Below are 57,671 nucleotides of genomic sequence, written 5' to 3'. Positions count from 1 at the left end.
CATAGCCGCCGCCGTGGAAATACAGGATCACCGGTTGCAGCCCTTCAACCGCTTGCCCGTCACGATACAACCGTGCCGCCAGGCTGTGGCCGTCCCGGGCGGGGATGGTGAAGTTTTCGCAGGCGATGTGGTCCAGCGGCACATCGAGAAACCCCGAGGACGCTTCGAAGTCGATCCGCGCCTGTTGCGGGGTCTGTTCGTGCATCGCGCGACTTTTGCCGGTCAGGCGGCCGAACTCGGCGAGTTCGAGGAAAGCTTCTAGTTCTGGCAGTACGGCCATGGAGAATCCTTTTACACAAAGAGGTCAGTAATCAATCTTCAAACCGGTGCAAAACCTGTGGGAGCGAGCCTGCTCGCGATAGCGGACTGTCAGCCAACATAGGTGTCGACTCACAGGCCCTCATCGCGAGCCGGCTCGCTCCTACAGGGGTTGTGTGGTTATGCAGTCACCAAGCGGCGCTCCAGCAAATCCTCCAGCTGATCCAGCAACTCATCACCGCGCAGCAACTCGTAGTGCCCACCGGCCAACAAACGATCCACACCGTGACGACCCACCTGCGCCTCGAACACCCGACGCTCATCCTCACGGCCAGCCACCCACCAGCGATGCACCGCGACCTGCACCTTCGGCAGTTGTCGTTGTGCCAAAGCCAGTCGCTTGAGCGATGAACCGGTGGCGAAGATTTGCGTGAGCTCACTGGTGCCCAACGCCGCGTGACCGTTGGCGCCATGCATGGCCGCTTCGATCACCGCCGCAGCACCTTCGCGCTCGTTCAATCCGGTGGCTTCAAGCGCAATCAGCGCCTCTGCTTCTTCAGACGGATGACCCAGGACAAACTTCAGGAAGTCCGCCAAATCTTCGCGCCAGTCCCCCGCCTCCGCCGTACCCGCCACATAACTGTCGACCAATCCGGCAAACGCCACCGCCTGCCCCTGGTTTTCCAGTTCATGGGCGACCAGTTGCGTCAACGCACCGCCCAACGACCAGCCCAGCAGGTAATACGGGCCTTCAGGCTGCTGCGTGCGAATCCGCTGCGCGTAGGCCTGGGCCATCGCCAACAGCGACGCGTCCTGCCACTGCGGGTCGAGCAGCATCCGGCATTGCAGGCCGTACACCGTGCGCCGGCCTTCCAGGCGCCGGGCCAGTGGCTCGTAGTCGAACACCGTGCCGAAGCCGGCGTGCAGGCAGAACAACGCCGGCACGCTGGCGACCCGGCCATTCAACGCCAACAACGGGTCCGGCGCTTTCGCAGGTTCTGCTGCCTGATACCCGCTGAGTTCGGCGATGCACGGTTTCTGCATCAGGTCCCGCAGCTTCAATTCGAAGCCCAGTTGCGGCTGGCTGCGTACCCGCGAGATGACTTTGAGCACCTGCAACGAGTCGCCGCCGAGTTCGAAGAAGTTGTCGTCGATGCCCACTTGCGGCACGCCGAGCACGTCTTGCCAGATCGCCGTCAGCGCCGTTTCCAGCGCGTTGCGCGGGGCGCGATAACCGCCGATGGCCCATTCCGGCTCCGGCAGTGCGCGACGATCGAGCTTGCCATTGGCCGACAGCGGGAAGCGGTCGAGCACCAGGATCCGCGCCGGCACCATGTAGTCCGGCAGTTGCGCTTGCAGCTCGGCCTTGAGTCGACGGTCCAGCCCCGCCGCGCCCGCCGCAACGACGTAGCCAACCAGCTGCTTGCCGGTGGGCGTGTCCTGTACGACCACGGCGGCATCCTGAACCCCGGCGCAATCGCGCAGACGGGCTTCGATCTCGCCCAGTTCGATGCGGAAACCACGGATCTTCACTTGCTGGTCCAGTCGCCCCAGGTAGTCGATCAGCCCGCACTCGCGCTGACGCACCAGATCGCCGGTGCGGTACATGCGGCCACCGGCCTCGAACGGATCGGGGATGAAGCGCTCGGCACTCAACCCCGGACGCTGGTGATAACCCCGGGCCAGGCATTCGCCGCCCAGGTACAGCTCGCCGCTGACACCCACCGGCAACGGATTGAGATCGGCATCGAGGATGTACAAGCCACGGCCCGCCACGCCACGACCAATCGGCGCGTAGGCAGCCTCACAACTTTCGCTGGCCTCGGCCCGCCACAGCAGCGGCGTGACCACGGTTTCGGTCGGGCCGTAGCCGTTGACCAGACGCTGCGGACGCAGTGCGCGCTTGACCTGTTCGAAGCTGGCGTCCGGCACCGCGTCGCCGCCGAAGCAGTACACCTGCACCGCTGGCGGATTGCCCAGGCGTTCGGCCACTTCGGCCATCTGTTGCAGGTACGCCGGCGGAAAGCAGGCCACGGTCACGTCGTGGCGATGCAGCACCTCCAGGGTTTGCTCCGGGGTCCACAGGCTGTCGTCGCGGATCACCAGGCTGCCCCCGGCCAGCAACACACTGAGCCAGCGCTCCTGGGCGCCGTCGAAGGCGAACGACATGAAATGCAGTTCGCGGCTTTGCGGGGCCAGTTCGTAGAGGTCGATGATGCCGCGGCAATGCCGGGCAATCGGCCCCCGCGCCACGGCCACGCCCTTGGGTTGGCCCGTGGAACCGGAGGTGTAGATCAGGTACGCCAGGTGCCCCGCAAGCGGCGCGGAAACCGGGCACTCGGCCATGTCGGCAACGCTCAACTGATCGAGCAGCAAGCGCGGCGTGCTGTCGGCCAACGTCACCCGCTCACCCAGATCGCTGTCGCAAATCAGCAGGCTCGCCGCCGAATCGCCGAGCATGTACGCCAGTCGCTCGGCCGGGTAGGCCAAGTCCAGAGGCAGATACGCCGCACCGGCCTTGAGCACCGCGAGGAACGCGACAATCGTGCGTTCGGAGCGCGGCAACGCCACCGCCACCAGGCTTTCCGCGCCGATACCGCGAGCGATCAGTTGTTGCGCCAGTCCATTGGCCTGCACTTCAAGCTGTGCATAACTGACTTCGCGATCCTCACAGAACAGCGCGATTTTTTCGGGTTGCGTGCGTACGTGGTGATTAAAGCTGTGCAGCAAATCAGCGTGTTCGGTGGACGCTAGCGGCAAGCTCAAACGCGCCTCAGGCAAACCCATGTTGCCCAGCAGGCAATCCGCGTCTTCAGGTAACGCCCGCAGCAGACCTTCAAGCTGTGCACGAATGCGCTCGACTTCCACATCGCTGAAGCGATCACGCAGGTACAGGTACTCGACCTCCAGCCCCTCGTCATTGGCGCTGACCATCAAGTCCATCGGGAAGTTGGTCACCCCGCCGCTGCCCACGTCGGTAAAGCGCAGCTCGCCTTCCTCGCCGCCTTTCAAGGCACGGTCCACCGGATGGTTCTCGAACACGATGATGCTGTCGAACAAGCCCTGGCCACCCTGCCCGGCCCAGCGCTGGATGTCGGACAGCGGCGTGTGTTCGTAGTCGCGCACGCTCAGGTTGTAATCCTGCAGCTCACGCAGCCACTCGCCCAACGGCTGTTGCGGGTCGAGGGTCTGGATCACCGGCAAGGTGTTGATGAACAGGCCGAGCATGTCCTGTGCCCCGGCCAGCCCCGTCGGACGCCCCGCCACCGTGGCGCCGAATGCCACGCTGCGCTGACCGCTGTGACGTTGCAGCAGCAACAGCCAGGCGCCCTGCACCAGGGTGTTGAGGGTCACGCGCTGGCGCTTGGCGAAACTGTGCAGCTTGCGTGTCGCCTCGGCGTCGAGGTCGCTGTACATCACGCCGTGGCCGGAACCCGCCGCGCCGGAAGCCTTGGCCAGAATGGTCGGGGCTTCCAGCAAGGCCAGGCGCTCGCGCCAGAAGCCTTCGGCCTGGGCAGCGTCCTGGCGTTGCAGCCAGGCGATGTAGTCGGCATAGCGACCGGTCAATGCCGGCAGGCTGTCGTGGTGGTACAGGCGCAGCATCTCGCCCAGCAGGCGCGACGCACTCCAGCCGTCCAGCAGCAGGTGATGGTAGACCCAGATCATCTGGTATCGGTCTTCACCCAGGCGCACCAGTACGAAGCGCATCAGCGGCGGGCAACTCAGGTCGAAGCCCCGGGCCTGCTCGGCTTGCGCCAGTTCGCGCAGCGCCTGTTCGGTGTTCGTGCGCTCACGCCAGTCGAGCTCTTCGATCGGCAACTCGACCCCGGCGAACACCGCCTGCAGCGGATCGGCCAGGCCGTCGCGCCAGCGGAACGCCGCCCGCAGCACTTCATGGCGTTCGACCAATGCCTGCCAGGCCGCGCGGAAACGCGGCACCTGCAAGCCGTCGACCTCGACGCTCAACTGGTTGACGTAGGGGTTGAGTTCCGGTGAATCGAGGCAGTGGAACAGCATGCCCTGTTGCATCGGCGACAGCGGATAGAGGTCTTGCAGGCCTTCGCGGGCAGCCACGTCGATAGGGGGCGCCATATGAGGAACTAGTGCAAAAGCCTCGACTTTCGGCGTTTCAATCAATGCGGCCTCGCGACTGCCGGCCACTGCCGCGAGTGCACGAATGGTCTGCTGCTCGAACAGTTGCTTGGGACTGAACACCAACCCGCGCTGCCCGGCGCGGCTCACCGCTTGCAGCGAGATGATCGAATCACCGCCCAGTTCGAAGAAATTCTCGGTGACGCCCACCGACTCCAGACCCAGCAGTTCTTTCCAGATCTCCACCAGCAGCGCTTCGGCAAGCGACGCGGCGGCCACCTGATCCTGACGCTGGCGAGTCGCTTCTGGCGCCGGCAAACCTTGACGATCCAGCTTGCCGTTAGGTGTCAGCGGCAACGCGGCCAGGCACATCAAATGCGCGGGCAGCATGTGTGCCGGCAGACGGCTGCGCAGGTGCGCCGTCAACGCGTCACGCAGATCCTGCTCGTCAGCGAGCGGATCGCGAGGCACCACGTAGCCGACCAGTTGACGGCCTGCCGGGCCTTCACGATCAATGACAAAGGCTTCACGCACGCCTTGGTGCTCGACCAGGCAGGCCTCGATCTCGCCGAGTTCGATACGGAAACCGCGAATCTTCACTTGCTGGTCGATACGACCGAGGTACTCAACGACGCCATCGGCGCGGAACCGTGCGAGGTCGCCGCTGCGATACAGGCGCCCGCCGGGCACGAACGGATCGGGCACGAAGCGTTCGGCGGTCAGGTCCGGGCGCTGGTGGTAGCCACGGGCGACGCCCTCGCCGCCCAGGTACAACTCACCCGCCACACCCACCGGCAGCGGCTGCAATCCGCCGTCGAGAATGTAGGCGCTGCGATTGCCCACCGGCCGGCCAATCGGCATGAAGGCCGAGTCGAACTCGGTGTCCGGGTAGGCCAGCCAGATCAGCGGGGTGATCACCGTTTCGGTCGGGCCGTAGCCATTGATCAGGCGCTTGGGTTGCAGCACCTGTTGCACTTCGTCAAACGCATGCTTGGCCATCCCCTCACCGCACGGCGTGTAGGAACGGATCGGCAGATCGCGTCCGGCTTCGCCCATGAAATCGGCGATCTGCCCCAGGTAAGTCGGAGTGAAGCAGGCGATGGTGATGCCGTGCTTTTCGATCTCGGCGCAGGTGCGCTCCACGCTCCACAACTCGTCGTCACGGGGCATCACCGCCGAGCCGAACACCAGCGGTGTCAGCCAGCGTTCGTGGGCGCCGTCGAAGCTGATCGAAGCGAATTGCAGCTCGCGGTCGTCCGGGGTCATGCCGTACAACTCGCCGATCTTCACGCAGTGCATGGCCAGCGGACCGTGGGCCACGCTGACGCCTTTGGGCCGGCCGGTGGAACCCGAGGTGTAGATCAGGTAGGCGAGGTTTTCGCCGCTGGTCAGGTTGACCGGGTTGGTCTCGGCCATGGCCGCCAACGGTTCACGGTCGATCTCCAGCACCGGCAGGCCTTCGGGCAGTGGCAGTTTTTCCCGCAGCCAGGATTGGCTGACCAGAAGGGCAATGCCGCTGTCCTCCATCAGGTAGCGCAGGCGTTCCGCCGGATAGGCCGGGTCCAGCGGCACGTAGGCACCGCCCGCCTTGAGGATCGCCAGCAGGCCGACGATCATCTCGGGCGAACGCTGCATGGCCAGGCCAACCCGTACTTCCGGGCCGATGTCCAGTGCGCGCAGGCGATGGGCCAACTGGTTGGCGCGGCGGTTGAGTTGGTCGAAGCTCAGCTCCTGGTCGTTGAAGATCAGCGCGGTGGCGTGCGGACGGATGTCGGCCTGGGCCTCGATCAATTGATGCACGCACAGCGGGTTCTGCTCCGGGGTGAACGCCGGGTTCCATTCCACCAACTGTTGCGCACGTTCCGGGACGGTCAGCAGGTCCAGTTCACTCAAGGCTGCCTGCGGCGCGGCGACCATGGCTGCCAGCAGCGCCGCCAGGTGCTCGCTCATGCGGGCAATCGCATCGCCGCTGAAGTGGCTGCACTGGTAGCTCCAGTTCAGGCTGAGCTGACTTTCCGCCGTGGCCGCAATCGTCAGCGGGAAGTTGGTGCGTTCGTGGTTCTGCGGGATCGAGAAGCTCAAGTCGGCTGGCGCGCCCTGTTGCAGCGCTTCGGCCACCGGGAAGTTTTCGAACACCAACAGGCTGTCGAACAACGGCTCGCCGGCACGCCCGGCCCAGCGCTGAATATCACCGAGGGCGGTGAATTCGTGTTCGCGCAGTTCCAGGTTCTGCGCCTGCAAACGACTCAACCATTGCTCGACGCTTTCCACCGCGTCCGGGCTGCTGATCACCGGCAAGGTGTTGATGAACAGGCCGAGCTGGCTTTCGGCCCCCGGCAAGTCCACCGGACGCCCCGCCACCGTGGCGCCGAATGCCACGCTGCGTTGGCCGCTGTAGCGTTGCAACAGCAGTGCCCATGCGCCTTGCACCAGCGTATTGAGGGTCACTTTTTGCTGACGGGCAAAGTCGCTGAAGCGCTTGCTGGTGGCCACGTCGAAGGTCTGGCGATGGTCGGCGAATGCGGTGTCCGACGGGTTGTTGAGGCTCAGGCTCTCGGCCAGCAGCGTCGGGTTGTCGAGGCTCGCCAGTTGCCCGCGCCAGAACAGCTCGTCGGCCTCGGCATCCTGGCGTTGCAGCCAGCCGATGTAGTCGGCGAAACGCCCGCTAGGCGCCTGCACTTCTTGCCCGGCATAGCGCTGCAGCACTTCGCTGAGCAGCAGCGAATTACTCCAGCCATCGAGCAGCAGGTGATGGTGGGTGTAGATCAGTTGCTGGCGCTCATCGTCCAGGCGCACCAAGGTCAGGCGCATCAGCGGTGCGCGGGTCGAATCCAGTTGCAGGCGTTCGCTGTCGATCAGTTGCGCCAGCGCTTCGGCCTGATCGTCACGGCCGCGCCAGTCGAGGCAGGTCATCGGCAATTGCAGATGACGATGCACCAGTTGCACCGGTGCCTCGAAACCTTCAGGGAAGTGGAAACTGCTGCGCAGGATCCCGTGGCTGTCGAGCACCGCTTGCCAGGCGCGGCCCAGGCGTTCGGCGTCGAGGCCACGGGCTTCGACGCTGAGCTGGTTCACGTAAGCGCCGGAGTCCGACTCGTACAGACTATGGAACAACAGACCCGCCTGCATCGGCGACAGCGGGTACAGGTCTTCGATCTGCGTCGGCGGCACCGGCAAGCCGTCGAGTTGCGCCTGGCTCAGGCGCGCCAGCGGGAAGTCCGCCGGGGTCACGCCGCCTGCGCCGTCGCTCAGGCAGTGTTCGATCAACGCCAGCAATTCAGTGCGGAAATCAGCGGCCAGGGCTTCGATTTCACGAAGGTCGAAGCATTCGCGGCTGAAGGTCCAGTCGAGTTTCAGTTCACCGCCATACACCTGACCGTCCACCGACAGCCAGTTGGGCAACGGTGCATCCGCCGGTTGCGCGGCGCCGCTGGATTCCTTGGCCGGTGTGAACAGCGCGTCCTCGGCGAAGCTCTGGTCGAATTGGCCGAGGTAGTTGAAAGTCACCCGTGCCTGCGGCAACGCGGCCAGCGCCGCTTGCGCCGTGGCATCGCCCATGTAGCGCAACAGGCCGTAGCCCAGGCCCTTGCCGGGGATGTCGCGCAATTGCTGCTTGATCGCCTTGATCGAACCGCCAAGGTCGGCAGTGGGCATCAGGCGCACCGGGAACAGGCTGGAGAACCAGCCGACGGTGCGAGTCAGGTCGATGTCGTCGAACAGGTCTTCGCGGCCATGGCCTTCAAGCTGGATCAGCGCCGATTCGCTACCGGTCCATCGGCTGAGGGTGCGGGCCAGTGCGGTCAGCAGCAGGTCGTTCACTTGAGTGCGGTAGATCGCCGGGGCCTGTTGCAGCAACTGACGAGTTTGTTCGCGGTCCAGGCCGATGCTAACCCCCTGGCGCAAATGCCCGGCCTGACTGGCCTGGACGTTGGCTGCCGGCAGCGCATCGCTGGCACCGGCCAAATGGTTTTGCCACCAGCTCAATTCATTAATGGCAGTTTCGCTGCGTGCATAAGCGTCGAGCTTGTCGGCCCAGGCCTGGAACGCACTGGTTTTCGGTGGCAGTTCCTGGCCTTGGTAGGCGGCCTGCAAATCCTCCAGCAACACCCGCCAGGACACACCGTCCACCGCCAAGTGGTGAACCACCAGCAGCAAGCGTTGCGAGCCATCGGCCTGGGCGATCAGCGCCACCCGCAGCAGCGGCCCGTCTTGCAGGCTGAGGCTGCGCTGGGCTTCATCGCACACCGACTCCAGCGAGGCGTCGCTGGCGACGCGGGCGGTCCAGAGCATGTCGATGACGTCGGCACTGTCGGCGCCGACATACCGCGCCGACCATTGACCGTCGACCTGACTGAAGCGCAGCCGCAATGCATCGTGCTGCTTGAGCAGGCGTTGCAGGGCGCCTTGCAGACGCGGCAAGTCAAGGGTTTCCCGTGGCACCAGCAGCACCGCCTGGTTCCAGTGGGCGCGCTGCGGGATCGGTTCTTCGAAGAACCAGCGCTGGATTGGCGTGAGCTTTTGCACACCGTCCACCGGCCCCTGTTGCGCCAGTGGTGCGGCCTGTTCCTTGACCACCGCCGCCAGGGCTTGCAGGGTTTGTTGCTGGAACAGATCCCGCGGTTGCAGGCTCAGGCCGGCGCGGCGGGCACGGCTGACCACCTGAATCGAAATGATCGAATCGCCGCCCAGCTCGAAGAAATTGTCCTGGCGCCCCACCTGTTCCACGCCCAAAACGTCCTGCCAGATCTGCGCCAGCACTTGCTCATGTTCAGTACGTGGTGCTTCGAAGGCGCGCTGGCTGACCTGCGCGGTCGGCGCCGGCAGGCGCTTGCGATCGAGTTTGCCGTTGGGGCTCAGGGGCATCTGTTCGATCAGCACGGTCTGCGCCGGCACCATGTAGTCCGGCAGGCTGCCGAGCAGATGGTTCTTCAGGGCTTCGCGCCAGGCGCCTTGCCGTTCGCCATCGGCGTCAACCAAAGCAGGATCCTGCGGCACGACATAGGCCACCAGTTGCTTGCCGCTCGGGCCATCCAGGGCCAGTACCACGGCTTCCTGCACCTCGGCATGTTCCTGCAGGCGCGCTTCGATCTCGCCCAGCTCGATGCGCAAGCCGCGAATCTTCACCTGATGGTCGATGCGCCCGCAGTAGTCGATGGCGCCATCGGCGCGGTAGCGCGCCAGGTCACCGGTGCGGTACAGGCGTTCGCCGCTGCCGAACGGATCGACCACGAAACGCTCGGCGGTCAGTGCGCCACGGCGATGGTAACCACGGGCCAGGCCGACCCCACCGAGGTACAACTCGCCTACCGCGCCCAGCGGCAAGGGTTGCAGTTCGCTGTCGAGGATCAAGGTCCGCAGGTTGGCGATCGGGCGACCGATCGGCACGCTGTCGCGGCCCTCTTCAATACAGGTCCAGTGGGTGACGTCGATGGCCGCCTCGGTCGGGCCATAGAGGTTGTACAGATTGGCTTGCGGCAGGCTGCGCAGAGTCTGACGTTGCAGTTCCATCGGCAGCGCTTCGCCACTGCAAATGATCCGGACCAGCGAGGTGCAGGTCTGTGCTTCGTCGGCGGCGATGAACGCCTGGAGCATCGACGGCACGAAGTGCAGCGTGGTGATCGCCTGCTCGACAATCAGTGCGGCGAGGCGTTGCGGATCGCGGTGTTCGCCCGGCGCGGCGATCACCAGCGTGGCGCCTTTCATCAGCGGCCAGAAGAACTCCCATACCGAGACGTCGAAGCTGAACGGCGTTTTTTGCAGCACGCGGTCGCTCGGCAGCAGGTTGTAGGCTTGTTGCATCCACTCCAGACGGTTGTGCAGCGCGATATGGCGGTTGCCCGCGCCCTTGGGTTTGCCGGTGGAGCCGGAGGTGTAAATCATGTAGGCGAGGTTTTCGGCTACCGCCAGATTGACGGGATCCGTCGCTGGCAGCTCGCTCAGCCAGTCGGCGTTGTTGTGCAGGCACAGGGTGCGCACGCTGTCCGGCGTCGGCAATTGCGCCAGCAAATGTTCCTGGGTCAGCAACAGCGAAATGCCGCTGTCCTCGATCATGTAGCTCAGGCGATCCAGCGGGTATTCCGGGTCCAGCGGCACGTAGGCACCGCCGGCCTTGAGGATCGCCAGCAGGCCGACGACCATTTCGAACGAGCGGTCGCAGGCGATACCGACGATCACTTCCGGGCCAACACCTTGTGCGCGCAGGTGATGGGCCAGGCGGTTGGCGCGCCGATTCAGTTCGGCGTAGCTCAAGGATTGTCCCTGGAACACCAGCGCCGTCGCTTCAGGGTTTTCAATCACTCGTGCTTCAAAATGCCGCTGCACACAGACTTCGCCCGGATAGCGTGTGGCGGTGTCGTTGAGGCCATCGAGGATGCGCAGGCGTTCGTCAGCGTCCAGCAACGGCAATTCGGCCAACGGGGTTTGCGGGTTGGCCAGGACACCGGCCAACAGATTTCTCCAGTGACGAGCCAGACACTCGATACGCTCGGCGTCGAACAGGTCGGTGGCGTAGGTCAGGCTGGCGAACAGCTTGTCGCCCTCTTCCTGGGTGTCCAGTTGCAGGTCGAACTGGGTGGTGGGCGATGTGGCGTTCAGCGCTTCGACCCGCAGGCCCGCGAGCAAGCCGCTGACCGCCGCCGGCCGGGCTTGCTGGTGGTTGAACATCACCTGGAACAGCGGACTGTGGCTCAGGCTGCGCTCACCTTGCAGCGCCTGCACCAGACGCTCGAACGGCAGGTCCTGATAGTCCTGGGCATCCAGTGATGCAGTTCGAGTCTGCTCCAGCAATTGGCTGAACGGCAGACGACCGTCCAGTTCGGCACGCATCACCTGGGTGTTGACGAAGAAGCCGATCAGACCTCGGGTTTCCGTGCGGTTGCGGTTGCCGATCGGCACGCCGATGCGCAGGTCGGACTGGCCGCTGTAGCGATAGAGCAAGGCCTGGAAGCTCGCCAGTAACAGCATGAACGGCGTGACGCCGCGCTGTTTGGCCAGGCTCATCAAACCGCTCGACAAACTGGCATCGAGGGCGAAATCCAGACGCGCGCCTTGCTGGCTCGGTTGTGCGGGACGTGGGCGGTCGGTGGGCAATTCCAGCAGCGGCTGTTCGCTGCCGAGCTTTTCCTTCCACCAGTTCAACTGGCGCTCCAACTCTCCCGCTTCCATCCAGCGACGCTGCCACGCGGCGTAGTCCGAATACTGAATCGGCAGCGCTTCCAGCTCAGCGCTCTGTCCTTGGCAGCTCGCTGCGTAGAGCCGGGAAAATTCTTCTACCAGCACACCCATGGACCAGCCATCGGTGACGATGTGGTGCAGGGTCAGCACCAGCACATGGTCTTCGGCGTCCAGCTGCAGGAGGCTGACGCGCAACAGCGGGCCGTGCTGCAGATCGAACGGCCGGGCGATTTGCGCTTCGACTGCTTTCATCGCCGATTCGAAAGGCTGCGGCTCATCGCGCAAATCATGCTGTTCGATGGACAACGAGGCAGACGAGGCCAGTGTCTGCATCACCTGGCCATCGTCCTCGACGAATCGGCTGCGCAGACTCTGGTGTCGCTCCAGCAGCAAATCGAAACTCTGCTGCAGCGCCGCGAGGTTCAACGGCCCGTACAGACGCAGTGCGGCGGGAATGTTGTAGGCGCTGCTCTGCGGGTCAAGCTGCCAGAGGAACCATTGGCGTTGCTGCGCGTAGGACAGTTCGAAAGTCGCTTGCGGCTCGGCGGCGGGCGGAATCGGCAGTTGGCCGAAGCTGACGCCCTGCTCCTGCATGCGTTGCAGAAACTCGCGGCGTTTGTCCGCAGGCAGGCCGGCGAAACGGGTGGCAATACGCTGGGCAGTGCTGTGTTCCATCAGTTGAACTCCATCTCGTCCAGAAGCGACTCAAGCGCATCCAGACGTGCATCGTTGTCAGTCGGGGCGTGTTGCCCGGCCATGGCGGCATAAGCCTGAAGGTCGTTGGTTTCGAACAGCGCGCGCAGCGGCAGCTCGATGCCCAGTTCCAGTTCCACGCGGGCACTGGCCTGGGCGGCGAGCAGCGAATGGCCGCCCAATTCAAAGAAGTTGTCGCGCCGGCCGATCTGCGCCACGCCCAGCACGTCGGCCCAGATACCGGCCAGTTGTTGTTCGAGGTTGCCTTCGGGGGCTTCGAACGGGCGTTGCCAGGCCTCGGCATCCGGCACCGGCAAGGCCTTGCGGTCGAGCTTGCCGTTGCTGGTCAGCGGCAAGGCATCGAGCAGCAGCCAGTGGCTGGGCACCATGTAATCCGGCAGGTCGACCTTGAGCGCGGCGCGCAGGGTGTCGCGCCAGACCATCGGGTCGGTCGGGGTCTGTTCGGCCACCACGTAGGCGCACAGTTGCGGTCCACCGTCACCGGCATGCACGCTGATCACCGCCTGACGCACGCCCGGCTGCGCCAGCACCGCCGCTTCGATTTCGCCCAGTTCGATGCGGAAGCCGCGGATCTTCACTTGCTGGTCGATGCGGCCGAGGTAGTCGATGCTGCCATCGGCACGCTGGCGCGCCAGGTCGCCGCTGCGATACAGGCGTTGGGAGGCGTCGAACGGGCTCGGCACGAAACGCTCGGCGGTCAGGCCGGAACGCCCGTGATAACCCCGGGCCAGGCCGGCGCCGGCGATGTACAGCTCGCCCGCCACGCCCACCGGCACCGGTTGCAACTGGCTGTCGAGCAAGTACCAGCGCAGGTCGCGGATCGGCAGGCCGATGGGGCTTTGCGCCTTGCCGTCGAGGTCGGTCAGACGGATGGCGCGGTAGGTCACGTGGACCGTGGTCTCGGTGATGCCGTACATGTTCACCAGGGTTGGCTGCTGATCACCGAAGCGCTCGAACCATGGCCGCAGGCTGGCCACTTCCAGCGCCTCGCCGCCGAAAATCACCTGGCGCAGCGCCAGGTTCTGCGGGCTGGCGCAGGCGATCGGCAACAACTGGCGGAAGGCGGTCGGGGTCTGGTTCAGCACCGTCACGCCCTCGTCGCACAGCAAGCGGTGGAACTCCTGGGGCTCGCGGCTGATGTAGTACGGCACGATCACCAGGCGCCCGCCGGTGCACAGCGAACCGAACAGCTCCCACACGGAGAAATCGAAGGCGTAGGAATGGAACAGGGTCCAGACATCGTTCGCACCGAAATTGAACTCGGCGGCGGTGGCGGTCAGCAGGCGCCCGACGTTGCCATGGCTGAGCAACGCGCCTTTTGGCCGGCCAGTGGAACCGGAGGTGTAGATCACGTAGGCGAGGTTGTCCGGGGCTACCAGGGTTGGCAGGTTGTCGCTGCTGTAGCCGTCCAGTTGCAACGCTGTCAGGTCCAGCACCTGCACGCCGTCGCGGGCCGGCAAGCCATCGATCAAGTGCGACTGGGTCAACAGCAGTGCGATGCCGCTGTCTTCGATCATGTAGCTCAGGCGCTCGGCCGGGTATTGCGGGTCCAGCGGCACATAGGCGCCACCGGCCTTGAGGATCGCCAGCAAGCCCACCACCAGCGGCATCGCCCGTTCGGTGGCGATACCGACCTTCACTTCCGGCCCGACGCCCTGCTCGCGCAGTTTGCGCGCCAGGCGGTTGGCCTGGGCGTTGAGGGCGGCGTAGCTCAGGTGCTCGCCTTCGTAGCTCAGGGCGATGGCGGTCGGCCGTTGTGCGGCCTGGGCTTCGAACAACTGATGCAAGGTCGGCGATGCGGGTTGCGTCTGGAACGCCGGGTTCCAGTGCTGGATCAGCTCTTCGTACTGCGGCGTGTGCATCAGCGGCAGTTCCGCCACGCGCTGCTGCGGATCGGCGACCACCGCACGCAGCAGGTTCAACCACTGTTGGGCCAGACGCTGCATGGAGGCTTCGTCGTACAGATCGGTGGCGTAGCTGAGGCTCGCGTCCAGTTCATCACCCTGCTCCTGGGTGTCGAGCACCAGATCGAATTGCGCGGTGTGCTGCTGCCAGTGCAGGCGCTCGACCTGCAAACCGGCCACGGCGCGTTCGACGCTGGCACCCAGCTGTTGCTGATGGTTGTAGAGCACCTGGAACAACGGGCTGTGATTGAGGCTGCGGTCCGGCTGCAAGGCGTCGACCAGTTGCTCGAACGGCAAGTCCTGATGGGCCTGGGCGGCCAGCGCGGTGCGCTTGACCTGGTGCAGCAAGGTGCTGAACGGCTGCTGCCCGTCGATCTCGGCGCGCAGCACCTGGGTATTGATGAAGAAGCCGATCAGGCCTTCGGTTTCGAGTTGCGAACGCCCGGCACTCGGCACGCCGACGCTGATGCCCGACTGCCCACTCTGGCGATGCAGCAAGGTCTGGAAACTCGCCAGCAACAGCATGAACAGCGTCACTTGCTGTTCTTGCGCACGCTGGCGCAGACCGGCGAGCAAGTCGCGATCGACCTGCAACAGCAGGCTCGCGCCGCGTTCGCTGCGACGGGCCGGACGGCTCAGTTCGCTCGGCAATTCCAGCGGTGCCTGGCTGCCATCCAGTTGCTCGCGCCACCAGGCCAACTGGCGTGCGCCCTCCCCGGCTTCCAGCCAGTCGCGCTGCCAGCGGGCGAAGTCGCTGTAGGCCACCGGCAGTGCCGCCAGGTTCGCAGCGCTGCCTGTTACGGCAGCCTGATACAGGGCGCTGAACTCGTCGACCGTCACCTGCATCGACCAGCCATCGGCGGCGATGTGGTGCACGGTGAGCACCAGCACATGGTCCTCGGCGCCGATTTGCAACAGCAACACGCGCCACAGAGGGCCGTTGCGCAGGTCGAACGGTTGGGCGATTTCTTCCGCCACGGCGCTGTTGATCGCCGACGCTTCGATTGACCGTTCATTGAATTGCAACGGCAGTTCGACGTGCACCACTGGCCGCGCCTGCTGACCATCCTGTTCGAAGGTCGTGCGCAGGGTTTCGTGACGCACCTGCAACTGCGCGAAGGCTATGCGCAGGGCGTCGCGGTTCAGCGAGCCCTTGAGGCGCAGCGCCGCCGGAATGTTGTAGGCCGCGCTGTGCGGGTCCAGTTGCCAGAGAATCCATTGGCGTTGCTGGGCGTAGGCCAGGATCCGTGGCTGATCGTCCGGTGCGCGTTGCAGCAGCGGCTGGGCGCTTGCGGTCGCTTGTGCTGCACGCTCGGCAAATACCTTCAGATGCTCAGCGGAGAACAGGCTGCTCACTGACAGCTCAAGTTGCAGTTGTTGACGCACACGGGAGATCACTTGCAGCACCAGCAACGAATGGCCACCCAAGGCGAAGAAGTTGTCGTCGCGGCCCACGTGTTCGACCTGCAATACGTCTTGCCAGATCTGCGCCAGTTGCGTTTCCAGCCCAGGCGCCGGGGCCACGAAGTCCCGTTGGGCCGTTGCCGCTTCGGCCCGTGGCAAGGCCTTGCGGTCGAGTTTGCCGTTGTTGTTGAGCGGCAGTTTGTCCAGCAGGACCAAGTGGCTGGGCACCATGTAGTCCGGCAGCGACTGGCGCAGGACGGCTTTGAGCCCTTGCAGATAATCCGCCTCGCACGCCACCGCGCCGCTGGCCACGACATACGCCACCAGTTGCGTGCCGTCCTGGGCGATGACGGCGGCTTCACGGACCTCGTCGCGGGCTTGCAGGCAGGCTTCGATCTCACCCATTTCGATACGGAAACCGCGAATCTTCACCTGGTGGTCGATACGCCCGACATATTCCAGATTGCCGTCAGCGTTGTAGCGCGCCAGGTCGCCGCTGCGGTACAGCCGCGCACCCGGCTCGCGGGCGAAGGGGTCCGGCAGGAAGCGTTCGGCGGTCAGCGCCGGGCGGTCAAAATAGCTTTGCGCCAGACAGGCCGGGGCACCGATGCACAACTCGCCGACGCCCTCGGTGGGCAACAGCTGACCGGCCGAATCCAGCACATACAACGCACGGCCCGCGATGGCACGACCGATGGGAATGCCGAAGGCATCGCTGGCATCGCACAGCTGGCACTCATGCACGCTGGACACCACCGTCGCTTCGGTCGGGCCGTAGGTATTGAGCAGGCGCACGTGGCTCAGGCCGGCCTGATGCCACAGGCGCAGGCCCTCCACCGACATGGCTTCGCCGCCGACGTGGACCTGACGCAAATCGCCAAGATTGCGTACCACACCGCTGGCGCATTCACGGGCGAGCAGGAACCAGTAAGCGGCGGGCAAGTCGGCCACGGTCACGCCTTGCTCGACGATTTCCGCGGCCAGTCGGCCAGCGTCCCACAGGTCATCGCCACGCATGATCAACGCCGCGCCGACGCACAGCGCCGGGAAGCATTGTTCGACGAAGCCGTCGAAGCTGAAGGTGGCGAATTGCAGGACGCGGTCCGATGGCGACAGCTTTGAGTAATCGGCGGCGGTCTGGCAGAACTCGCGCAGCGCGCCGTGGGTGATGGCGACGCCTTTGGGTTGGCCGGTGGAGCCGGAGGTGTAGATGATGTAGGCCAGATCTTCGGCGACCGGGAGATCGCTATCGCGAGCAAGCTTTGCTCCTACAGGGGTTGTGGTGTCTTCGAGGGTCAGGCGTTGGACGCTTGTTAACGCCTGGAGCAGGCCGGATTCGTCCAGCAATAGGTCGAGGCGGCTGTCGGCGATCATGTAGGCCAGGCGTTCGGCCGGGTATTTCGGGTCCAGTGGCACGTAGGCCGCGCCGCTTTTCAGTACGGCCAGCAGGCTGACGATCAGCTGCGGACCGCGACGCACGGCCAGGCCGACACGCTTGCCGGGACCGACACCGTTGTCGATCAGGCGCTGGGCCAGGCGGTTGGCTTGTGCATTGAGTTGACCGTAGCTCAGGGTGTGACCGTCCACCTGCAAGGCCAGTGCATCTGGCGTGGCAGCGGCTTGCGCGGCGATTTGTTCGTGGGCCAACAGCGTTGTGGATAACTCAACCGCAGCCGGCTGGCTGATCGCGAGCACCGCATTCTTTCCATTGACGTCGAGCAGTTCCAGCGAGCCCAACGCGGCATCCGGCGATGCCACCAGTTGCGTCAGCAGGTGCAGCAAATTGGCCGATAGCTGAGCGATCTGACCGGTACTGAACCGCGCCGCGTCGTAGCTGAACTCCAGTCCCAACCCCTCCCCCAGTTCAATGCCCAGGGTCAGCGGATAGTGGGTGCGCTCATGGTTGTGCAGGTTGCCGAACGACAACCCGGCCGGCGCGCCCTGTTTCAGCGCTTCGGCCACCGGGAAGTTTTCGAACACCAGCAGGCTGTCGAACAGCGCCGAGCCCTGCTGCCCCGCCCACCCCTGAATGTCGTACAGCGGCACGTGTTCGAACTCACGCATGGCCAGGTTCAGGCCTTGCAGATCGCCCAGCCACTGGCTGACGGTCTGGTCCGGCTTGATCGCGCACACCAGCGGCAAGGTGTTGATGAACAGGCCGAGCTGTTCTTCGATCCCCGGCAGCGGCGCCGAACGGCCGGCCACGGTGGCGCCGAACACCACGCAATCCTGGCCGGTGTAGCGTTGCAGCAAGAGGCTCCACGCCGCTTGCAGCACGGTGTTGAGGGTGACTTTCTGCTGACGGGCGAACTCGGCCAGACGCTGGGTCGTGCTGTTATCGAGGCTGACGCGATGTTCTTCATTGCCCTCGCTGCCAACCGGTGGACGCAGGGCTTCGGCCAGCAAGGTCGGTGCTTCCAGCGGCGCCAGTGCGGCTTTCCAGAACTGCTCGCCAGCGTTCGCCGATTGCTGTTGCAACCAGCCCAGGTAATCGCGGTATTGCCCTGTGGGTGCCGGCAACGGCTGTCCGGCGGCGTAGTGCTGGATGACTTCGGCCAGCAACTGCGCGTTGCTCCAGCCGTCCATCAGGATGTGATGGCTGGTGTAGATCAGGTGCCAGTCGTTGGCGCCCGTGCGAACCAGTTTCAGGCGGAACAGCGGCGCAGTCCCCAGCTCGAAGCCTTGCGCACGCTCGGCATCGGCCAATACATCGGTGTCGGTCGATTCAAGCAGCTCAAGCGGCAATGCGACCTCACGGACAATCGCCTGATGCGCGGTGTCGAGGCCCTGCCAGTGGAAGCTGCTGCGCAGGATGTCATGACGCTCGAGCGCGGTTTGCCAGGATTGGGTGAAACGCTCGGTGTCCAATCCGCCGATGTCCAGGCGCAACTGACTGATGTAGGCGCCGACCTCTGGCTCGTACAGCGTGTGGAAGAGCATGCCCTGCTGCATCGGCGACAGCGGGTACAGGTCCTGGAGATTGGCAGCGGCGAGCGGTAGCCCGTCGAGTTGCGCCTGATCGATGCGCGCCAGCGGGAAGTCCGACGGCGTGGCTTGCGGTGCTTCCAGGGCGCAGCAATGCTCGATCAGCGCATTCAGTTCCCGGGCGTAATCCTCGGCCAGACGCTGGATGGTCGCGGTGTCGAACATCTCGCGGCTGAAGCCCCAGCTCAGGGACAATTCGCCGCCGTAGACCTGACCTTCGATCACCAGCCAATTACCCAGCGGTGCCGACGGGTCCTGTGCGATGCCATTGCCTTCGGTGGAGGGGGTGAACAGCGCGCCGTCGTTGAACTGCCGGTCGAACTGCCCCAGGTAGTTGAAGGTGATGCGCGGTTGCGGCAACGTCGCCAGTTCGGCGCGGGTCTGCGCCGTGCCAAGGTAGCGCAGCGCGCCGTAACCCAGGCCCTTGTCCGGCACTGCCCGCAACTGTTCTTTGATGGATTTGATCGACGCGCCGAGATCGTCGGCAGGCTTGAGGTTGACCGGAAACAGGCTGGTGAACCAACCCACGGTGCGCGTCAGGTCGATGTCGTCGAACAGGTCTTCGCGACCATGGCCTTCGAGCTGGATCAGCGTGCTGCCCTGCCCGCTCCAGCGGCAAATGACGCGGGCCAGTGCGGTCAGCAGCAGGTCGTTGACCTGGGTGCGGTAGGCCGCCGGGGCCTGTTGCAGCAGTTGGCGGGTTTGCTCGGCGCCGAGCTTGAGTTCGAGTTTGTGTTCGAAACGATTTTCCAGTGCGCCCAGGGGGCGTTCGCACGGCAGATCAGCGGGCGCGCCCTGCAGTTGGGTCTGCCAGTGGCCGAGGCTGCTTTCAAAGGCTGGAAGATGATCCTGCAAACGTGCGACCCAGCGCTGGTAGCTGCTGGTTTTCGCCGGCGCAGTGGCGCCGTTGTAGAACTGCTGGAGATCTTCCAGCAACACGCGCCAGGACACCCCGTCCACCGCCAGGTGGTGAACCACCAGCAGCAAGCGCTCGCTGCCGTCGGCCATGGCGACCAGCAGTGCGCGCAGCAGCGGACCGTTGTGCAGGTCAAGACTGCGCTGGGCTTCGTTGCATAGCGCGTTAAGTTCTTCGACCGATTCTGCCCGACGCGGCCACAGCACCGAGTCGGTGGTCGGTACCACGTACGCCTGTTGCCAACCGCTGTCAGTCTGTTGGTAACGCAGGCGCAGGCTGTCGTGCTGGACCAGCAACTGTTCCAGGGCACGCTCCAGCGCCTCGACCTTCAACGGCTCACGCGGCACCAGTAGCAGCGACTGGTTCCAATGCTGACGCTGCGGGATGGCTTGCTCGAAAAACCACTGTTGCACAGGCGCCAGCGCCACCGCGCCCACTGCCGGACCTTGCTCGATAGACGATTGCTCGCCGGTGCGGGCGGCCTGGGCCAGGCTGCGGATGGTCTGGTGCTGGAACAGGTCCTTGGGACTCAGGACGATCCCGGCCTGACGGGCGCGGCTGACCACTTGCATCGAGACGATGGAGTCGCCGCCCAGTTCGAAGAAGTTGTCTTCCAGACCGACGTTGTCGATGGCCAGCACGTCCTGCCAGATCGCCGCGAGGGACTTCTCCAGTTCGCTGCGTGGCGCGACGTGTTCGCGTTGTTGCGTGGTGCCGTCGACCGCCGGCAGGGCCTTGCGGTCGAGCTTGCCGTTGGGGGTCAGTGGCAGGTGTTCGAGGAACAGCAGGAACGCCGGGACCATGTAGTCCGGCAGGTGCTGACGCAGGGCCGCCTTGAGCACTTCCCGTTGAGTGGTTTGCGTGTCGAGGTCATCCAGCAATGCCGAATCGTTCGGCACGATGTAGGCCACCAGTTGCTGACCATTGGCGCCGTCCTGCGCCAGCACCGCCAGTTCGCGAACGGCGTCCTGTTGCAGCAACCGCGCTTCGATTTCGCCCAGTTCGATACGGAAACCGCGCACCTTGACCTGATGGTCGATGCGGCCGACGTATTGCAGGGTGCCGTCGGCCTGATAGCGGGTCAGGTCGCCAGTGCGGTACAGGCGCTCGCCGGTGTTGGAAAACGGATTCGGCACATATTTCTCGGCGGTCAGGCCCGGCCGCGCCAGGTAACCACGGGTGATGCCGGCGCCGCTGAGGTACAACTCGGCGGACACGCCTTGCGGCACCGGTTGCAGGTCGGCGTCCAGCAGGTAGCTGGCGGTGTGTTTGAGCGGGCGGCCGATGTTGGCGCGGCCACCGGCCTCGCGACGGGTCCAGGTGGAATAGGTGGTGTCTTCCGAGGGACCGTACAGGTCATAGACGTGCTCGACGGTCGGCTGCTGGTACAGCGCGTCCACCAGGCTCTGCTTCAGCGGCTCGCCGGCCAGATTGATGATGCGCACGCTCGGCGGGATCTGCCCGTCGCGCTGCAAGGCATTGATCGCCGACGGCACGGTGTTGATCAGGCGCACCTGGTCCCGGGCCTGCAGCAGCGGCAGTTCCAGGGCATTGCGGGCGATGATCACCGAGCCACCGTTGGCCAGGGTCACAAACAGCTCCCACACCGACAGGTCGAAGCACACCGACGTCGAGGCCAGCACACCCTGGATGTCGTCGCGGCTGTACACCGATTGGGACCAATCAATCAGCGCCAGCACGTTGCGGTGGGCGATGGCCACGCCCTTGGGTTTGCCGGTGGAACCGGAGGTGTAGATCACGTAGGCCAGGTTGTCCGGCGAGACACGGGTAACAGGCGCGCTTGGCGGGTAATCGGCTAGCGAGATGTTGTCCATCAGCAGCACTTGGGTATCGGCTGTCACGCTCAGTGTCTTGGCCACTTCGGCTTCGGTCAGCAGCACCAGCGCATGACTGTCTTCGAGCATGTAGGCGACACGTTCGGTCGGGTAGTCCGGGTCCAGCGGCACATAGGCGCCACCGGCCTTGAGCACCGCCAGCAAGGCAATCAGCAGTTGCTCGGAACGCTGCATGGCCACGCCGACCCGCACCTCCGGACCGACGCCCAGCTCGATCAGCTTGTGCGCCAGGCGGTTGGCCTGAACATCGAGTTCTGCATAGGTCAGCTGTTGGTCGGCGAAGGTCACCGCCAATGCGTTCGGGGTAGAGGCGACTTGCTGGCCGATCAGTTCATGAATGCACAGGTCCTGCGCGAAGCTATCGTTGGCGCGATTCCAGTCATGGACGATGCGTTGGTATTCGGCCTGCTCCAATAGCGGCAGATCACTGATGCGTTGATGCGAATCGCTGACCATGCCCCGCAACAGGTGCGTCCAGTGCTGCGCCATGCGCGCGATGGTCGCGGCGTCGAACAGGTCGTTGGCGTAGGTCAGCGCGGCGTGCAGCTTGCCGCCCTTCTCATACGTATCGAGGGTCAGGTCGAACTGGGTGGTGCGCCCTTGCCATTCGATCACGCCCAGCGCCAAACCGGATTGGGTGGTGACCGTGGAAATGTCCGCGACCTGCGGCTGGTGGTTGTACATCACCTGGAACAGCGGCGTGTGGCTGAGGCTGCGTTCCAGTTTCAAGGCTTCCACCAGACGCTCGAACGGCAAGTCCTGGTGGGCCTGGGCGCCGAGGGCGGTTTCCTTGATGCGATGCAGCAATTCGTCGACCCGGGTCTGGCCGTCCAGTTGCGTGCGCAGCACCTGAGTGTTGACGAAGAAACCGATCAGGCCTTCGATCTCGGCGCGGTTGCGGTTGGCAATGGGGACGCCCACACGGATGTCGGTCTGTCCGGTGTAACGGTGCAACAGCACGTTGAAGGCGCCGAGCATCAGCATGAACAGGGTGATGTTGTGTTTCTGCGCGGTGGCCCGCAGTTGCTCGGCCAGTTGTCCGTCGACGGCGAATTCGTAGCGGGTGCCGTGATAGCTCGGCATCGCCGGGCGCGGGTGATCGGTGGGCAGTTCCAGCACCGGGTGCTCGTCACCCAGTTGCGCCTGCCAGTAGTCGAGTTGACGGGCCTGCTCGCCCGCCTCCAGCCAGCGGCGCTGCCACAGGGCGTAGTCGCTGTACTGGATCGGCAACGCCGCCAGGGGCGGCTGAGTGCCGGCATCGAAGGCGTCGTAGCAGCGGATGAATTCGTCGATCAGCACGTTCATCGACCAACCGTCGGACACGATGTGGTGCAAGGTCAGCAGCAGGACGTGCTCCTGCTCGGCGAGTTTGAGCAAGGTCACGCGCAGCAGCGGGCCGCTGCCCAGATCGAACGGCAGCACCGATTGTTGTTCGGCTGCCTGGGCGACTGCCAGTTCACGCTCTGTGGCCGGCAGTGCGCTGAAATCCGCATGGTCGATCACCAGCGGCGTCGTGGCCGGCACTTGCAGCAGGCTATCGTCGGCCTGTGGGGCAAACACCGTGCGCAAGGTTTCGTGACGCGCCACCAGGTTGGCGAACGCCTGCTCCAGCGCCGACAGGTTCAGACGACCGGTCAGGCGCACCGCACCCGGCAGGTTGTAGGCGCCACTGTGCGGGTCCAGCTGCCAGAGAAACCACATGCGTTGCTGGGCGTACGACAACGCCTGGCGATCCTCGGCCTCGACCCCGGCGGGAATCGGGAACCGGGCGAAATCCACGCCCTCCTTGTGCAAGGCCGCAAGGAACATCTGGCGCTTTTCCAGGGGCAACCCGATAAACCGGCGAGCAAGTTTCAAGGAGTCTTCAGCATTCATTTCTGGGTATCCGGATCAGTGGCGGGAAGCACAAAGGCACGTCGTCCCTATAAAACGAATGCAGACCGGAAAAATTAGCGAATGAGAATAATTGTCAGGAGGGAGGTGAAGCGCGGTGTGGGAGACGCCATCAACCACTGTGGGAGCGAGCCTGCTCGCGAAGGCGGTGTATCAGCCAACATCGATGTTGAATGAAGGACCGCATTCGCGAGCAGGCTCGCTCCCACAGGGATTGAGGAAAGTTTGAGATTGGTTAACCAGCCGCAACCATGGCATGCCGCCGATGATGCACTTCAAGCTGATCCTTGATCACCTTCAGCACCTTGGCCTCATGCTCATGAATGAAGAAGTGCCCGCCAGCGAGCATGTCCACGGAAAAACTGCCGCGGGTTTCCTGGCTCCAGCCGATCAATTGCTCGGTGGTAGCCCGGTCGGCCTTGCCGCCAAGCACATGCACAGGACACTTGAGCAAGGGTCGCTGCAGGGGCTCGAAACGCCCGCACAATTGGAAGTCGGCGCGCAGGATCGGCAGTGTCAGGCTCATCAGCTCTTCGTTGGCCAGCACTTCCTCGCTGGTGCCGTTGAGGGTGCGCAGTTGCTCGATCAGTTCGGCATCGGTCTTGGGTTCGGCGAATCCGCGGTCGTAGTCCTCGCGCATTGTCGGCGCGGCGGTGCCTGAGGCGAACAGTGCGACGGGCTCAGGACAGCCGAGCGAGCGAAACGCATGGGCCATTTCACAGGCCAGCAATGCGCCGAGGCTGTGGCCGAACAAGGCATAGGGGGCCTTGAGCGTGGTTTTCTGTTCCTGCGCCAGTTGCTGTGCCAGGCGTCGCATGTCGGTGTGCAATGGCTCGCCGAATCGCGCGCCCCGCCCCGGCAGCTCCACCGGCTGCACTTTCAGCCACTGCGGCAGCTTATTGCGCCAGCGGCTGTAAACCATGGCGCTCGCGCCCGAATAGGGCAGGCACAGCAATGTCAGCTGGGTCACCGGGCTTACCTCGAAAGTTGTCTGTAGAGGAGAACGGATGATCGCCGCAGAAAATTAGTCGTATGACAGTCCTGTAGGAGCGAGCTTGCTCGCGATGGTCGCCAACGATAATGCTGGGTGCCTGACACCCCGCGGCGGTCTCTAACGCATCGCGAGCAAGCTCGCTCCTACAGGAAAATCATCACTTCAAATGGCGATAGCTTTGCACTGCTGAACCCAGCACCACCACCCCCGCCGCAATCGCCACCCAAAACCCGCTGCGCGCCCCGAACGCATCCACCAGCCAGCCGGAACTGGCGGCGCCTATCGCCACGCCGATGCTCAATCCGGTGACCAGCCAGGTCAGGCCTTCGGTGAGCTTGGCCGGCGGCACGATCTGCTCCACCAGTGCCATCGCAACAATCAAGGTCGGGGCGAAGAACAGCCCGGCGACGAACACCGCCAGCGATAACCCGAGAATGTTTATCGCCAGCAGCAGCGGCAAGGTCGTCACCGCTGTCGCCACCCCGCCGTAGAGAAACAATCGTGGCAACGGCACCTTCGAGCGCAGCGCGCCGAAGGCCAGTCCAGCCAGACAGGAACCGATGGCGTACACCGACAACACGATGCTCGCGGCGGCCGGTTGGCCCTGATGTTGGGCGAAGGCCACGCTGACCACATCGATCACCCCGACGATGGTGCCCATGGCAACCATCAACAGCAGCAACAACTGGATGTCCACGGAACGAATGATCGAGCCGAAATGATGGGCTTCGTGGGGATGTACCGGCGGTTCGGTACCGCGTTGCAGGACAAACGCCGTGACGCCGATGCCCAGCATCAGCAACGCCGCCAACGGCCCCGCCTCGGGAAACGCCACCACGCACAGGCCCACCGACAACGGCGGCCCGACAATAAAGCAGACCTCGTCCAGCACCGACTCCAGGGCATAGGCGGTCTGCAGTTGCGGCTGTCCACGATACAACTCGGTCCAGCGCGCCCGCACCATCGCCGACATGCTCGGCATGCAACCCGCCAGCGCGGCGAACACGAACAGGGTCCATTGCGGCGCCTGCAAGCGGGTGCAGAGCAACACCAGCAACAACGCCCCGCCGCCGATCAGCGCCGACACCGGCAGGATCCGCCGCTGACCAAAACGGTCCACCAGTCGCGACACCTGCGGCGCACAAAACGCCGTGGCCAGCGCAAAAGTCGCCGCCACCGCCCCGGCCAGGCCATAGCCGCCCTGCAATTGCGAAAGCATGGTGATCAGGCCGATGCCGGTCATGGAAATCGGCATGCGCGCGATCATCCCGGCCAGCACGAAAGCTCTGGCGCCAGGGGCTTTGAACAGTTCGCGATAGGGGTTTGCCATGGGGTTCGGCCTCGATAAGGGCGTGCAACTTGCCATAAACGCAGATCGGGGTGAAAGGATGGAATTGTTGGTTGAATGTGAAGGCCTCTTCGCGAGCAGGCTCGCTCCCACAATGAGCGGCGTACACCATTCAACCGCGGGAGTGAGCTGAAGGCTTGCGCAGGCCAATGTCCTACATTCCTTAAACAATCCTCACCTTTCACACCCGGAAATACCCTGTTGCCAGCCGTTACATCCCCACCTAACATCCCGCCTCAACGGGCACAGCGGAGCTGTCCAACCCAACCCGAATTCAAGGAAAAAGAATGACCCAACGCATCCACCGCAGCATCGACCTCCCCCTTCGCACCGGCCTGAATCGCGACGAACTGTGGGACGCCCACGACAAGGGCCTGATCAAATGCTGGGAAATCGGCCGCCAGCGCGCCGCCCGCTTTCCCGATCTCGCCCAACAATGCCTCGCCGGCGAACTGCCGGTGCTCGGCTGGAAAGGTGGCGTCAGCCGCAGCCTGAAAAAACTCGAGAAGTACGGTTCCCTCAAGTACCTCGCCCAATGGCAGGGTTTGCGCGGGGAGGACCTGGACGTGGATTTGAGCGAAGAGCGGGCGCTGACCTGCACCCGCACGCGGATGGTGGTGACGTTTACCCCGGATCGGGCGAAGTATTTCAATCAGGTGGCGGAAGTTGAGTAGCGACACCCGGATGTCCGTCGAGAGCCACACTCAAGGCATTACTGGATCCGCGGCAACGCTGACGGAAAACCGCTCGCGATAAGCCTGCGGCGTCACCCCCATGGCCCGCAGAAAACTGCGACGCAGGGTTTCTTCGCTGCCGAACCCGCATTGCACGGCGACTCGTTTGATCGGCACGCCGGTATCGCTGAGCAGGCGCCGTGCCGTTTCGACGCGGATCAACTCAATGGCCCGGGCCGGGGTCTGGCCGGTGTCGGCGCGGTAGTGGCGCACGAAGCTGCGCTCGCTCATGCCGGCTTGCAGGGCCAGGGTGGGGATGCCGAGATCCTTGGTGAGATTTTCGCTGATCCAGGCATGAAGATCGTCAAACCGGTTGCCTTCTTTCTGCAAAGCCAAAGTTACGCTGAATTGCGACTGGCCACCGGGCCGCTTGAGGAACACCACCAGTTGCCGGGCGACTTCCAGGGCCATGTTGCGGCCGAGGTCCTCCTCGACCATCGCCAGTGCCAGGTCGATGCCGGCGGTCACCCCGGCCGAGGTCCAGACCGGGCCATCGTTGATGAAAATCGGATTGGGTTCGACCTGTAGTTGCGGGTGCTGCTGCGCCAACTGCTCGCAGCGGGTCCAGTGGGTGACGACGCGCCGACCATCAAGCCAACCGCTGGCCGCCAGCAGGAACGCCCCGGTGCACACCGATGCCACTCGCCGGCACTGCGCGGCATGTTCGCGCACCCACGTCACCAGTGGCTGATCCTCCGCCGCCGCATAAACACCCCAGCCGCCGGCGATGATCAAGGTATCGCTGCCCTGCTCGGGCAAGGGTTCGGCCAGCACCGCCAGCCCCGACGACGACATCACCGCCCCGCCGCCGCTGGCGATCACCGAAGGCGCATAAGGTGCCGGGGCACCTTGCTGGCGGGCGATGTCGTTGGCCGACGCGAATACCTGCAACGGTCCGGTGACGTCGAGCAATTGCACATTGGCGAACGCAAGCACGTGGATGGTTTTCGGCATTTGGCGTAATTCGTGGGGTGATTGGCGTATGCGCCAAATCCTAGGCGCCTACAGTGAAGGCGTCTACCCACTTCAGGAGAAAAACACCATGACCTTACAGATCGGTTTTCTGTTGTTTCCACAAGTGCAACAACTCGACCTGACCGGCCCCTATGACGTGCTGGCTTCGTTGCCGGATGTGAAGGTGCACCTGATCTGGAAAGACCTGATGCCCGTCACCGCCAGCACCGGCCTGCTGCTCATACCGACCACCACCTTCGACGACTGCCCTGCGCTCGACGTGATCTGCGTGCCCGGTGGCAGCGGGGTCGGGCCGCTCATGGAAGATGATCAGGCGCTGGATTTCATCCGGGCACAGGCCGCCAATGCGCGTTACGTCACCTCGGTGTGTACCGGAGCGTTGGTACTCGGTGCAGCGGGATTGCTCAAGGGCAAACGTGCCACCACTCACTGGGCCTATCACGAGTTGCTGGCGCCATTGGGAGCCATTGCGGTGAAGGATCGGGTGGTGCGCGACGGTAATCTGCTGACCGGTGGCGGGATCACCGCGGGTATCGATTTTGCCCTGACCCTGGCCGCCGAGCTGTTCGATCGCGACACGGCCGAGCTGGTGCAATTGCAGCTGGAATACGCGCCGGCACCGCCGTTCCAGGCCGGCAGTCCGGAAACCGCGCCGGCCCGGGTTCTGCAGGAGGCCCGTCAGCGCGCCGCCGGGTCATTGAAGCAGCGTACGCACATCACCGAGCGTGCGGCGGCAAAGCTCGAACGCTGATTTCTGTAGGAGCGAGCCTGCTCGCGATGGTCGTCAACGATAACGCGCGTCTACTGGTTAAACGCTGCGCTCTTGAGTCCATCGCGAGCAAGGCTCGCTCCTACAGTATTTTTTGTCGCGCCGCGTTTTTCATACGCCCATAAAAAAACCCGCCGAAGCGGGTTCTTCCAAGACCATTACGACTCCCTGTCGTCAGCATTCCCTGCAAATGGCCGATCATCCATGATCCTGAGCACTCCCTGTGCGTCAGTGGATGGGGCCAGAATACGCATGGGATCCAATTTGTAACAGAAGATATAACTACCATCGCGTGTAAGACATTCGCCATGGCTGCCTTCCGAAAACCCTTAGATGAACGTTCACTCCCCCCGCTCGCGAGCCTTGGCGCTTTCGGCCAGAAAGTGTTCCAGCCTGCCCAACTGCTCTTCCCAGCCACGGCTGTCCATGTAATACGCCTCTTTCTGGCGTATGTCGGGAATGTGCGCAAAACCTGACTCGGACACCTTCAACAGCGTGCCGTCGTCGTAGTCTTCCAGCTCGAACCTGACCAGCGTGGTGGGTTCCTGGGAATAGTCGATCTTCGGGTTCACGGCGTACGGGTGCCAGCGAAACGAAAACAACTGCTGCGGCTCGACCCGCTCGACCAGCACATTCCACAACACATGTTCATAACCGGGATACGTGACCTGCCCCTGGGTCCACTCGCCGGCGATGAACCGCCTGCCTTCGAGCGCAACGCCGAACCATTGGCCGAACGCTTCTGCATCAACCAAGGCACGCCAGACATGGGAGCGCGGCGACTTGAGCATTATTTTGCGTTCAAAACTATTGGGTACTGGTTTCATAAGTCACCTCCTGTACTGAACAACAGTAGGCCTGTAAGACCACATGTCCAGTCCGAAAGTTGTATGAATCGGGTGTCAGTTGTCGCAAGCGCGCTCTTTGCAGGGCCTTTCGCTTCGCTACACTGACCCCAACTTCCCTTGTCACAGCGAGCTTTCCCCATGCACCCACGCGTTCTCCTGGCGCTGACGCCGTTGATTTTCTCCCCTCTGGTCCACGCCGTGGACTGCGACAATGCCACCGACCAGGCGACGATGAACCAGTGTGCGTCGCAGCAGCATGCGGCGGCAGACAAGGAGTTGAACGCGCTTTACCAGCAAATCACTTCAAGATTGAAGGGCAATCCCGACAGCAAGAAGCTGCTGGTGGGTGCGCAGCGTTCGTGGATTGCGTTTCGTGATGCCGAGTGCAAGTTTTCGGCGTCGGGGGTGGAAGGCGGGAGTGTTTATCCGCTGATCTACGGCAATTGCGTGACCGAACTGACCAAGGCGCGGGTGGAGACGTTCAAGACCTACTTGAAGTGCCAGGAGGGGGATTTGGGGTGTCCGGTGCCGGGGGTTTGATTTTGCGTTGCCTTTGAGGCCCTCTTCGCGGGCAAGCCCGCTCCCACACTTTGATCGCATACCTAATGAAAAAACTCGGTCAACTGTGGGAGCGGGCTTGCCCGCTAAGGGGTCGGTATCCCCGATACATCTTCAGTGGTTGGAATTCCGTCTTCGCGAGCAGGCTCGCTCCCACAGTTGACCGAGTTCTTTCAGTGAGAATGCGATCAACATGTGGGAGCGAGCCTGCTCGCGAAGGCGTCAGCACTTACCGCACAAAAATCTGCGCCGTGGTAATCGCCATATCCCCGCCCGGCAACTTGATGCTGCCCACCTGCTTCAGGCTGTCGGCATCAAAGATCGCCACATCGTTGAAGGTCCCGGCCAGGTAGATCTTGCTGCCGTCCTTGTTGAAGGAAATGCAGTAGTAGGAATGATCAAGCGTCGCCGCCTGCAGCATCTTTTTCTCCTTGATGTCGTACTTGGCCAGTCGGTTGAGCACGCCGAACATCAGGTTCGGGTCTTTCGGCGAGCGCATGCCGCTGAAGTAGATTTCCGTCAGCGGACCGAAGTCAGTGGTTTCGGTCTTGCCGGTCTTCAGGTCGACGCTGAACAGGCCGTACAGGTAGTCGGCAGTGGCCGGGTCCTGTTTCTTGTCCTTGAACTTCGCGGTGGTGTAGAGCAGCGAGAAGTCATGGCGATAGGTCTGCTGGTTCCACACGTAGAGCACGTCGGGAGCCGCGTAGTTGGCGCGTTTCCAGTGACGGCTGGGGATCAGCACGTCGAACTTGCCGGTCTGCACGTTGACCTTGTAGATATCCGCACCGGCCACATACAGGGTGCCGTCGTCACCGCTCTGCATGATGGTCAGCTGCCGGGGCGCCGGGAAACTGCGCACCGGTTTGGCCTCCATGCCGGCGTCGGTCTTGTACACATCGAGCCGGGGTTGCTGCACTTCGTAGCGATCGTTGAGCATCAACGTCGGGTTGGCGATGGTGAACAGCTCCTTGCCGTCGTGGCTCAGGGTGAAGGCGAACATGGACTTGGCTTTCTCACCCGGTTTCTGGGTGATGCTGGCGTGGAACACCTGCTTGCAGCTGTCCAGTTCGACACCGTAGACATCGGCATAGTGGTTGTTCAACACGTAGGCGGTCTTGCGATCCGGCGACAGCTGTACGGTGCCGGGACCGAAGGCGTCCGGCATCTTGCAGGTCTTGAACAGCGTGTCGGTGGCCAGGTCGATCACGTGCAGGTTGTTCGGGTAGTTGGTGGTCAACATGTATTCGTGACCGTCTTGCAGCGCGGTGTTCTCATCGGCCAGAACGTTGAGCGAAAGAGTGCTCAGGACGGCGAACGCGGCCAGGCCGCAGGCTTTGATGCTGTGCATGCTGGAATCCTTCTTCTTGTCTGATCACTTGTCTTTCGGGAAGACAGTGCCAAGGTTTCGCCAGTTGTCGTTGGACGCCTGGGCATCCTTGTTCCAGTCCGGGTAGGTGCTCATCATGTCCGGCACCTGGGCCGGCCACCAGCACGGATCGGAGCAGCCATACAGGTCGGCTTCCATCGGCTGGCACAACGACGACACACCGCCAAACGCATCGATTTCCCAACCCGGGTCGGTGGTCGAGGCACAGCCCGCCACCGAGCTCATGGCCACCACTTCTTCGATGCGGTTCTCGTCCGCGGCCTGATCCAGCTTCAACGCTTTGTTATTGATTGCCTTGAGATGTTTCATATCAGTGAGCCTTGCGCGGAGTGATGTAGCTGCTGATGAACGCAGGGTTATTGGCCATGATCCGGGTGTAGACCTCGATGCCGAAGTCGACCCAGTCACGCATCAGTTCGCAGTAGTGATAGGTCGGGTGCGTCGGATCGCCGTAGCGGGCGTAGCTCTCGTGATAGCAGCCGCCAGAGCACAGGTTGCGGATCTGGCAGTCTTCGCAGCCGGTGTTGGTGCGGTCCAGGCGTTGGGACAGGAAGTCGTTCAGCTCCACCTGCTTCACGCCGCTGTGGACGTTGCCGAAGGTCGGCAGGCTCGAACCGGTGAAACGGTGGCACAGGTTCAGTTCGCCCTTGTGATCCACCGCCAGCATCTTCAGGCCCGCACCGCACGGCAGGGCCTTTTTGTGGCCTTCGTGGATGTCGGTGATCAACTGGTGCAGGTTGGAGAAGCCGATGTTGCGGTGCTCCAGTGCGGCTTCCAGATAACGCCGACCGAGGGCCTTCATATTGGCAAACACCTGCACCAGTTCATCGCTGGTGAGGTTGAAGCTGCTGATGTCGCCGGAGGTCACTGGGGCGAAGCCGACCTCGGCAAAACCCAGTTCGTTAAACAGGTGATCCCAGATGGTTTCGACGTCGGTGACGCCGGTGGTCAAGGTCACCCGCGCCCCCACCGGACGGCTGTTGTAGCGCGACAACAGCATCTCGGCCTTGCGCCGCACCACGTCGTAGGTGCCCTGCCCGCCCACGGTGATGCGGTTGCGGTCGTGCACGGTTTTCGGCCCGTCGATGCTCACCGACAACCCGAAACGGTGGGCGTTGAGGTAGTCCACGGTTTCTTCGGTGAGCAGCGTGGCGTTGGTGGTCATCACGAATTCAACAAACTTGCCCGCTTCGGCAAAGCGTTTTTCACAGTAATCGACCATGTACTCGATCAACTTGCGATTGCTCAACGGCTCGCCGCCGAAGAACACCACGGTGAAACGCTCTTCGTCCGGGGACTCCTTGAGCAGCATCTCTACCGATGCGATGGCGGTTTCGACGTCCATCTTCTTGCCGGCCGACGGCTTGTCGAGATCTTCCTTGTAGCAATAGGTGCAGCTCAGGTTGCAGCCGGTGTTGACGTTGAGCACCACGGTGTTGATCGCGGTGCGCTCGACCCGCTTGGTGGCGATGTCCGGGGTCAGTGGCGAGCCGTCGCTGACCAGTTCCAGGGCCATCAGTTCGCGCAGGGTCTCGGTGACTTCTTCACCGTTGAAGCGCGCAGCCAGGCGCTGGATCAGGTCGTCCGAGGAACAACCGGGGCCACGCAAGGTGTCGATGATGGTGCCCGTCAGTTCATCGCTGGCGAACAGCGAACTGCTGGGGATGTGAAACAGCATGCGGTCGGCGTCGACCTGCACTTCGTGCAGGTTGCGTTCGACCAGATTCAAGATAGCGCCCATGGCAAACCTCCTGTGCAGGCCCCGTTGTGCGGGGCTTGCGGTCATTCCGAAAAGTGTCTGGATCCGTTAAACGATCAGCTCAACTCATGGAATGGGTGGATTGTTCCAGCGTTGCACGGTCACGATCATGTGGCCTTCGCCGGTCAGGGATTTCCCTGCGTCGTCGACGGCGGCGATCACCTTGAGGTTGCCGGCATTGTTGGTGGACATCTTGCGCGCAGGGTTCGGCCCGGCATCGCCCGGTGTAAACACGCCTGCGTCGGCCTGCATGGTGCCCGCGTACTTGACGTCTTCGTCTTCCTTGGCGCGGTCGTCGAAGGCCTCGACCTTCCACTGCGCCGGGAACACGCCGATGCGATACGGCTTGCCATCGGCACCTTTACCCCAGGCTTCGGCATCGAAACGGCCCTGGACCTTCGGCGTCGAACCGCCGCCCTCGCCAATCCGCGCCACCGAGAACTCCGGCACCACCTTGACCTGGGCGATCTTGCTGTAGACCGACAGGCTCGGGCCTTTCAGCGCACCGACGGTGACTGCGCGCAGGCCCGGCTGGGCATTGGCGGCGGCCTTGAGTTTGACCTTGATCCGTTCCGGGCTCTGCTCCACGACTTCGAGCACTTCCACGCCTTTGCCAAAGTTCGGCTTGCCGCTCAGGCCGCTGCCGATCAGGGTCACTTCGGTTTCGCTGCCGGCTTTCAGATAGCCCGGTTGCACCGCCAACAGACGCTGGGAGCCCTGTTTGGCGGCGACGAAGTCCAGACCGCGCTCGTCATGCTCGGCTTCGAACATCCGGCCTTGCAGGGCATTACCTTGCGCGGCGAACACCTGGCGCATGGTCACGCCATCGATGGTCACGTTGCCGCGCCATTCGTAGCCGGTGTAGAGAATCGCGCTGCCGTCGCCGTTGAACGGCGTGCCGTCGGCGTATTGGCCCTTGACGCTGACCTTGAAGGTGTCGCTGCCGTCAGCGCTCACGCTCATCACGCCCGCCAGTTCACCCTTGCCGGGCATGTGACCGCTGAAGCTCCAGTCACCCACCAGCGCGTCGCTTTTCGGCGCGGTGCTCAGCCATTTTTTCCAGGCTGGGTTGTCCAGCGGATAACGCTTGGCCAGCAGCGGCACCATCTCTTTGCGTGCCAGATCAAACCAGTCACGGTCACGGGACAGGGCCTGGTATTCCAGCGACGGCCATTGGCCGAGGTGGAAGTTCACCAGACGTTCCCACTCCTGGGCCGGACGCCGCTGCAGGGCCACTCGCGCACCGGAGTGGCAGCGGCCGCACATCTGACTGTGCTGGTCATCGAATTGCTCGACGGTGTTGAGCCGGCGTTCAATGGCATAACGCACGCCGTCGGTCTCGCTCGGTGCCAGGCCCTGGGTGTCGGCCAGGTACTTGACCAGTGTCCGGCGGTCTTCATCACTGATCTGCAAACCGTGCATGGTCTGCATGCGCGCAATGCTCATCAGCCAGCCTTCCGGCGTTTTGCGCTGGTGGCTGATGCGGCTCAGGGCGTTATCGGCTTCGGGGGTGTGACAGCCCTGACAGGTTTCCTTGAGGATGGTCTGGGCGTCGCGGGCTGCCAGGCTGTCAGGCGAATGCAGCGCCACACAAGCGGCCACGGCCAGCAGACTGACACTCAGGCCTGATCGGAGTTTTCTCTTCATCAACGTCGAACCTCGCACGGTGCTTTCTTATTTTTGTGGCTTATCGTTTTTTGGGTTTCTACCGCCAGCGGCGAACCACTGACGAAGGCAAGAGAAACGTCTGCGATGAGCAATACACGGAGCGTGCCAGCTTGCCGATAAGCTTTTTAATCAATCACTTGCGTTGATTTGACTGCACAAAGCCATGCCTGGACGCGGTCGCCGGCGTCTAATATCGCGACAGCTGTTGCAGTCTGAGACAGCATAGATGCCCTGCCGGAACAGCTCATCGGCCAGCCATTGACGGTCCGCACCGGGGGGCGCGAAATGGGGGTTCACCGATTGCCAAGCAGGGGAAAAAAATGGCAAGCATCACTGTCCTGGCGGGGGACTTTCTGCAGGGTGACGGAGATTACCGGGATGGCGTGTTTACCCTCAGAACGTCGCTCCACCCGTGGCCCGGCATTACCCTCCCGCTGTCGAAAATCAAACACCTGGAAGTGGCCAACGAGGAATCGATCAACAACATCAAGGAAGCCATCGGCTTCGGCGTCGCGGGCGCCATGTTGCTCGGACCGATCGGCGCATTCGCCGGATTCATGTTGGCGGGCACGGAAACCGAAGTGACCTTCCTGGCAACGCTCAAGGACGACCGAAAACTGCTGGCTGCCGCCGATAGCAGCACGTTCGAGGAAATTTCCCGAAAAATGGCGTCATGACGTGACTGACCCAGGCCGCACCACCCCGGTGGTGCGGCTGACGCGGGCTCAGTGGTAGATCGTGGGCGGAACGCCTTTGTGCGACTCGATCTGTTGCCGCATTTCCGCCACCAGCGTGGCGATCCCGTGGACGGTGTCCAGCTTCCACAGCGGAACGTGGGTGGCGATCAGGTCCACCTGGCCGGTCATGCAATCGCACACCCGAATCGTCAGGGACTGGTCCGGCGCCAGGCTGCAGGTGCAGACCGATGGCAGGAAACTGCGCTCAATGATGCTTTGAATTTCCAGGGGTGAAAGGTTCATCGCTACCTCCCTTACGCCAGTTGTGTTGTCGGGAAAAAGGTCCGTCATTTCACCCACCGAACGGGAAAATTCTAGTCCTCGCCAAGGGGCGTCTCAAGATGACGGGCGGGCTGTTCGTCGTCTCACCCGCTGTCGCGATATGAGACAAAACCTTCTTGCTGCCAACGCCCCACGGCCTATGGAAAACCCCCGCCCGACAAGGGCCGACCGGCCTTCCCGAACACTTGGCACAGCCATTGCGAAAGCCCCGTTCACACGAACAACAAGAGGCCTCGCCATGTCGCTCCCTAACCTGCTTCCCGCCACCTCGGCGTTTATCCAGCGCGCCCCGCGCATGCTCATCGGCGGTGACTGGGTCGAGGCCGCCGACGGCCAGACCATGAACCTGCACAACCCGGCCACCGGCGAAGTGCTGTGCGTGGTGCCACGGGCCACACCGGAGGATGTCGACCGTGCCGTGCTGGCCGCCCGTCAGGCGTTCGACGACTCGGCCTGGACCCGTACCCGCCCCCGTGAGCGGCAGAACCTGCTGTGGAAACTCGCCGACCTGATGCAGCGCGACGCCGAACTGTTGGCGCAACTGGAATGCCTGAACAACGGCAAAAGCGCCGCCGTCGCTCAGGTGATGGACGTGCAGCTGTCCATCGACTTCCTGCGCTATATGGCGGGCTGGGCGACCAAGATCGAAGGCTCCACGGTCGATGTGTCGGCGCCGCTGATGCCCAATGATCAGTTCCACAGTTTCATCCGTCGCGAAGCCGTGGGCGTGGTCGGCGCCATCGTGGCCTGGAACTTTCCGCTGCTGCTGGCCTGCTGGAAACTCGGCCCGGCGCTGGCCACCGGCTGCACCGTGGTACTCAAGCCCGCCGATGAAACCCCGCTCACCGCACTCAAACTCGCCGAGTTGGTGCTGGAAGCAGGCTACCCCGAAGGGGTGTTCAACGTGGTCACCGGCACCGGCATCACCGCGGGTTCGGCCCTGACCCACAACCCGCTGGTGGACAAGCTGACCTTCACCGGCTCCACGGCCGTGGGCAAGCAGATCGGCAAGATCGCCATGGACTCCATGACCCGGGTCACCCTGGAACTGGGCGGCAAATCGCCGACCATCGTCATGGCCGACGCCGATCTGCAAAGCGCAGCCGCCGGGGCCGCCAGTGCGATTTTCTTCAACCAGGGCCAGGTCTGCTGCGCCGGCTCGCGCCTGTATGTGCAGCGCAAGCATTTCGACAATGTGGTGGCGGACATTGCGGGTATCGCCAATGCCATGAAACTCGGCAACGGCCTGGACCCGAGCGTCGAGATGGGGCCACTGATCTCCGCCCGCCAGCAGGAGCGGGTCTACGGCTACATCGAGAAGGGCCGGGAAAGCGGCGCGACCATCGCCTGCGGTGGCGAGCAGTTCGGGCCGGGCTTTTTCGTCAAGCCGACGGTGATTGTCGACGTCGATCAGAAGCACTCACTGGTGCAGGAAGAAATCTTCGGCCCGGTGCTGGTGGCCATTCCATTCGATGACGAAGCCGAGGCACTGCGCCTGGCCAACGACAGCCCCTACGGCCTGGGCGCGAGTATCTGGTCCAATGACCTGGCGGCGGTGCACCGGATGATTCCGCGGATCAAGTCGGGATCGGTGTGGGTCAACTGCCACAGCGCCCTGGACCCGGCGCTGCCGTTTGGCGGCTACAAGATGTCGGGCGTTGGGCGGGAGATGGGGTATGCGGCGATTGAGCATTACACCGAGTTGAAGTCGGTGTTGATCAAGCTGTAATTTTCGGCGCCTGTCAGGCCGCCTTCGCGAGCAGGCTCGCTCCCACAGGGGAACGCATTCCAATGTGGGAGCGAGCCTGCTCGCGAAGAGGTCAGAACTGCCAACACAAGGCTCAGGGTTTGAAACCCTGAGCCAACAACCAACTCCTGATCATCCTCCCCTGCTCCACCGTCAACCCCGCCAACACCTGCTCCGCCGGTTCACGGCACATCAATCTGCGCACCAACGGCGCCAGCGCCACCCCCTGCACATGCCAGATCCCTAACGGCTGATCCGCCGTGATCACCACTTCGGCCTCATCAACAAACCCGTCGCGCAGCACCGGCGCTCGCTCGATCCGCAACGCCTTGAAATCCGCCTCGGCATGGGCCACCTCCGCATCCGGCCATTGCCGCCGCGCCTGCCAGAACGGTTGATCGAGCCAACGCTGTTCATCGGCGTAAAAATCCCGACCGATCCGGGCGAACCGCAGAAACAACTGCTCCACCCGTTGCTGATGGAAGCGCCGGGCCAGCGCCGCTCGCTCGGGTTTGCGCAGCAAGGTGTTGATCACCGTGGGCGCCTGTAACGCCGAAGACAGGGATTGAAAGATGCCATTGCCCGACAAGGGGTCCACCGCCATCGCCGCATCGCCGACCCGAATCCAGTTTTCGCCGCACACCTGCGGGCTCAGGATCGCCGTGCTGCTGCGGGCGTGCAGTTGCAGGTCAAGCTCGGGCTCGCCGCCGAAAAAGGCCTGGGCCAGCGCCGATGCCTGACGCCGCTGCCGACAGTAATCCAGTAACTGCGCCTTGCCCGGCAACCCGGCGCTGGCCACGTCCACCGTCCATTGCCAGTAACATTGGCCGTCGGCCCGCCGCGCCATCCAGGCCCAGCCATCCGAAAGGCTTTCCACTGCACTGGCGGTATTGCCCGGCGTGCCTTGCCAGCGATTGAGCAGGCTGACGGTCTCCGGCCCGCGCAAGCCCTTGCCGAGGGCCGGCGCCTGACGGCCTCGGGCTTCCACCAGAAAGTCCGCGATCAGTGCTTCACGCCCGTCGATTTCGATGCGATGGCCTGTGGTTGAAGTCTGCACCGACAGCACCCGGCCTTCGATCAGCTCAACCCCTGCCACACGCAAATCCTCGCGCAACCCGCGATCGAAGGTCGGGCGATCCAGGAGGAATTCGATGTTTTGCGCGTGCTGCTGGCCGTTCCAGTTGACCTGCCGCTGAGAAGGCAACGCGGCCTCCGACAGCGCTTGATGCAGCCCGGCGCCACGCAATGCCTCCAGCACTCGCTGGGAAACCCCTTCCAGCGCGGCAAAGCGACGCCACTCGCTGACCAGCGTGACGGCATAACCGAGTCGCCGCAGCCCCAGGGCCACCGCCGCGCCCGCCGGCCCGGCGCCCAGAATCGCAATCGTGGTCATGGCCCGTAGCGCCGTTCAGGGCCACGATAACGGGCGTTTTGCTGCAGAAATTCGATGATTTGCTCGTTGCTCGCTTCGGGCTGTTCCACCAGGAAGGCCGCGATGTGCCCGCTCAACGCCGCGCAGCCGAGACTGGCGCCAGACTGCCCCGGGTAGGTGCCGTGCACGCACGCGGCGAAATCCGCTTGGGCACTATTGAGCCACGACCATTCAAGTTCGGCGCAGCGCGCATCGCCGGTGACGCGCAGCACCTGTGGATAATTCGCCGGAAACACGCCTTCGCCCTGCGCCGGGCTGGACGCGCACAGCAACACGCCCCGCTCTACCGCCGCCGCGCAAGCAGCCCGCAACAGGCTGCGGTCCTGACGCAAGCCGAGACTCAAATTGATCAGGCGCACGTCCTGCGCCACCAGCCAGTCAATCGCCGTGGCGATCTGCAAGGCGCTGGTGACCCCGCGCTGGTCGAACACCTGCCCCACACAAAACACTGCCGACGGCGCCCGCCGGCCGATGGCCTCGATCACTGCACTGCCGTGGCCCAGCGGATCGTCACGCAAGTCGCTTTCAACCAGGCCATCTTCCACCAGCGAAAACCGCCGCCCGGCGATCACCTGCACCCGTTGCGCCGCCGAGTGACCGCTGTCCACCACACCGATGCGCAGCTCAGGTTTTTCATACAGCTCAGGCTTCATGCAGCACCGTTTTCGAGATCAATACGCCGTCGAGCAATTCAAAACGCAGATCGGCATCGGCCAGGGTCGAGGGGCGATGGCTGATCAGGATTCGCGTGCGCCCGGCAAACAGGCGGTCGATGGCCTCGATCACTTCGCGTTCGGTGGCTTCGTCCACCGCCGACGTGGCTTCGTCGAGCACCAGAATCAAGGGATCCTGCAACAGCGCGCGGGCAATGGCGATGCGCTGTTTCTGCCCGCCGGACAACTGCTGGCCGCGCTCGCCCAACGGGCTGTCCAGCCCCTCCGGCAGGGAGGCGATCAGGCTGTCGAGCTGCGCCAGGCGCGCCACTTCGGCAATCGCTTCGCGACTGGCATCCGGCACCGCATAGGCCAGGTTGTCGGCGAGGCTGCCGCGAAACAGCACGATGTCCTGACTGACCACGGCGATCCGCCGGCGCAGCTGGAACAGGTCCAGTTCGCGCACATCCACTTCGCCCAACAGCACCCGCCCTGACTGCGGGTCGTGGTGACGTTGCAGCAGATCGATCAGGGTCGACTTGCCGACGCCGGAGCCACCGCTCAGGGCGACTTTCAAACCATAGGGAATGCGCGCTTCGATGCCGCGCAGGGTGGTCGAGCGACCGGGATGACTGAAATGCACATCGTCGAAACGCAGCTCTCCCGAGCTTGGCATCGGCTTCGGCGCATCCGGTGAAAGAACAGTCGGTTGTTCACCGCGCAATTCCATCACCCGCCCGAGGCTGACGGTCATGCGCTGCATCGCCACATAAAGCCCGAGCAGACTCTGGACCGGCCCTACGGCCATGCCCAGGTAGGTGGAAAACGCGATCAGCGCGCCCAGTTGCCAGGTGCCCTGCACCACCCAGTAACCGCCGATCAGAAAAGCGCAGGCCCGGGACAACGAAGTCAGCGTGCCCGGTACGGCCTGGGTGAAAAACTCGGTGACTTGCAGGCGCAGCAACTGGCTCATGTAGCCCTGGCCCAGGGTTTCCAGGCGGCGCGCTTCGCGCTGTTGCTGGCCGGCGGACTGGATGAATTTCATCACCGGCAGCGTTTCGACCATGAACGACGACATGTCCGCCGAACGTTCGCGCAACTGCCGCACGTCGCGCTCGACCTTGCGCCGCATACAGCGCAGCCAGAGCACGTCGAGGGGGATCAGCACCAGCGCCAGCAGCGACAGTTTCCAGGACAGGGTCAACAGCATCGCCACCGCCACCACCAGGCCGATCACGCTGGACACCGCCGAGAACAGCGAATCCACGGCAAAGCGCTGGATCTCCGCCACATCGCCGTCGAGACGCGACATCAGGTCGCCGATGCGCCGCTGGCCGTAGAAGCTCGGCGACAGGGTCTGCAAGTGCCGATAGAGGTCATCGCGCAGGGCAAACAGCATGCGCCCGGACAGCCGCGTGTGCAGGTAGCGATTGATCCCCGACAGCGCCGTGCCCAGCAGCCCGGCGACGATCATCAGCCCGGCGATCAGCACCAGCATCGGGAAGTTGCGCGCCAGCAGGCCATCGTCGATCAGCAGCTTGGTCAGCCACGGCTGTACCAGCACCAGCGCCGAGGCGCAGACCGACAGTCCCAGCAGCCCGGCAATCGCCAGCCGATGGGGCCGCACAAAGCTGTAGAGCCAGCGCAGCGCCGCTTGCAGGGCTTCGGGGTTCTGGCTGTCGATCAGCCGAACGATCAGGCGCTGCATCACGAACGCAACTGTTTGAGCTTGCGATACAGGGTCGCGCGGCTGATGCCCAGGGCATCGGCGGCGGCCGAGACGTTGCCCTGATGGTTGTCCAGGGACTGACGGATCATTTCCAGTTCGTTTTCACGGATGCTGCCAGCCTGGGGCCGTTCGGTGGCCGTCAACTCGTCGAGCATGCTGTCGGGCAAGTGATCGAGTGTCAGCACGGTTTCACCCGGTTCGCGCATGGCCAGCGCGGTGCGCAGGACCATCTCCAGCTGGCGGATGTTGCCCGGCCAATGGTAGTTGCCGAGCAGGCGGCTCAGATCGTCATGCAGCACCACCGTGGGTGCGTCGAGCCGGGTCAGCAAACGGCCCACCAGTGCGGTGAAATCTTCACGCTCGCGCAGGGCCGGGAGCATCACGCTGATGCCGTTGACCCGATAGAACAGGTCTTCGCGAAAATGTTTTTCTTCCACCAGACGCTTGAGGTCGCGGTGGGTGGCGCAGATCAGCGCGACGTCGATGTCCTGCTCTTCGCCGGCGCCCAACGGTGCCACCTTGCGGTCCTGCAACACCCGCAGCAGCCGCGCCTGTAGCGCCAACGGCATGTCGCCGATTTCATCGAGAAACAGCGTGCCGCCATGGGCCTGCTGCAAGCGCCCGACCATGCCACCCCGGCGCGAGCCGGTGAACGCACCTTCGCGGTAGCCGAACAATTCCGACTCGATCAGGCCTTCGGGAATCGCCGCGCAGTTCACCGCGACAAAGGGCTTGTCGCTGCGACTGCCGGCCATGTGCAGGGCGCGGGCGATGACCTCCTTGCCGGTGCCGGTTTCCCCCAGCAGCAACACCGGCAACTGGTTGGCCAGGCCTTGGCGGGCCATGCGCAGGGCGCGGGCATAACGGGTATTGCTGCCGGCCAGGGACTCGAGGTCCGGTTGTGCCTTGGCGGGTTTCGTCGGGGTGCGCGGCGGGGTTCCGACGTTGAGGGTTCGCTGCGGCGCGCGCAGGGTTTTGTAGAAAAATTCGCCCTTGGCGGTCTGCAAGCTGCCGGCGCCGCCCTGATGCAGACGCGACAGCAATTGCAGGCCATCAACCCCGAGAAACTCCTCGCAACGCCGCCCGACCAGCGCCGAACGCTCGGCATGCAGCAACTGGCAGGCCTGGGCACTGACGGCGAGGATCTGTCCGCCGAGGCTCACCGCCAGCAGGCCCTGCCAGGGGGATTCGAGGTACTGGCGACGGCTGTGGAAGGCGAGGACAATTTCGTCCGGATAGCTGGCGTTGAACACCCGGCTTTCAATCTGGCTGACCGCCATGGCCAGCAGCGCGGTGCTGTCGTGGGCACGGCCCAGCGGGCCTTCGCGGGTCAAGTCGAGTACACCGAGGATGTCGCCTTGCGGGCAATGGATCGGCACCGAGGTGCAGGAAAAATCGCTGAGGCGATCCAGGTAATGTTCGCCGCAATCGATCAAGGTTGGCCGGGCTTCTACCAGCGCGGTGCCGAGGGCATTGGTGCCACGGGCGGCTTCGCTCCAGCAGGCCCCCAGGGTGATGTCTTGCAGGCCGCTGCCCTTGAGGCGGTCGGCGCGTCCTTCGACGGCGAGGATGGTGGCGTCGGAATTGGCGAGGATGATCAACCCTTCCTTGCCCTGGCGTTCGGCCAGGTAATCGATGGCCGGGAGCGCGGCGTCGATCAACAAGCGATTGCTGGCCAGCAGTACGTCGAGACTGGCACTCGATTCCAGCGCCAGCTCATGTTTGGCATTGAAATGCACGCCATGACTGAGGCTGCGTCGCCACGAAGCATCGATTTCCGCCCGCAGGACACCGTCCGGCACTTCGCCTTCCAGGTGCAGCTTTTCCCGGGCCAGCCGGGCTTCGCGGTGCAGTTTGGGGGAATTTGTTTTTATTAGCGTCATCAAGCGCTCCGGGTCGTCCGCCCTGCGCCTTTATATTTCGGCGCCCTGCCGCAATCTTTACGTTAACGTCAGGGCAATGGCAAGTGCCTTACGGCGCTTGTGTTCCAGCAGGTGGACCGCGTTATCGTTCTTCGCGAGCAGGCTCGCTCCCACAGGTTTAGCGCAATTCCCCTGTGGGAGCGAGCCTGCTCGCGAAGGCGTCGTCACAGACACCTAAGAATCAGAGCTGCCACACCTCAGGCCCGACAAAAAACGCCCGCGCATTGTCCTCCAGACTCTCCAGGTGATACCCCCCCTCCTGCACGATCAGGCAGGGCAACCCGAGGCTGCGAATCCGCTCGCCGAGCACGGCAAACCCTTCGCGGGTCACCGCCACTTTGCTCTGCGGATCCAGCTCATAGATATCAAAGCCCAGCGACAGCACCAGCACCTCGGCGCCGAAGTCGGTCACGGCCTGCAACGCGACATCCAGTTGCCCCAGGAAATCCGCCTCACTGGCACCATGGGCCATCGGCAAATTGAGGTTGAATCCCTCGCCGACGCCAACGCCACGCTCATCGGCAAACCCGGCAACCCCCGGATAGAAGTTGGTCGGATCACCGTGCACCGAGACGTAGAGCACGTCATCGCGGTCGTAGAAAATTTCCTGGATACCCTGACCGTGGTGCATGTCGGTGTCGAGCACCGCCACTTTCGCGAATTTACCGCGCAACACCTGCGCCGCCACCGCCGCGTTGTTCACATAGCAGAAGCCCCCCGCCGCTTCGGCCCGAGCGTGGTGCCCCGGCGGTCGGCACAAGGCATAGGCGGCGGGTTCGCCATCGAGCAAGGCTTGGGCGCCAGCGATTGCACTTTGTGCCGACCAGTAGGCCGAGCGCCAAGTCTGCCCGCCCACCGGGCAACTGCCATCGGCCAGATAGCGAGCCGCTTGCGCGAGAATGCCGCGCAGGGCGTTGGGCTCGCGGACGAAGATGTTCGACATCACCTCATCACCCCAGTCTTCGGGGACTTCCTTCCAGCGCTGGTGGGCTTCCTGCAGGAATGCCAGGTACGGCGCGCCGTGTACCGCCAGCAGCGGATCGAGCCCGGCGTCGGCCGGCTGCTCGACTTTGAAACCCAATGCATGGGACGCCTGCACCAGTCGCTGCGCCCGCTCCGGCACTTCCTGCGGCGTGCGCATCTGGCCACGGGAGTAGTAGCTGCGTGGATGGTGGAGCAATTGTTCGGGGTGGAAAAAACTGCGCATGGGGTGAATTCCTGTCAATTAACTTAGATCCAGAAACAGAGCGCTGTCCTCCTGTGGGAGCGAGCCTGCTCGCGAAAGCGGTGTATCAGACAATAAATGCGTCGACTGACACGCCCTCTTCGCGAGCAGGCTCGCTCCCACAGGGGGTTTGTGTTTACTCAGATTTTTCGGCGCGGGCCAGCACGGCGTTGAGCAGCACATCGGTACCCTGGCGCACGTCTTCGGGCAACACGTCTTCCGCTTCGTTATGACTCAAGCCACCGACACACGGAATGAACACCATGGCCGTCGGGCAGTACCGCGCCAGATGGATCGCGTCATGCCCGGCGCCGCTGACGATCGATTGCTGAGCGTAGCCCAGGGCATCCACCGCCTGCTGCACCGCCGCCACGCAATCGGCATCGAACGGCGTGGCCGGGCTGATCCAGTGCGGGGTGATGGTCAGCTGCAATCCGCGACCATCGGCAATCGCCTGCAGTCGTGCGCGCACCTGTTGTTCCATGGCCGCGATGGCTTCATCGCGGTGATGGCGCAGGTCGACGGTGAAATTCACCAACCCCGGAATGGTGTTGCGCGAGGACTTGTTGATGCTCAGTTCACCCACGGTGGTCAGGCCTTCGGGGGCAAAATCGGCGGCCAGGCCTTCGATGGCCTGAATCATCCGCGCCACGCCATACAGGGCGTCCTTGCGCAGCGGCATCGGCGTCGTACCGGCGTGGGCGGCCATGCCTTCGACCCGCACGTCGAGCCAGCGAATCGCCTGGCCGCCGCTGACCACGCCGATGCTCTTGGCGTTGTCTTCAAGGATCGGCCCCTGTTCGATGTGCGCCTCGAAATAGGCATCCACCGCGCCGCCCAGCGGCCGCTCGCCGGCATAACCGGTGCGCTGCAATTCGTCGGCGACGCTGATGCCGTCCACGTCGCGCACCGCGAGCGCCGTGTCCAGGTCCATGATCCCGGTGAACACCGCCGAGCCGAACATTGCCGGGGTGAAGCGCGCGCCCTCTTCGTTGGTCCACACCGCCACTTCCAGCGGCTTGCGGGTCTGGATGCCCAGGTCATTGAGGCAGCGCACCACTTCCAGGCCGGCCAGCACGCCGTACACGCCATCGAACCGCCCGCCTTCGGGCTGGGTGTCGAGGTGGCTGCCCATCATCACCGGCGCGGCATCCGGATCGGTGCCGGCGCGGCGGGCGAACAGGTTGCCGATGGCATCCACGCTCAGGGTCATCCCGGCTTCACGGCACCAGTGGGCAAACAGTTCGCGACCGGCCTTGTCTTCATCGCTCAGGGCCAGCCGGCAGCTGCCGCCACGGGCGGTAGCGCCGATTTCAGCCATCGCCATCAGACTCGCCCAGAGGCGTTCGCCATTAATCTTCAACATGAGTTTCTCCAGGACAATTCAGCTTAAGCGTTCGCCAGTTCCAGGTGTTCAGCGCTGGCATGGCGACGGGCAAGGGACAGGACACAGATCAGAGAAGTCGCGGCGATCAGGCTGTAGAACACCGCCATCGGCCACCATTGCCCGGCGAACTTGTGCGCCAGCATCGTGCCGATCAGCGGCGTCAGGCCACCGGCCAGCGCGCCGCAAACCTGGTACGCCAGGGAGATCGCGGTATAGCGCACCCGGGTTTCGAACATGCCGCTGACGTAACCGGCGATCACCGCATAGAACGACGCCATGCACACCACCGCCAGGGCAATGCCGAGGATGATCAGCGGCGCCTGGGCCGAGCTCACCAGCACAAACATCGGGTACGGCGAGGCCATGGCCAGCAGCGACACCAGGCACAGGAAGCGCGTCGCGCCCATTTTCTCGGCAACCCATGCCGCCACCGGCTGAATGCAGAACTGGATGATCGCGACGAAGAACAGGCACTCGAGGATCAACGAACGCGGCAGCGCCAGTTGCTGGGTGGTGTAGGCGATCATGAAGGTGTTGGTGAAATACACCCCGGCGATGCCCAAGGTGTTGGCGCCGATGCACAGCAACAACGGACGCCACGCGGTTCGCAGCACTTCCATCACCGGTGCCTGCTCCTTGCGTGTGTTTTTGATCGCCTGTTCGCGGCTGGCGAGAAACTCCGGCGATTCATTGACCCCCAGACGAATCGCCAGGCCCACCAGCAGCAACAGCGAACTGGCGAGGAACGGCAAACGCCAGCCCCAACTCATCAGGTCTTCTTCCGGCAAGCGGGTGACCGCGCTGAACGCTAGCAGCGACAGGATCAAACCGGCCGGGCTGCCCAACTGCGCAAACGAAGCGAAGAAATTGCGCCGACCTTTCGGTGCATGCTCGCCGGCCATCAACACCGCCCCGCCCCACTCGCCGCCGACGGCAATGCCCTGGACGATGCGTAACAGAATCAACAGCACCGGGGCGGCGGCGCCGATCTGGGCGTAGGTCGGCAGCAAACCGATGCACACGGTAACGACGCCCATCATCAGCAAGGTGATGATCAACGACTTCTTGCGCCCGATACGGTCACCGATATGGCCGAAGACAATCCCGCCCAACGGCCGCGCAAAGAAGCCCACGGCAAAGGTGCCGAACGCGGCCATGGTGCTGAACAGTTTGTCGTCGGAGGGGAAGAACAGCGCCCCGAACACCAGCGCGGCGGCGGTGGCGTAGATGTAAAAGTCGTACCACTCGATCATGGTGCCGATGAAGGCAGCGGCTGCCGCACGGCGCGGCTGGGACGAAGCTTGAGGCTTCATTTGGGTGGACTCCTTTGGTTATTTTTTTGGCAGGAGAGAAACGGCAAAGGCGAGGCGCTCTGGCGGCGCCGGTCTGGGAATGATTTTTCGTCCGGAGGCTATGATTAGTCAATTTTCTATTTATTATTCGCAGTATTACGCCAACTTATAATCGAGAGCCGCCATGGCCGAACGCGACGTGCAACACCTGCTCAATGACCGCCTGGACTGGAACCTGCTGCGCACCTTCCGGGTGATCGGCCAGGAGCTGAGCATCAGCCGCGCCGCTGCCCGCCTGCACCTGACGCAACCGGCGGTGAGCCAGGCGCTCAAGCGCCTGGAGGAACAACTGGGCCGGCAACTGATCGCCCGGCGCGGGCCACGCTTTGCCCTGACCGAAGTCGGCGAGCAGATCTTCGCCCTGGCCGGGGAAATCTACGGGCAGATGTCCCAGGTCAGCAGCGTGCTGGAACAACCGGCCGACGAAGTGATCGGCAAGGTGCGCCTGCTGATCATCAGCCGGATTTTTTCCGAGCGCTTCGATGACTTCCTCGCGGATTTTCATCGCCAGCATCCGCGGGTGGATCTGGAAGTCGAGGTGATGCGTAGCTCCGATATCGTCAGCGCCCTGCAGGAAAAAACCGCGACCCTGGGCCTGAGCCTCAATCGACGCCCGCAACCGCGCCTGGAACAACGCCTGTTCCTGCGCCAGCGCTATGCGTTTTTCTGCGGCAAACATCACCCGTTGTTCGGCCAACAGGACGTCGCCGAAGGGGATTTGCAAAAGGAGAATTTCGTCAGTTTCACCAGCGACCAGATCGGCGGCATGCTGTCGCCGTTGACCATTTTTCGCGATCAGCAGGGCTTCAGCGGACGCATCGTCGCGTCATCGCCCAGCCTTGAGGAAGTCCGGCGATTGGTGATCGCCGGTTTCGGTATCGGCTGCTTGCCCGAACACGTGGTGGCGGCCGACGTCGACGCCGGATTGCTCTGGCGCCTGCCGCCCCACGAAGGGATTGCCGATGTGGACATTCATTTGCTGTGGAACCGCGAGCAGCGCATGAGCCGTGCCGAGACGATCTTTCTCGAAAGCCTGCAGCAACGGCTGACCGACTAAACGCGCAAGACGTGCGCCACCGGTTCACCGGCGCGCAAGCGTTCAAGCAGGCGGGGTTCCGCATGATCCGAGGCCAACGCCTGCTCGATGACCGACGCTGCGGTTGCCGTGTCGATAAACAACACACCGTTGTCGTCCGCCAACACCCAATCCCCCGCCTGCACCGTCACCCCTGCACAGTGCACAGGCTGATTAATCAGGCTATCGCCGCGTCCGTACTGCTTGGTGGTCAACAGGGTGGTGCCACGGGCGAACACCGGTAGCCCGGTGTCACGCAGTTCCAGAAGATCGGTCACCACACCGTCCACCACAATGCCCACCGCTCCCGCACAACGGGCGGCGCAACTGGTCACCGCGCCGACCGGGGCATGGCGATGGTCGCCGCCGGTGTCGATCACCAGCACATCCCCCGGTCTTATTTGCGCCAGGGCCTGGTTCACCGCAATGGCATCGGCGCCCACCAGTTTCAGGGTCAATGCACGGCCCACCACTTTCACATGGGGCACCATCGCTCGCAGTTGCGCGTCGGCAAATCCCTCTTCAAGAAAATGCCCCAACGTCGGAAAACTCACTGCCTTAAGCAGTTCGATCAGTTGCGACTCATCCATGGTGCGACTCCTTGGCAATCAGTTCGGCAACACAATCGATCTCCAGCGACACGCCCCACAGCGCCACGCACACGGTGGTGCGGGCCGGTGGTGCATGGCCGAGAAACTCGCGATACACCGCGTTGAACGGCTCCAGTTGCGCCGGATCGGTCAGGTAGGCGTTGACCTTTATCACATGGCTGAAACCGGAGCCTGCTTCGATCAGGATCGCCTCCAGGTTGCGCAAGGTTTGCCGCACCTGTTCGGGAAAATCCGCGGGCTGCTCGTCGAGGTTGTTCCGGGCCGGAATCTGCCCGGCGGTGAACACCAGGTGACCGCTGACCACCGCTTGGGAGTAAGGGCCGACCGGGCCGATGTAGCCCGGGGCCGATTGAATTCTGCGCATGGGGTTGAACTCCAGGATTCAGGCCGTAGCCGATTTCAAAGGTTTAACGGGGGCCGCATCGTCTGTCGGGACGGCCCGGGGGATTTCGCTGATGTCTTTCTTGAAGGTCTCGGTCAACAGCAACAGTGCCACCAGGGAAATCAATGCCGCGCCGATCATGTACCAGGCCACCGAGGAGCCTTTGCCGGTCGCCGCGAGCAAGGCCGTGGTGACAATCGGTGTCGCCGCGCTGCCGAGCAGACCGGACAGCATGTAGCTGATTGACAACCCGGAGTAGCGCACCCGGGTGCCAAACAGTTCGGCAAGGAAGGTCGCGATCGGGCCGTAGTTGGCGGCGAACGCGGTCATCAGCAACAGGTAACCGAACACCACCATCGGCAGCTCTTTGGTGTCCATCAACCAGAACATCGGGAACGCCACCAGCGCTTCGGCAATGATGCCGCCGACAATGATCGGCTTGCGCCCGAAGCGGTCCGAGAGCGCGCCGAACACCGGCAACATGACGATGCACCAGGCGCAGGACAGCAGCACCACACCCAGCATCACGCTGCGGCTGAAGCCGAGATTCTGCGTGCCGTAGGTCAGGCCGAAGGCGACGATGATGTTGAACGAGGCACCGGTGGACATGGTGGCAATGCCGCCCAGCACCACTTGCTTCCAGTACTTGCGGAACACTTCGGCCAGCGGCATTTTCACTTGCACTTCGGCTTCCTTGACCTTGTTGAAGGCCGGGGTTTCCGAGATGTTCAGCCGGATGTACAAACCGACGGCGATCAGCAGCACGCTGGCCAGGAACGGAATCCGCCAGCCCCAGGCCAACAGGTCTTCAGGGGACATCCAGGCGGCGATCACCAGGAAGGCCAGATTGGCGATCAGGGTCCCGGCCGGCACGCCGATCTGCACCCAGGAACCGTACAGGCCACGCTTGTTGGCTGGCGCATGTTCCACCGCCATCAACACCGCCCCGCCCCACTCGCCGCCCAGTGCCAGGCCCTGCACCACGCGCAATAGCAACAACAGGATCGGCGCCCAGATACCGATAGTGGCGAAGTCGGGCAACAGGCCGATGGCGAAGGTCGCCGCGCCCATGGTCAGCAGCGAGATCAACAGCATCGACTTGCGCCCCAGCCGATCACCGAAATGCCCGAACAATGCCGCGCCGACAATCCGCGCCAGATACGCCGAAGCGAAGGTGCCAAAGGCCAGCAAGGTACCGATCAGCGGCACGAAATCCGGGAAGAACACCTTGTTGAACACCAGCGCCGAGGCCGTGGCGAACACGAACAAGTCGTACCACTCCACGGTGGTACCGATGACGCTGGCCACCGCGACTTTTTTCATGCTGATTGCAACTTCCGGTGGTGCGCCGGACTTTTCTGCGGACGATAGATCGCTCATCACTGTCTCCAGGAATTTATTTAATTGTTTTGAACTGGCAGTAAATCGTTGAGGCGAAGTTTGTTGTTATGGCTGATTCGTACAGGTGGTGCTGTTCATGTAGGAGCGAGCCTGCTCGCGATGGTCGTTAACGATTACGCGTGTTTACCGGTTAAACGCAGCGCTCTTGAGTCCATCGCGAGCAGGCTCGCTCCTACAGGGGTTTTGTGTGTTGATTCAATATCCCAATAAGCGGTCGGCGCAGTTCAATAACGGCTCGCCGGCATTCAGGCGGCGGAAGTTTTCCGCCACTTGTTCGGCAATACAGTCATGGGACGCCGCCGAAGCCATGTGCGGGGTGATGGTCACGCCGGGCATCGTCCAGAGTCGGTGGTCGACCGGCAGCGGTTCCTGCTCGAAGACATCCAGCAAGGCACCGCGCAGTTGCCCTCGTTCGAGTGCCTGTTCCAGGTCACCGATATTCAGATGCCCTCCGCGCCCGCAATTGACCAGTGCCGCGCCGTTGGCCAGTTGGTCGAAAGTGTCTCGCCCGAGAATGCCGCGGGTTTCGCTGGTCAGCGGCAGCAGGTTGATGAGCAACTCGATGCCGTCGAGAAACGCGTGCAGTTGTTCCGCGCCCGCGAAGGTCCTCACGCCACGTAAATCCTTGCCGCGCCGAGCCCAGCCACGCACGTCGTAACCCGCAGCGGCCAGATCTAGCGCAATCGCGCTGCCCAGCGAACCGAGCCCCATCACACCCACCTTGAATTGCCCTGCCGCCCGTTGCAGCGGCCGTTCCCAGTGCCGCTCCCGTTGTTGCGACAACACCTGATCGAAGCCACGGTGGTAGTGGATCACCGCCCAGCGCACGTACTCGGTCATGCCCTGGCGATGGCCCGGGTCGACCACCCGGCAGATCGGCAAGTCCGGGCATGACGGATCGTGGTCGAGATGATCGATACCGGCGGCCACCGAGTGAACGACCTGCAGGTTGGGCAATGCCGCCAGGCTGCCGGGCAACGGAAACCAGCACGCCGCCATTTGTGCATTGACCGCCCGCGGATCATCGGCCAGCACCGTGGTGAGTTGCGGTGCGCTGCGGGCAAACGCGACTTGCAGTTGTTTGAGCAGCAAGGTGTCGCGGGACAGCAAAACCACGGTATTGATGACTGCGCTCATGACAAATAGGACTCACGCTGGGATTCGATCAGGGTCAGAGCGGCCTCCCAGGCCAGGTCGATGATGTTGTCCTGCTCATCACGATCAAACTGTTCGGCCGTGTGCGCGCAGACTTCCGGCGACGGGTAATGCAAGGTCGAACCACCGGCCAGCGCCTGTACCTGGGCCTGGCAGGCACGCTCCAGAAAGTGGATTTCCTGAAACGCCTGGGCCACGCTCGAGCCCCCCACCAGCAAGCCGTGATTGCGCAGGATCATCGCCCGATGCGGCCCCAGGTCGGCGATCAGACGCTCACGCTCATCCAGCGACAACGCAATGCCTTCATAGGTGTGATAGGCCAGCTTGCCGTAGAACTTCAGCGCGTGCTGAGTGATCGGCAGCAAGCCTTGTTTCTGCGCCGCGACCGCCATGCCGGCCGCCGTGTGGGTGTGGATAACGCAGTTGAGGTCCGGACGCGCCATGTGGATCGCCGAGTGAATGACGAAGCCCGCCGCGTTGACCCGATGACCTTCGTACGCCGGATCCACCACGCGCCCTTCCTGGTCGATGCGCACCAGGTCCGAGGCGCGCATGCGGTCGAAGATCACGCCGTAGCGGTTGATCAGAAAATGGTGCTCGGGACCGGGTATGCGCAGGGTGATGTGGGTGTCGATCAGGTCGGTCATGCGAAAGTGCGCGACCAGTCGATACAGTGCCGCCAACTCGCAGCGGGCTTGCCATTCAATCGGGTCCATGTGTGCAGGTTTACTCACGAATACACCTCTTTAGCAGCGTGGGAGACGACCGGGTTGGCGCGCAGGCGGGCCAGGCCGCAAACACCGATCAGGGACAGGGCCGAAAGCAAGGTGAAGAACACCGCCAGCGGCAACCATTGTCCGGAAAACTTGCTCGCCAGCAGGGTGCCGATCAGCGGCGTGGTACCACCCGCCACGGCGCACGCCAGTTGGTAAGCGATGGAAATGCCCGAGTAGCGCAGATGCACCGGGAAGGCCTGGGTCATGTAGCCGGCGATCACCGCGTACAGCGCCGAGAGGATCACCACGGCCAAGGCGATGCCGAGAGTCATCAACAGAATGTTTTGCGTGCCCACCAGCAGGAACATCGGGTACGGCGTGACCATGCACAGCAGCGCGACCCGTTTGAGGAAACGATCTTCGCCGATGCGTTCGGCCAGCAGCGCCGAGACCGGTTGCGAGAGCAGCTGGATGACGGTCACCAGGAACAGGCAATCAAGAATCGTCGAGCGCGCGATGCCCTGATACTGGGTCACGTAAGTGATCATGAAAGTGTTGGTGAAAAAGAAGCCGGCCGAGCCAATGGTCACGGCCGCCGCGGCGAACAGGATCTGCCGCCAGCAGGTGCGGATGACGTCCATGACCGGGTATTTGGCGGTTTCGTTGTTGTCCTGGGCCTTGGCGAACTCCGGCGATTCATGAACCCCGGAACGGATCAACAGCCCAACCATCATCAAGACGCCGCTGAAGAGGAACGGCAGACGCCAGCCCCAGGCGAGGAATTCATCCGGCTCAAGGGACGTCACCAGGCGGAAAGCGATCAATGCCAACAACAAACCGGCGGGGCTGCCGAGTTGGGCGAACGACGCGTAGAACGTCTTGCGCTTGGCGGGCGCGTGTTCGCTAGCCATCAGCACCGCACCGCCCCACTCGCCTCCGACGGAAATACCCTGGATCAACCGCAGCACGATCAAGCCGATCGGGGCCCAGATGCCGACACTGGCGTAGCTGGGCAACATGCCAATGCCCGCCGTCGCGATCCCCATCAGGGCCATGGTCACCAGCAGCATCTTCTTGCGTCCGAGACGATCCCCCAGATGCCCGAAGACCATCCCGGCCATCGGACGCGCAATGAACCCGACGGCGAAACTGCCGAAGGCCGCCAGGGTGCTCATCACCGGATCGCTGCTGGGGAAAAACACTTGCCCAAGCACCAACGCCGCTGCGGTGGCGTAGATGTAGAAATCGTAGAACTCGATGGTCGTGCCAATGAAGGCGGCGGCCGCGGCTCGGCGCGGTTGGGGGGTAGTGTGCATGCAAGGACCCTGTGTACTTATAGTTTTGGGCAGGTGTTAAGGCGGGTGACGGTTGCGCTCTGTGGCGCTTGTGGGCTTTATCGCTTCCGTGCCAGGATTAGTCAATTTTCAAATCCTTATCTTTACTATTAGCTCTGCTACTACATGGGTTTTTTATGTCCTCCACTTCCAACCCTTGGGTGGGCCGGCGCTTTCTGAACGATCGCCTCGACTGGAACCTGCTGCGCACCTATCTGGTCATCGGCCAGGAAGGCAGCATGAGCCGCGCCGCCGCACGCCTGCACATCACGCAGTCGGCGGTCAGCCAGGCATTGAAGCGTCTTGAGGAACAACTGGAATGCGTGTTGATTGCCCGCAGTGGGCGACGCTTTGATCTGACAGAAACCGGGGAAGAAGTCCTGCGTATTGCGGCGGACATCTACGGGGATATTTCGCGTTTGGGCACGGTGGTGGAGAGTCGCCACGATGACGTGGTGGGCAAGATCCGCATCCTCACCGTCAGCGGCGTGCAGGCACGGCATTACGATGATTTTCTCGCCGACTTCCATGAAACCCACCCGAAGATCGAGCTGGAAGTCGAAGTGATGGGCAGCTCGAACATCATCAGTTCGCTGCTGCAAAAGACCGCGACCATTGGTGTCGGCCTGTGCCGCTTACCCCAGCCGCGACTGGAGCAACGGGTGTTGTTCCGAGAGACCTATGCCTACTTCTGCGGCCAGCGCCATCGCTTGTTCGGACAGGAAAATCTGACGCTAGAACAACTGGCCGCTGAAAATTTTGTCAGCTTCAGCAGCGATCAGTTGGGCGGCAATCTGTCTCCCCTGACGCTGTTCCGGGATCAGCAAGGCTTCACCGGCAAGATCGTCGCCTCCTCCACCAGTTTCGAAGAAATTTACCGCTTGATCTGCGCAGGTTACGGGATTGGCGCCCTACCGACGCACCTCGTGCGCCGGGATGTCGAGCAAGGTCTGCTCTGGCGCTTGCCGCCGGAAGACGGGGTGGTGGATTTCGATATCCATCTGTTATGGAATCGCGAACAGAAAATGAGCCAGGCCGAAACGGTGTTCCTGGAGAGCTTCCAGCACATGCTCAGCATCCGTGAGCCTGTGCTGTGAAGCCTCGACGGATCAGACGTGGGGATCGCCCGGTACCTTGCTCGGCGCTGCGTATTGCGGCTTCAAGTGGCCGTCCTGATCGAGTAGCCAGGCGTCCATGATCTGCCGTACCACGGGGCCGGCGACGCGGCCACCGGCCTCGCCGTTTTCGATCATCACCGAAATCACAATCTTCGGATGTTCAGCCGGAGCAAAACCGACGAACAGGGCATTGTCGCGGTTACGCTCGCGGGTCTTCTCGCGGTTGTAACGCTCGCCCTGCTTGATCGCCACCACCTGCGCGGTGCCGCTCTTGCCGGCAATGCGATACTGCGCGCCCGCCGCTGCCGCCCGGGCAATCCCGCGGGCATCGTGCATCACCATCTGCATGCCATGGTTGACCTGCTCCCAGTCCCGAGGATCCTTGAGCAGAATGTTCGGCATCGGATGCTCGTCCACCGGCGCGACACCGTCCACGGTCTGGGCCAGATGCGGGCGGTTCCACACGCCCTTGTTGGCAATCAGTGCGGTGGCCTGGGCCAGTTGTAGCGGCGTCACCTGCATGTAGCCCTGGCCGATGCCGAGGATGACGGTCTCGCCCGGGAACCACGCCTGACGGCGTGTGGCGCGCTTCCAGGCCTGGGATGGCATCAGACCCGGCGACTCTTCGTACATGTCCAGGGACACCTTCTCACCCAGGCCAAACATTGCCATGTAGTCGTGCAGGCGATCGATACCCAATTTGTGCGCCAGGTCGTAGAAGTAGGTGTCGTTGGAACGCATGATCGCCGCGTCCATATCCACCCAACCATCGCCGCTATGGTTCCAGTTGCGGTACTTGTGATCGAAGTCCGGGAGCTGGTAATACCCCGGATCGAACACCCGGGTCTGCGGCGTGACGACACCAGCATCGAGCCCGGCAATCGCCACTTCCGGCTTGATGGTCGAACCTGGCGCATAGAGCCCGCGCAGCACACGGTTGAACAGCGGTCGGTCGATCGAATCGTGCAGCGCCGCGTACTCCTTGAAACTGATACCGGTGACAAAGAGGTTCGGGTCGAAGCTCGGCTTGCTGACCATAGCCAGCACTTCACCGGTCGACGGATCGAGCGCAACCACCGAGCCACGACGATCCCCCAAGGCCTGCTCGGCGGCTTCCTGAAGTTTGACGTCGAGGCTGAGGACGATGTTTTTGCCGGGAACCGGGTCAGTGTGCTTGAGCACTCTCAACACACGGCCCTGAGCATTGGTTTCGACTTCCTCGTAACCGACATGGCCATGCAGTTCCGACTCGTAGAACTTCTCGATACCGGTTTTGCCGATGGATTGGGTGCCTCGATACTCGACCGAATCCAGGGTCTTGGACTCTTTCTCGTTGATACGCCCGACGTAGCCGATCGAATGAGCGAAGTGCTCGCCCAACGGATAATGGCGCACGAACTGCGGCTCGACATCGATGCCCGGCAAACGGAATTCGTTGACCGCGAGCACCGCGATCTGTTCTTCCGTCAGCTCATAGAACAGCGTCACCGGCACGAATGGATGCCGTGCCTGTTTCATGGCCTTGTCGAACAACGTGCGATCTTCGGCGGGCAGGTGCAGCAGGTTGACCACCTCGTCCAGTTCCTCTTTGACATCGGTGGCGCGTTCGCGAGTGATGGTCAGGTTGTAACTGGGCCGGTTATCCGCCAGGACAACGCCATTGCGGTCATAGATCAGGCCACGGGTTGGCGTGATCGGCAGGACATGGACGCGGTTGTTTTCGGAGATGGTCGAGTGATAGTCGAATTCGACCACCTGGAGAATATACAGGCGCACCACCAGCGCGCAGGTAATGGCGAAGACCAGCAAGGCGCAGGCTATCAGTCGCTTGTTGACCAGGCGCGTATCTTTTTCGTGGTCCTTGATCGGTATCGGTTCGGGCATTTCTTTGGCAACTCTTTGAAAAGACGGTGCTGATCCGTGGACCGCAAATCAGTCCTAAAAAACGAGCTGCACCCTATCAAAAACCGACCGGTCAATTGAGTGCAACTTCCTCCAACGGCGGTCATGGAGGGTGAAGAGTTTTTCATCTTGGCGGCGGACTCGTGCGTTTCACTCAAGATTGATATTCCGATTCGTGCATTTTTCTTGCTGATCCCGATGTTGATACTGGGTGCATGTCATTGGGTTTGAATTTTTCTGGAGTCTTTACATGCATCCACGATTTCAACGATTACTGGGTTCGAACGGGTTTTCCATCGGACTTGAACTGCCGCTGGATAATGATTGGTCCAGCGACGGTCAGCGGCGGCGGGTTGCCGAAAGCCGGCCCTTTGGTGTGCCTGATCTGAAGCAGCACGCGGCCATGGCCCGCCTGGCCGATCAGTCCGGATTCCGCGCGCTGTGGGTTCGCGACGTACCGGTTTACGACCCTCACTTCGGCGATGCCGCCCAGGTGTTCGAAACCTTTTCCTACTTGGGTTACCTGGCGGGCATTACCGACAACATCATGTTGGGTACGGCGGCGGTTGTACTGCCACTGCGTCAGCCCTGGCTGACCCTCAAGTCCGCCAACAGCATTGATGAACTGAGTGATGGACGCCTGCTACTGGGCGTGGCCAGCGGTGATCGCCCGATGGAGTACCCATTGTTTGGCGTGGATTACGAGCAGCGCGGCGAAATCTTCCGCGGTACCGTTGAATTGCTGCGCAGCCAGGGTGAGGGTCGTTTACCTGAAGGTGCACATCTGCTTCCTGAACGCGAGCAGTCAGCACCGTTACTGGTGGCGGGTCTTGGCCAGCAATCTCCGGCATGGATTGGCCAGCACATGGACGGCTGGCTCGCCTACCCCGGTACGCCGGACGAACATCGTCGTCGAGTGGGATTGTGGCGTGAGGTTGGCGGCAACAAACCCTACATCAGCTTTGTTCATCTGGATCTGGCGGCCAATCCCCATGCTCCGATGCGCCGCGTCCGCTTCGGTGGCAGCTGTGGACGGTTGGCGCTGATTGACGAGCTCCAGGCACTGCGTGAGGCAGGTGTGCAGCATGTTGGCCTGCACCTGCGTCGCAGCGAACGCCCGGTTGCGGAAGTCATTGAGGAGATTGCAGAGCACGTGCTGCCGAAGTTTCATTGATGATTCTGGAGCGAGGGATAGCCCGCCGGCTGTCCCTTTTTCGTCGAGCCACTTTCCTGCGGGCAAAACAAAACCCCAACTGCTTTCGCAATTGGGGTTTCG

At 63.0% G+C, this 57,671-nt stretch carries 34 protein-coding genes (1 of these 34 running past the window's edge); 8 read left to right on the top strand and 26 right to left on the bottom strand.

The genetic code is table 11. The features are described 5' to 3' along the window. The 5 genes from HNQ83_RS21165 to HNQ83_RS21145 all read right to left on the bottom strand — a co-directional run. Positions 1-280: the 5' end (the start) of an alpha/beta hydrolase gene (locus HNQ83_RS21165; protein WP_175390734.1), read on the bottom strand. 677 nt of this gene lie to the left of the window's left edge; 280 of the gene's 957 nt are visible here — the first part of the coding sequence; the start codon lies at positions 278-280; its stop codon lies off the left edge, out of view. Between the two features lie 158 nt (positions 281-438). Further along, entirely contained in the window at positions 439-12,198 is an 11,760-nt protein-coding gene (locus HNQ83_RS21160) for a non-ribosomal peptide synthase/polyketide synthase (RefSeq protein ID WP_175390733.1), read from the bottom strand. Next, entirely contained in the window at positions 12,198-23,177 is a 10,980-nt protein-coding gene (locus tag HNQ83_RS21155; protein ID WP_175390732.1) for a non-ribosomal peptide synthetase, read from the bottom strand. The genes HNQ83_RS21160 and HNQ83_RS21155 overlap by 1 nt, the downstream gene beginning before the upstream one ends. Positions 23,178-23,430: 253 nt before the next feature. Further along, positions 23,431-24,165, bottom strand: coding sequence for an alpha/beta fold hydrolase (locus HNQ83_RS21150; RefSeq protein WP_175390731.1), 735 nt, complete (start codon positions 24,163-24,165; stop codon positions 23,431-23,433). A gap of 181 nt (positions 24,166-24,346) precedes the next feature. Beyond that, positions 24,347-25,519: an MFS transporter gene (locus HNQ83_RS21145; RefSeq protein ID WP_175390730.1), complete on the bottom strand. Its 1,173-nt coding sequence runs from the start codon at positions 25,517-25,519 to the stop codon at positions 24,347-24,349. A gap of 305 nt (positions 25,520-25,824) precedes the next feature. Between HNQ83_RS21145 and HNQ83_RS21140 the strand changes: the two genes are divergently transcribed. Further along, the gene (locus tag HNQ83_RS21140; protein ID WP_175390729.1) at positions 25,825-26,211 is read left to right on the top strand and encodes a hypothetical protein; all 387 of its coding nucleotides are present in this window, start codon (positions 25,825-25,827) and stop codon (positions 26,209-26,211) included. Positions 26,212-26,241: 30 nt separating this feature from the next. Here the strand turns inward: HNQ83_RS21140 and HNQ83_RS21135 are convergent, their stop codons facing one another. Beyond that, positions 26,242-27,225 (bottom strand): GlxA family transcriptional regulator, encoded by a 984-nt coding sequence (locus HNQ83_RS21135; RefSeq protein WP_175390728.1) that lies wholly within the window; start codon positions 27,223-27,225, stop codon positions 26,242-26,244. Positions 27,226-27,313: 88 nt separating this feature from the next. Between HNQ83_RS21135 and inhA the strand changes: the two genes are divergently transcribed. After that, positions 27,314-27,997, top strand: a complete 684-nt coding sequence (gene inhA, locus HNQ83_RS21130; protein WP_175390737.1) for an isonitrile hydratase — start codon at positions 27,314-27,316, stop codon at positions 27,995-27,997. 359 nt (positions 27,998-28,356) lie between these two features. Here the strand turns inward: inhA and HNQ83_RS21125 are convergent, their stop codons facing one another. Further along, positions 28,357-28,842 carry an SRPBCC family protein gene (locus tag HNQ83_RS21125; protein ID WP_175390727.1) on the bottom strand — a complete coding sequence of 162 codons (486 nt, stop codon included), beginning with the start codon at positions 28,840-28,842 and terminating at the stop codon, positions 28,357-28,359. 159 nt (positions 28,843-29,001) lie between these two features. Between HNQ83_RS21125 and HNQ83_RS21120 the strand changes: the two genes are divergently transcribed. Beyond that, entirely contained in the window at positions 29,002-29,403 is a 402-nt protein-coding gene (locus HNQ83_RS21120; RefSeq protein WP_175390726.1) for a lysozyme inhibitor LprI family protein, read from the top strand. A gap of 247 nt (positions 29,404-29,650) precedes the next feature. Here the strand turns inward: HNQ83_RS21120 and peaD are convergent, their stop codons facing one another. From peaD to peaA, 4 genes are all read right to left on the bottom strand, one after another. Continuing rightward, on the bottom strand, positions 29,651-30,769 hold the full coding sequence (peaD, locus tag HNQ83_RS21115) for a quinohemoprotein amine dehydrogenase subunit beta (protein WP_175390725.1): 1,119 nt from the start codon (positions 30,767-30,769) through the stop codon (positions 29,651-29,653). Positions 30,770-30,793: 24 nt separating this feature from the next. Beyond that, the gene (gene qhpC / locus HNQ83_RS21110; protein ID WP_008016081.1) at positions 30,794-31,117 is read right to left on the bottom strand and encodes a quinohemoprotein amine dehydrogenase subunit gamma; all 324 of its coding nucleotides are present in this window, start codon (positions 31,115-31,117) and stop codon (positions 30,794-30,796) included. Position 31,118: 1 nt separating this feature from the next. After that, a complete protein-coding gene (gene peaB / locus HNQ83_RS21105) occupies positions 31,119-32,549 on the bottom strand; it encodes a quinohemoprotein amine dehydrogenase maturation protein (protein WP_175390724.1) in 1,431 nt (476 codons plus the stop codon). A gap of 84 nt (positions 32,550-32,633) precedes the next feature. Next, positions 32,634-34,214 carry a quinohemoprotein amine dehydrogenase subunit alpha gene (gene peaA / locus HNQ83_RS21100; protein ID WP_175390723.1) on the bottom strand — a complete coding sequence of 527 codons (1,581 nt, stop codon included), beginning with the start codon at positions 34,212-34,214 and terminating at the stop codon, positions 32,634-32,636. A 341-nt stretch (positions 34,215-34,555) separates the two neighbouring features. Between peaA and HNQ83_RS21095 the strand changes: the two genes are divergently transcribed. Then, a complete protein-coding gene (locus HNQ83_RS21095) occupies positions 34,556-34,912 on the top strand; it encodes a hypothetical protein (RefSeq protein WP_175390722.1) in 357 nt (118 codons plus the stop codon). Positions 34,913-34,960: 48 nt separating this feature from the next. Here the strand turns inward: HNQ83_RS21095 and HNQ83_RS21090 are convergent, their stop codons facing one another. After that, a complete protein-coding gene (locus tag HNQ83_RS21090; RefSeq protein ID WP_175390721.1) occupies positions 34,961-35,215 on the bottom strand; it encodes a DUF1652 domain-containing protein in 255 nt (84 codons plus the stop codon). Between the two features lie 277 nt (positions 35,216-35,492). Here HNQ83_RS21090 and HNQ83_RS21085 point away from each other — a divergent pair, with 277 nt between their 5' ends. Then, positions 35,493-36,983, top strand: a complete 1,491-nt coding sequence (locus HNQ83_RS21085; RefSeq protein WP_175390720.1) for an aldehyde dehydrogenase — start codon at positions 35,493-35,495, stop codon at positions 36,981-36,983. Between the two features lie 112 nt (positions 36,984-37,095). Here HNQ83_RS21085 and HNQ83_RS21080 read toward each other — a convergent pair whose 3' ends face one another. The 7 genes from HNQ83_RS21080 to HNQ83_RS21050 form a co-directional block, all read right to left on the bottom strand. Beyond that, positions 37,096-38,394, bottom strand: coding sequence for an NAD(P)/FAD-dependent oxidoreductase (locus tag HNQ83_RS21080; protein WP_175390719.1), 1,299 nt, complete (start codon positions 38,392-38,394; stop codon positions 37,096-37,098). After that, complete coding sequence (locus HNQ83_RS21075) at positions 38,391-39,086, bottom strand: peptidase S8 and S53 subtilisin kexin sedolisin (RefSeq protein WP_175390718.1); 696 nt, start codon at positions 39,084-39,086, stop codon at positions 38,391-38,393. Before HNQ83_RS21075 ends, HNQ83_RS21080 begins: the two co-directional genes overlap by 4 nt. Continuing rightward, positions 39,076-40,794, bottom strand: coding sequence for an ABC transporter ATP-binding protein (locus HNQ83_RS21070; RefSeq protein ID WP_175390717.1), 1,719 nt, complete (start codon positions 40,792-40,794; stop codon positions 39,076-39,078). The genes HNQ83_RS21075 and HNQ83_RS21070 overlap by 11 nt, the downstream gene beginning before the upstream one ends. Continuing rightward, the gene (locus tag HNQ83_RS21065; RefSeq protein ID WP_175390716.1) at positions 40,794-42,698 is read right to left on the bottom strand and encodes a sigma-54-dependent Fis family transcriptional regulator; all 1,905 of its coding nucleotides are present in this window, start codon (positions 42,696-42,698) and stop codon (positions 40,794-40,796) included. Before HNQ83_RS21065 ends, HNQ83_RS21070 begins: the two co-directional genes overlap by 1 nt. A gap of 220 nt (positions 42,699-42,918) precedes the next feature. Then, positions 42,919-43,944, bottom strand: a complete 1,026-nt coding sequence (locus tag HNQ83_RS21060; RefSeq protein WP_175390715.1) for a histone deacetylase family protein — start codon at positions 43,942-43,944, stop codon at positions 42,919-42,921. 154 nt (positions 43,945-44,098) lie between these two features. Next, complete coding sequence (locus tag HNQ83_RS21055) at positions 44,099-45,328, bottom strand: Zn-dependent hydrolase (RefSeq protein WP_175390714.1); 1,230 nt, start codon at positions 45,326-45,328, stop codon at positions 44,099-44,101. Positions 45,329-45,351: 23 nt separating this feature from the next. Then, the gene (locus HNQ83_RS21050) at positions 45,352-46,662 is read right to left on the bottom strand and encodes an MFS transporter (protein WP_175390713.1); all 1,311 of its coding nucleotides are present in this window, start codon (positions 46,660-46,662) and stop codon (positions 45,352-45,354) included. Between the two features lie 163 nt (positions 46,663-46,825). Between HNQ83_RS21050 and HNQ83_RS21045 the strand changes: the two genes are divergently transcribed. Continuing rightward, positions 46,826-47,758, top strand: coding sequence for a LysR family transcriptional regulator (locus HNQ83_RS21045; RefSeq protein WP_175390712.1), 933 nt, complete (start codon positions 46,826-46,828; stop codon positions 47,756-47,758). Here the strand turns inward: HNQ83_RS21045 and HNQ83_RS21040 are convergent. The 6 genes from HNQ83_RS21040 to HNQ83_RS21015 form a co-directional block, all read right to left on the bottom strand. After that, complete coding sequence (locus HNQ83_RS21040; protein WP_175390711.1) at positions 47,755-48,366, bottom strand: RraA family protein; 612 nt, start codon at positions 48,364-48,366, stop codon at positions 47,755-47,757. The two genes, HNQ83_RS21045 and HNQ83_RS21040, sit on opposite strands and share 4 nt — an antisense overlap. Continuing rightward, positions 48,359-48,751: a RidA family protein gene (locus HNQ83_RS21035; protein ID WP_175390710.1), complete on the bottom strand. Its 393-nt coding sequence runs from the start codon at positions 48,749-48,751 to the stop codon at positions 48,359-48,361. Before HNQ83_RS21035 ends, HNQ83_RS21040 begins: the two co-directional genes overlap by 8 nt. A gap of 18 nt (positions 48,752-48,769) precedes the next feature. Next, the gene (locus tag HNQ83_RS21030; protein ID WP_175390709.1) at positions 48,770-50,149 is read right to left on the bottom strand and encodes an MFS transporter; all 1,380 of its coding nucleotides are present in this window, start codon (positions 50,147-50,149) and stop codon (positions 48,770-48,772) included. A 216-nt stretch (positions 50,150-50,365) separates the two neighbouring features. After that, positions 50,366-51,307 (bottom strand): glyoxylate/hydroxypyruvate reductase A, encoded by a 942-nt coding sequence (locus HNQ83_RS21025; RefSeq protein ID WP_175390708.1) that lies wholly within the window; start codon positions 51,305-51,307, stop codon positions 50,366-50,368. Then, positions 51,304-52,059 (bottom strand): class II aldolase/adducin family protein, encoded by a 756-nt coding sequence (locus HNQ83_RS21020; RefSeq protein ID WP_175390707.1) that lies wholly within the window; start codon positions 52,057-52,059, stop codon positions 51,304-51,306. Before HNQ83_RS21020 ends, HNQ83_RS21025 begins: the two co-directional genes overlap by 4 nt. Continuing rightward, positions 52,056-53,357 carry an MFS transporter gene (locus HNQ83_RS21015; protein ID WP_175390706.1) on the bottom strand — a complete coding sequence of 434 codons (1,302 nt, stop codon included), beginning with the start codon at positions 53,355-53,357 and terminating at the stop codon, positions 52,056-52,058. The genes HNQ83_RS21020 and HNQ83_RS21015 overlap by 4 nt, the downstream gene beginning before the upstream one ends. Before the next feature lie 155 nt (positions 53,358-53,512). Between HNQ83_RS21015 and HNQ83_RS21010 the strand changes: the two genes are divergently transcribed. Then, complete coding sequence (locus tag HNQ83_RS21010; protein WP_175390705.1) at positions 53,513-54,472, top strand: LysR family transcriptional regulator; 960 nt, start codon at positions 53,513-53,515, stop codon at positions 54,470-54,472. A 12-nt stretch (positions 54,473-54,484) separates the two neighbouring features. On the opposite strand, the gene mrdA is transcribed toward HNQ83_RS21010, so the two are convergent. Continuing rightward, positions 54,485-56,377 carry a penicillin-binding protein 2 gene (mrdA, locus tag HNQ83_RS21005; protein WP_175390704.1) on the bottom strand — a complete coding sequence of 631 codons (1,893 nt, stop codon included), beginning with the start codon at positions 56,375-56,377 and terminating at the stop codon, positions 54,485-54,487. Positions 56,378-56,645: 268 nt separating this feature from the next. Here mrdA and HNQ83_RS21000 point away from each other — a divergent pair, with 268 nt between their 5' ends. Then, on the top strand, positions 56,646-57,569 hold the full coding sequence (locus tag HNQ83_RS21000) for a TIGR03571 family LLM class oxidoreductase (RefSeq protein ID WP_175390703.1): 924 nt from the start codon (positions 56,646-56,648) through the stop codon (positions 57,567-57,569). The last annotated feature ends 102 nt before the right edge of the window (positions 57,570-57,671 follow it).

It is taken from the genome of Pseudomonas sp. C2B4, from assembly GCF_013359695.1.
Lineage (GTDB): Bacteria > Pseudomonadota > Gammaproteobacteria > Pseudomonadales > Pseudomonadaceae > Aquipseudomonas.
The sequence above is the reverse complement of the archived record's forward strand: the minus strand, read 5'-3'. Positions and strand labels throughout refer to the sequence as shown.

What these genes read in the sequence shown, in the direction of transcription:
- HNQ83_RS21160 (WP_175390733.1), bottom strand. Translation starts at nt 12,198, where the DNA reads ATGGAACACAGCACTGCCCAGCGTATTGCCACCCGTTTCGCCGGCCTG.
- HNQ83_RS21155 (WP_175390732.1), bottom strand. Translation starts at nt 23,177, where the DNA reads ATGAATGCTGAAGACTCCTTGAAACTTGCTCGCCGGTTTATCGGGTTG.
- HNQ83_RS21145 (WP_175390730.1), bottom strand. Translation starts at nt 25,519, where the DNA reads ATGGCAAACCCCTATCGCGAACTGTTCAAAGCCCCTGGCGCCAGAGCT.
- HNQ83_RS21140 (WP_175390729.1), top strand. Translation starts at nt 25,825, where the DNA reads ATGACCCAACGCATCCACCGCAGCATCGACCTCCCCCTTCGCACCGGC.
- HNQ83_RS21135 (WP_175390728.1), bottom strand. Translation starts at nt 27,225, where the DNA reads ATGCCGAAAACCATCCACGTGCTTGCGTTCGCCAATGTGCAATTGCTC.
- inhA (WP_175390737.1), top strand. Translation starts at nt 27,314, where the DNA reads ATGACCTTACAGATCGGTTTTCTGTTGTTTCCACAAGTGCAACAACTC.
- HNQ83_RS21125 (WP_175390727.1), bottom strand. Translation starts at nt 28,842, where the DNA reads ATGAAACCAGTACCCAATAGTTTTGAACGCAAAATAATGCTCAAGTCG.
- HNQ83_RS21120 (WP_175390726.1), top strand. Translation starts at nt 29,002, where the DNA reads ATGCACCCACGCGTTCTCCTGGCGCTGACGCCGTTGATTTTCTCCCCT.
- peaD (WP_175390725.1), bottom strand. Translation starts at nt 30,769, where the DNA reads ATGCACAGCATCAAAGCCTGCGGCCTGGCCGCGTTCGCCGTCCTGAGC.
- qhpC (WP_008016081.1), bottom strand. Translation starts at nt 31,117, where the DNA reads ATGAAACATCTCAAGGCAATCAATAACAAAGCGTTGAAGCTGGATCAG.
- peaB (WP_175390724.1), bottom strand. Translation starts at nt 32,549, where the DNA reads ATGGGCGCTATCTTGAATCTGGTCGAACGCAACCTGCACGAAGTGCAG.
- peaA (WP_175390723.1), bottom strand. Translation starts at nt 34,214, where the DNA reads ATGAAGAGAAAACTCCGATCAGGCCTGAGTGTCAGTCTGCTGGCCGTG.
- HNQ83_RS21095 (WP_175390722.1), top strand. Translation starts at nt 34,556, where the DNA reads ATGGCAAGCATCACTGTCCTGGCGGGGGACTTTCTGCAGGGTGACGGA.
- HNQ83_RS21090 (WP_175390721.1), bottom strand. Translation starts at nt 35,215, where the DNA reads ATGAACCTTTCACCCCTGGAAATTCAAAGCATCATTGAGCGCAGTTTC.
- HNQ83_RS21085 (WP_175390720.1), top strand. Translation starts at nt 35,493, where the DNA reads ATGTCGCTCCCTAACCTGCTTCCCGCCACCTCGGCGTTTATCCAGCGC.
- HNQ83_RS21080 (WP_175390719.1), bottom strand. Translation starts at nt 38,394, where the DNA reads ATGACCACGATTGCGATTCTGGGCGCCGGGCCGGCGGGCGCGGCGGTG.
- HNQ83_RS21075 (WP_175390718.1), bottom strand. Translation starts at nt 39,086, where the DNA reads ATGAAGCCTGAGCTGTATGAAAAACCTGAGCTGCGCATCGGTGTGGTG.
- HNQ83_RS21070 (WP_175390717.1), bottom strand. Translation starts at nt 40,794, where the DNA reads ATGCAGCGCCTGATCGTTCGGCTGATCGACAGCCAGAACCCCGAAGCC.
- HNQ83_RS21065 (WP_175390716.1), bottom strand. Translation starts at nt 42,698, where the DNA reads ATGACGCTAATAAAAACAAATTCCCCCAAACTGCACCGCGAAGCCCGG.
- HNQ83_RS21060 (WP_175390715.1), bottom strand. Translation starts at nt 43,944, where the DNA reads ATGCGCAGTTTTTTCCACCCCGAACAATTGCTCCACCATCCACGCAGC.
- HNQ83_RS21055 (WP_175390714.1), bottom strand. Translation starts at nt 45,328, where the DNA reads ATGTTGAAGATTAATGGCGAACGCCTCTGGGCGAGTCTGATGGCGATG.
- HNQ83_RS21050 (WP_175390713.1), bottom strand. Translation starts at nt 46,662, where the DNA reads ATGAAGCCTCAAGCTTCGTCCCAGCCGCGCCGTGCGGCAGCCGCTGCC.
- HNQ83_RS21045 (WP_175390712.1), top strand. Translation starts at nt 46,826, where the DNA reads ATGGCCGAACGCGACGTGCAACACCTGCTCAATGACCGCCTGGACTGG.
- HNQ83_RS21040 (WP_175390711.1), bottom strand. Translation starts at nt 48,366, where the DNA reads ATGGATGAGTCGCAACTGATCGAACTGCTTAAGGCAGTGAGTTTTCCG.
- HNQ83_RS21035 (WP_175390710.1), bottom strand. Translation starts at nt 48,751, where the DNA reads ATGCGCAGAATTCAATCGGCCCCGGGCTACATCGGCCCGGTCGGCCCT.
- HNQ83_RS21030 (WP_175390709.1), bottom strand. Translation starts at nt 50,149, where the DNA reads ATGAGCGATCTATCGTCCGCAGAAAAGTCCGGCGCACCACCGGAAGTT.
- HNQ83_RS21025 (WP_175390708.1), bottom strand. Translation starts at nt 51,307, where the DNA reads ATGAGCGCAGTCATCAATACCGTGGTTTTGCTGTCCCGCGACACCTTG.
- HNQ83_RS21015 (WP_175390706.1), bottom strand. Translation starts at nt 53,357, where the DNA reads ATGCACACTACCCCCCAACCGCGCCGAGCCGCGGCCGCCGCCTTCATT.
- HNQ83_RS21010 (WP_175390705.1), top strand. Translation starts at nt 53,513, where the DNA reads ATGTCCTCCACTTCCAACCCTTGGGTGGGCCGGCGCTTTCTGAACGAT.
- mrdA (WP_175390704.1), bottom strand. Translation starts at nt 56,377, where the DNA reads ATGCCCGAACCGATACCGATCAAGGACCACGAAAAAGATACGCGCCTG.
- HNQ83_RS21000 (WP_175390703.1), top strand. Translation starts at nt 56,646, where the DNA reads ATGCATCCACGATTTCAACGATTACTGGGTTCGAACGGGTTTTCCATC.